We start from the raw sequence: 51069 nt of genomic DNA on the forward strand, positions 1-51069 counted from the left end.
TACCTATATCCAGGCTAACTGACAGAATCTTCATAAATACAGTCCGTTTCCTACACATATAATGGACATACCCTACATATGGCTTGCGCATATGGGAGTACCGTTTTTCAGTTTCCGCTCCCGAGGGCTGAAAGCCATGAGCACTGTCAATAAATGCTTACCCTTCCCGGAAACTGTTCCCTCAGACCTTTCGGAATGCCGAGATATTGCAGAAGGCGCTGTGTTTATCATTGCGTCTGGAGCATCGGCCAAAGACTTCCCTTTATGTGAGTTCCAGCACGTACCGATGATTGTGGTAAATGGCGCAATTTCGATGTTTCTGAACACGCCTGTCAGCCCTTATTTTTACGTGTGCACCGATTCAGGTTTCTTTACCCAGCAAACCCGGTTATTCCACGCAGCATTGGCGAAAAGCCAGAGAGTCGTGCTGCGAGAAGACTACGCGCAGCACAATATTCCGCTAGCTACGGGTGAGTTTTACGCCTTGAAAAAAGCGCCTAAAGCTACCTGGAAAGACCTGTTTTCAGGTGCTCCCTCCAACCTAATACGCCGCTCAAAATTCTATAAAGGTCGAAATAGCACTATTGGCTTCAGCAAGGATTTACGCGAGGGGTATTTCGATGCTCGGACGGTCGCCTACCTCGCTTTACAAGTTGCGTTCCATGCAGGCTTCAACAAGGTATTTATGGTCGGCGTAGACTTATGCCCTGAAACAGGGCGTTTCTATGAAACCGTCGAGTCTGCAAAATCGCCGTGCGTGCTGGATGAACATTTGGAATCCCGTATTATCCCTTCATTTGAGTTAATGGCCGAGAAAGTGATAAACCCTGAATTCAGTGTCTATAACTTGTCTACTATCTCCAAGTTACCCAGCAGCATAATCCCTTACATCTCCATTGAAGAGGTTAAAACACTAGTCCCTGCGAAAGCGCTTGATCATTAATACATAGCCAGCGCGCAGGTAATTAACACGGCGAAGGCAATCAAGCTGTCGTGACTGCGCTCGACAGCCCCCAACTCTCACAAACGTTCACAGCGGCATCGAACTAAAGATGCGAAGTGTGAATGGCGCAATCACCCAGCCTGCTCTGCATATTGAAGCGATATATAAACGCCATACCGATTCAAACACGGTTGAAAACAGCAACCCTTATTAAAGTAAACTCCTGAGCGCCTCTAGCTATTGCACCCTGTTCGAAACAACAACTCACTCGGCACTCCCAAACGATATATCTCTGACTAACGAGGTAGAGGTGTTTTCTGCCCACCTGACAAGACAAAACATAAATGGCGATATATATTTGACGCTCACTCATTGAAATCTGTTCGCACACTGAGAGGCTGCATGCAAATCGAGCTACAGGAAATCAGCGACCATCTTTCTCGTTTCGCGCCCTTTGATACGCTGTCCAAGGAGTCGGTTGACAATATTGCCCGACACGTTGAAGTGAGCTATTTCAAAGCGGGAACTGACATTCTTGAAGCCGGTTCGTCCATCCAAGACTTGCATTATGTGCGCAGCGGGGCAGTTGAGATTTACCGGCGCAATGGTGAATTGCATGATCGGCTTGTTGAAGGGGATATTTTCGGCCAGGCCGGTCTGCTACGCAGTAACAAGGTCCGATTTCCAGCAAGGGCGTTGGAAGATAGCCTGATCTATTTCATTCCTGCCGATGTATTCGCTGAATTGTGCGCTCACCATGATTCATTTGCTGATTTTGTAGAGGCAGAAGGTCATTCACGGCTAAAGTCCGCCGTCGAAGCACAAGGCAGAGCCAGCGAGCTTATCCAACTCAAGTGTCGAGCGATTATTTCACGCTCCTTAGTATGGGTGAATGCCAATGCAAGCGTGAGCGACGCAGCCAAGAAGATGACCGAGCAAAGCGTTTCTTGCGTATTGGTTATGTCGACAGCAGATCTGCAAACAGCTCAGATCGAGGGCATTGTTACCGATCGAGACTTGCGAACTCGCCTTGTCGCTGAAGGCAAAAACGCTGATGAAACACGTATCAGCGAAATCATAACTGCGGCCCCGGTGACTATCAGTGCCAATGACTCGGTGTTCGAGGCCATGCTGATGATGCTGCGCCGTAATATCCATCACCTGCCTGTTTTACACCAAGGTCGTCCCATTGGCCTGATCAATCTATCGGACATCATCCGATATGAGTCGCAGAGTAGCTTGTACTTGGTTAATCGAATCTCGAACCAAACATCCGTTGAGGGGCTGAGGATACTGTTACAAGACTTACGCGGCACTTATATCCGCATGGTCCGCGATGGAGCGACAGCCCACATGATCGGCAGTGCGATTTCAGGCATTGGCCGCGCCTTTACTCAGCGTATTTTGGAGCTAGCAGAAAAAAAACTTGGGCCGCCCCCAGTGCCGTATTGCTTCATGGTTCTAGGCTCGATGGCTCGTGACGAACAGTTACTGGTCACAGATCAAGACAATGCTTTGATATTGGACGACGCGTTCAACCCTGAGCTTCATGACGCTTACTTTCGAAGTTTGGCAACCTTCGTCAGTGATGGCCTTGCTGCGTGTGGTTATAGCTACTGCAAAGGCGCAATCATGGCGACTAATGACCAGTGGCGCCAGCCCTTAAGGGTCTGGCGAAATTATTTTGAAAGCTGGATTGAAAAGCCAAACCCCACGACACTTCTACACAGTTGTATTTTTTTCGATCTCGATGGCGTTTATGGGCAACTTGAGTATGTGCGAGAGTTACAAAACTTATGTGCTACGAAAGCGAGAGCACATCCTAGCTTCCTAAATGCAATGGCTAGAATTGCGCTCAATCGCACCCCGCCTCTGGGGTTTTTCCGTACGTTTGTCGTTGAGACAGACGGACAACAAAAAAGAATCATCAACCTTAAGGGCCGCGGCACAGCACCGCTCACCGACCTTATTCGCATCCACGCGCTGGCATGCGGCAGTAACGCTCAAAATTCGTTTGATCGCCTTGACGCTATAGCGGCCAGCAATTTAGTACCTCCTAAGGCAATCAAACACCTGCGCTACACCCTAGAATTTTTATCAATCGTGCGTATTCGGCACCAAGTTGAAGCACTGGAACAGGGCGCAACACCTAACAATTATATTGAGCCAAGAAGCTTCTCTAATAGCGAGAGGCACAACCTCAAAGAGGCCTTTCAGGTATTAAGTAACGCACAGAATTTCCTGCGATTCCGTTACCCTGCCAAGGGGCGGGTCTAACAGTGAAGGTCATGAATAAAAATATAACCTCTGATGTTCTAGACTGGTCAGCTCGATTCGAGGTTTTGGCACGCCAAGCAAAGAGCCCTTGTTTACGTCAGTTTTACCAAGCAGGCGCAGTGTCAGCCCAGACACCGATAGAACGTGTTCAACTGCTGGCAATGGACATAGAAACTACCGGGCTGGACCCACAGGCCCACAGTATTGTCAGTATTGGCTTGATGCCATTGACCTTAGAGCGCATACATTGCAACCACTCGCTTTATTGGGTACTGAAGCCAACATCTGAGTTGAATGACAAGTCGGTGACTTTCCATCACATCACGCATGCTGAAATATCAAATGCTCCGACTTTTTCACAAATTAGTGAACAGCTTTTGGCTGCAATGGCAGGTAAGGTGATGGTGGTTCATTACCGAAATATTGAGCGAGGTTTTCTCGACCAGGCATTGCGCAAGTCTCTGGGTGAAGGCATAGAGTTCCCGGTCATTGATACGATGCAACTGGAGGCTCGCGTTTATCGCAAGAAACTGAGTTGGTTTGCTCGAATCATGGGACGCAAGCCAGAATCCATCCGATTGTCTGACAGTCGCGAGCGGCTCAATCTTCCTGCCTATCAAGCCCATCACGCACTGACCGATGCCCTTGGAACCGCGGAGTTGCTTCAAGCACAAATAGCCAATCGTTACAGCCGCACGACGCCTGTTGGCGAGTTATGGGACTGACCCATCTATTGCAAAAGCGCGCCTTCAGCCTTAAGGGCTGAAGGCGCTGTCTGTTGTTACGCTTAGATAGACCGAGCGGGCTATACCCACTCAATTAATCTTTAGCGCGGTTCAGACATCAGACCTTTAACAAGGGATATACAGCCGATCAGCAATACTATTGCGAAAGGCAACCCCGTTGATACAGCCATTGCCTGAAGCGCCACCAGTCCTCCCCCCAACAAAAGCGCAATGGCGATCACACCCTCAATAACAGCCCAGAACACGCGCTGAGGTACTGGCGCGTCAACCTTGCCACCCGCAGTGATTGTGTCGATGACCAGTGAGCCTGAGTCCGAAGATGTAATGAAGAATACAAGCACCAGAACAATGCCTAAGAATGAAGTGATGTGCATAAGAGGAAGCTCTCCGAGCATTGCAAACAGCTTCAATTCCAAAACAGCATCCTTAACACTTGAAAGCCCCTGTGCAGTGGTTTGATCGATGGCCGTTCCACCAAACGTCGTCATCCACAAGATAGAAACCAATGTCGGAACGAGCAACACTGAAACCAGAAACTCCCTTACCGTTCTGCCACGACTGACACGAGCGATAAACATCCCTACAAACGGAGACCAACTGATCCACCACGCCCAGTAAAATGCCGTCCACCCTTGGGTAAACTCGACATCACTGCGGCCAAACGGATTGGACAGCGCAGGAAGGTACTCTACGTAACTAACTAGGTTTTTGAAAAACCCGGAAAATATCACCAATGTCGGCCCGGCCACGACGATAAACACCAGCAAAAGAAGAGCCAGACCCATATTTATTTGGGACAGCATCTTCACGCCTTTATCCAAGCCTGAAAGTACAGACCAGAGAGCAATAAGTGTGATAACAACAATGAGTATCACTTTACTCAAATTGTTAGACTCGATACCAAACAGGTATTCAATACCCGCTGCGGCCTGTTCAGCGCCAATACCTAGAGACGTTGCCAAACCAAACAAAGTAGCAAACACAGCCAAAATATCAATCAGGTGACCTGGCCATCCCCAGACGCGTTCACCCATTAACGGATAGAAGATTGACCGAATAGACAGTGGCAAGCCTTTATTGTAGGAGAACAGAGCCAATGACAAAGCGACGATCGCGTAGATCGCCCAAGGGTGTAAGCCCCAATGAAATATGGTAGAAGCCATCGCCAAGTCAGAAGACGTCTTCATATCTCCTGCCGCGCCTTGCAAGGGAGCCCAGTCAGTTCTTACACCGCTTGCATCAACGGTAATACCGCTCATAGACGCGGCATAGTGAGACATGGGTTCCGCCACACCATAAAACATTAAACCAATGCCCATGCCGGCGGCGAAGAGCATAGAAAACCAGCCGATATAAGTATAATCCGGCGTTGCATCTTTACCGCCCAACCTAACTTTACCCAGCGGGGATAATATCAACGCAAAACAGAGCAGTACGAAAACATTGGCGATACTCATGAACAGCCAAGCAAGATGCCCCGTAATCCAAGCCCGAATAGCGCTAAATAAAGGCTCTACTTCATTCTGTAACGACAGCGTCAGGATGACGAACAACAGAACAGTGGCAGCCGAAATGATAAAAACCTTGCCGTGTATATCCAGTGAAAATGAAAACTCCCCTTTAATATTATCTTGACCAATGACGTAGTCAGTATCAATCAGGTTGGCTGCCCCGCTCGGCGCCGGGATCCCATCCTCACTCGAGGTGTGAGGGCTTGCGGGTTGATCATTCACAGGTTTTTGCCCCATGAGAGCCTCCTTATTTGTGGCACGCTACAGCGCACGATTATTCCTGTCCCTACTCAACATAGGCAAAACGAGTTGCTAGCACAGTCGAGTCTATAAAACTCTGTGAGTTAAGCGTTCACGTCCTCTTATGTAAATCTCTAAATTCCAGAATACCTACCTGAAACCTCTCTCTCAGTCAGCATAGATGGCCTATTAGTTCCATACCATAGACCTCAAATCTTGCCCTTAGGCAGCGCTGCGTGGGTTTCGATTCCGGGCCGAATCTGCATTTCATAATGGTCCCACGTCAGGTTTTATCCTGCTCTGGCCCCCACCTCATCGAGCAGACTCGGCTCATTTTAAGGCGCAGTGAAGTAGTCGGTCGTCTGACCGGATGCCTGACAAAGGCTACAAATCGGGGTATGAGCGCGGGATGGTATCAACCGCTGTGTGGCGCGCTACAACAGCATTAGGCGCCACGCTTACAACGGTGACCACTCACCGGTAGAGGCAGAAAGACTAGCGGCGTGAGCATCGAAAAAATGTCCGAAATAATGGCATCCGTTCAAGCTCACGCCTACCGTTCTGAACGTCCTAGGCCTAAGGGATCAGGATGCAGCTTCCTGTGCTTTAGCAATGGAGCGGCTGCGAACCCAGTTGAAGCAAATAGCGAGAATCAGGGCAGAACCCACATAGCCGAGTAGCGGATAGACAGTGCCCACCAATTTACTAAAGCCCCCCAGGCTCAAGCCCAAACCTATGCAGACCGTGACCGCGCTAATCAACTTGAAACGGCTAGTTTCTGGTTTAGCAAAGCGGGCGCTGAATGCAAAAAACATCCCCACGGCCGTACTGTAGATCATGCAAACCAGTGCCAACGCCATCACGACCGAAAGCATTGGCGAGATTCGCGCTGCCAGCGCAAGAGTAGGCATTTCGATGTCTTGCAGCTGATTGATATTGGCAAACAGCCCGATGTTCAGCAGCAAGATCAGCGCCCCCAGACCAAGGCCGCCGAGTATGCCGCCGAGTGCGGCAGCCTTGGGTTGCTGGGTCATCCCACCAATAACAGCCAGCATCGGAAAACCGACAGCAATGTTGAAGGACGCATACAACAAGGCACCTACAAACCAGTTACCTGTGACCGTTTCGTTGTTCTCGCGTGCCACCGCATCGAGGGTTTCGATGGGGGCGTTGTAACTGAAAATCGAGTAAGTGGTGATGATCAGCACCATCGCCAGCAAGAAGGGCATGACCACACTGATCAAGTCGATGATGCGCTTCACGTTCATGCACAACGTGGCAATCACCAAAACCATCATCAGCGCGCCACCGAACAAGGGAGGCAGATCGTACTCCTGGGAAAAGATCGAGCCGCTACCGGCCAACATCACCACGCCGACGCCGTACAGGAAGAAAGACAGCACTACGTCGACGACCAGGCCGAGGCGTGCTCCAAACAGAACGTAGAGAACCTCCTTGTGCGAGCTCGCTTGCATCTTTGAGCTCATTCGAGCGATTTGCATGCCCAGGAAGGCAAACATCAAACCGCTCACCAGAGTGCCGACAATACCTATAAGCCCATAGCCGGTGAAAAACTGAAGTACCTCCTGCCCAGAGGCAAATCCACCACCAATAACAACGGACATGTAAGCAAGGGCAATCTGGATCGATTGTTTATTCATTAAACTATTTCTCATTCTTAGACTTATTAGATGCATGGCAATGAGAGGCGGTGACGGCTTCTCATTTCCAAGGAGCAACTCGCTTCTGTACAGAACAACCCTGAACGCAGGTTTATTGTTTTAAACATGGGTAAGGGCCCGCCCGCAGTATAGGAAGTGTTAAGCAGGTTTTTTAACTATATAAATCAATTTATCCAGTGACAAACAGGCAACAAGCCTCCTAAAACAGCACAAAACCATTAAACATGGGTATAAAAACAGCATATTCACTAGAAACATTAAGAAACAAGTAGTGTTATATAAATCAATCCCTTAGCGAACAATCACACAATGCTCGATTAATGATTGGCAGCTACTGACTTAATCAAAACCACCATTCAGCCCTTGAGCGAGCACGATTTCAGCCTTGCAATTGACCGAGTTGCGCGTCACCGCCAGCGATTGCTCTTGGCTCATTTACAGCCTGCTGACTTGATCAAGTTTGATCATAAAACTCATCACTTAAGGTAAGCCCTGCCTACTGTTCCACCTTCTCCGGCCCAGTAAATACAGCCTTTCCAGCCTTTGGCACAGCCTGTGCAAACGGTCTCTAATGCCTGGTTGCGCTTGCGTACCAGCCCTATAAAAAAAATGATCCGAGGCCTCTCCATGTCCAATACCGTTAAGCCAAATGTTGTTCAACTGCCCCCTGAACCCCATGCCGCCATCGTTGATCGATACGCCCTGCACGGCGGTCACATTGGCATCGGTGAAAACGAGTCACCCTGGGTGCCATTCGGCGACAGTGCTGCGATCCGTCACCTCAGCTTTGATGTTCGCACTGGCAGTGTCTGCAACATTCTATGGGTCAAGGGTGGCGGTCGCATTGGTACCCACCGCCACCGCGCAGCCGTCTCAGCCGTCACGCTTGAAGGCAGTTGGGGCTATTACGAATATGACTGGATTTCACAACCCGGCAGTTTCGTCTACGAAACACCCGGCACCGCACACACCCTCTATTCCGATGACCCTCAGGGCATGAAAGCGCTCTTCTGGATTCACGGCCCCATCGAGTTTTTTGACGAACACGGCAATCACACCGAAACAACCGACGTTTTCTGGTTCATCAATCATTACGTCAGTCATTGCGAAAAACATGGCTTGCCGATCAACAAGGCGTTGTTTCTATAAAGGTGATTAGCATGAAATGTTGGGAACGATTTGCCGTAGAAGGCCTGACGTGTGTGGTCACCGGGGCCGCCAGCGGCATTGGCCTGGCCTACGCCGAAGTCATGGCCGAAGCGGGCGCCAAGGTCACACTGCTGGACATTGATGGTGAGTTATTGCACGAGCAAGTGACGCGCCTGGCAGCCCAAGGCTTGGACGTGCACGGCGAGGTCGTGGACGCCACCGATCGCTCGGCGATGTATGCCTGCTTTGAGCGCATAGGGGAACGCTACGGTCGACTCGACGTGGTATTCGCCAATGCTGGCATCGACTCCGGCCCAGGCTTTCTCGACAGCGACGGCCAGCGCTGTGCACAAGGCGCCCTAGAAAATCTTGAGGAAGCCCATTGGGACAAGGTACTGGCGACCAATCTGACCTCCGTGTTCACCACCCTGCGGGCAGCCGTGCGCTTGATGAAACCCAAAGGCTCTGGACGCATCATCGTTACCACCTCAAACGCTGCAATGATTAACGAAGCGATCGTCGGCACTCCCTACATGCCCGCGAAAGCTGGGGCAGCCTCGCTGGTGCGCCAAGCCGCCATGGAGTTGGCTCGTTTCGGCATTAACGTCAACGCCATCGCCCCCGGCCCCTTTGTCACCAATATCGCCGGGGGACGGCTGCGTAATCCCGCAGACCGTGCCGCCTTTGCACTGCGCGTCCCTCAACACCGAATTGCCAGCACCGAAGAGATCAAAGGTCTGGCGCTTTTCCTAGCGTCACCAGCCGCAAGCTACGTCACCGGCGCTCAGATCGTGATTGATGGCGGACAAATGCTCGGACGAGTTGATTGAGGAGACCACGATGCAAGCAATTGTTTTCAAGGCTATGCAGCAACCCTTACAACTGGCCACCCTACCCACTCCGACACCTCGGCCCGATGAGGTATTGATCGAAGTCTGCCGTTGCGGCATCTGTGGCAGCGACCTGCACATGACACATGACCCGGCGTTCGCCATTGCGCCAAACACTGTCCTAGGCCACGAATACAGTGGCCGCGTGATCGAATGCGGGTCACAGGTCAGCGGCCTGCGCGTTGGTGACCACGTAGCCGTGGCCCCGCTGCGCGGCTGCGGGCAGTGCGACAGTTGCCGCCGGGGCGAGCCCGCTTGGTGTTCGGATTTCAGCCTGCAAGGCGGTGGTTTTGCCGAATTTGCAACTGCCAAGGCTCACCAATGCGTGGTGCTCCCATCCAGTATCGGCTTAGCCGACAGCGCACTGGCTGAGCCACTGGCTGTGGCGCTGCACGGGATTGCGCGCGCGCGGCTGCGTCCAGGCGCCAAGGTATTGATCTTGGGAGCAGGTGCTATTGGCTTGGCCGTCGCTTTTTGGGCGCGGCGCTTGGGGGCAGCCAAGGTCTGCATCACCGATCTGGGAGAGTGGCAGCGCGAGCGCGCTTTGCACCTGGGGGCCAGCACATTTCTGGTGAATGACGCCAGCCTTGAGAGGCGTATTGTCGAAAGCCTGGGAGCGCCCCCAGACATTGTCTTTGAATGCGTCGGCCGCCCAGGGTTGATTGCCCAGGCCATAGAGTACGTGCGCCCTCGTGGCACGGTAGTCATCCTGGGACTGTGTACCGTGGCAGACAGTTTTGTGCCCTTTAAGGCGCTGTCCAAGGAGGTCAATCTGGTGACCTCAGCCTTCTTCAATCTCGACGAATTTCGCGCTGCCATCGACGTACTCGATAGCCCTCACGCGGTGCCTTTGGGGATGGTCAGCAACACCGTTTCGCTTGCGCAAATGCCGCAGGCCTTTGAAGCGCTTAGGCAACGCACTGATCAATGCAAGGTCATGGTTGCCCCTCAATTTTCCTGATGATTTCAACCTGCTCGCAGCCCTTAGGCGGCGAGCACTCTAAACCTGTGCTGGAGAATCAACATGAGTGTGTACACCCACGTAACGGTCGGCAGTAATGACCTGGCCAAAGCGCGCCAGTTCTACGACATCGTGCTCGGCCAACTAGGCTTGAACAGGCTAATGGACTTGGAAGAAAACGGTTCGATCTGGGGCGATAAAACCCCCGCCTTCTTCGTGCTTCGCCCCGCCAATGGTGCGCCTGCAACTGTTGGCAACGGCGTGACTGTCAGCTTCCAGGCGCCGAATCGCGAAGTCGTGGCAAACTTTCACACCGCGGCCATATCCGCTGGCGGCCGCTGCGAAGGCCAGCCTGGTCCTCGCAGTTGGGCACCGCATGCCTACGCAGCCTATGCACGCGACCCGGATGGCAACAAGCTGGCTGTCTATTGCTTTGAACCCGCCTGATTCACGTTGAGTCAATGGCCCACACCTGCGGCAACCGCCGCCGGTGTGGGCTCATGCGTTACAGCCCCAATGCCGTGCCCAAGTCGTACATCACCTCCAAAGCAATTACCGCACCGTTGCCGCTCACCGGCGCCTGCGGGTTGTAAAAGTTGTCTGGGTTGAAGACATATTGCACGCTGGGCTCCAACGCCAAGTCGCGAGTCACTTGCCAATGGGTATTGAGCTCAATACGCGAGACACCCCGCCGCGTACGCTCATTCTCTCCCGTCGCCAGCAAGCGCGTTTGCTCCTGCCACTTCGCCTGACGTGCTCCAAGGAGCAAATAACTGGCCTTTAAATTGATACTGTCCTGAGGCCGATCAAAAGGTCCCAGCCGGGTGATTCCCACCTCGGCGAAGTGCTCAAACGGCTGCATGTCATCGGCGCTCCACGACCAAGAGCCGAACCATTGCCACGCTTTTTCCGGCACCCGCGCATCGCCCTCGCGAGCCAGGGTTTGACGAAACTTGAAAAGTAATCCACTGCTGCCCCGACGAGACTTGCCATCTAGCGGGTCGGTCTGCTCGCCGCTGTTGTAAAAACCATTGAACTCATAATGGTAGGCGTATGGGGTCTGATCGAAGCCCTGCTCACCGCCCCATCCGGCCAATATCGACACACCGCTGGCATCGCCCGGGTCCCAATCAAAACCTTTGGTGTCCTTGAAATAATGCTGTGGGTTGGACTCGAACACGCCAGCATGCACATACCGCCCTTGGTCTGCTCGATAGCGCGAATACAAACTCCAACTGCCATAAGGGAACGGCAAGATACCCGTGGAGTTATCGATGACAGGATCGTTGCAGGTCACCACGTTGTTGCAGTTAGACATGTAGAAGTGCTGCTTGGCATTGCTACGGCCCACCACCAACTCCAGACGGTCTTCTAGCAGGCGCTGATTCCAAGTGAATCGCGCCAAATAACCGGAATCGATGTCGTTGTGCATGGGCGCTCCAGCAAAAAAGCTACCGGCCTTACCCTGCCAACTGTCCTGTGCTGGCTGACCTTCGCCCCGCATCCACGGAAAGAACACGTACTGAAAAGACACTGAAGCCCCTTCAATACCAGCTAACTTGGCCATGTCCGCCTCGGCGCCTGCGAACACGTTGCCGCTGTTGCCATACCTATACGGCTGCGGGCCGGTGTTCAGGTTCTTCACCGAGAGATTCCAGACCTGCAGGTTGAGTTTGATCGCATCCTCGGGTGCCAGGGCCTCAGCCATTAACGAGGTGCTGGCAAGTGACAGGAGTAATGCAGACAGAGGGGTAAGGCAAATCCCGGACATAGGCATGCTGCGCTGCTTAGCAATCATGATGCTCTCTCTATTGTTGTCATTATCAAGAGCGGCCATCGGGCCGCGAGAGCTACATCGCAAAGGCTATGCCAGCACTGCTGGCCACCGGCAACACCTTTAAATTCGGGCGTGCGGTGGCCTTTGAGGCGAAAAACATTTGATCAATTCAATCGGTTTTGATCATCCTCAATGATCAAGCCAAACCATAGGTCTTGAGCCGATACGCCAGTTGCGGTCGTGTCACGCCTAATTGCCGTGCAGCGGCCGAGAGATTACCCGCGCAGGTCTGCAGCACGTGCCGGTAATGCTCCACTTGCTGGCACTGGATCGATTGCTTGAGCTGCGACATGGGCGATGCGTTTAGATCCAACTCGGTCCCGCTGGCCTGGGGCGATGACACGCCCAAGCTGCCGTCGCCTCCTATGCTCAAACCGGGGCGCGGTGCCTGCTCCCCGTTGGGAAACAGGTGCTGAGTTCGAACTGAAGCATTGTTGGGGGCCGCAATCACCCCGCGCTCCACCAGATTTTGCAGCTCGCGTATGTTGCCGGGGTAATCGTGATTAAGCAGGGCTTCAACGGCTTGCGCGCTAAAACCGGTAACCTGCTTGCCATGCAGCGTTGTGAAGTGCTTAAAGAAATGCTCCATCAGCAACGGTATGTCATCACGACGTTCTCGCAACGGCGGTAGATGAATAGGAAAGACGTTGAGTCGGAAAAACAGATCCTCGCGAAAGGTGCCTTGAGCGATAGCGGTACGCAGGTTGATGTTAGTGGCCGCAACCACCCGCAAATCAACCTTGATTGGCTTGCTGCCTCCGACTCGCTCGATCTCCCCCTCTTGTAAGGCGCGTAGCAGCTTACTCTGCGCACTCAAGCTCAACGCCTGGATTTCATCGAGAAACAGCGTGCCACCCGAAGCGCGTTCAAAGCGCCCTGCCCGCGCTTGAGTCGCCCCCGTGTAAGCACCCTTTTCGGCACCGAACAATTCGGCCTCCAATAAACTCTCCGGCAGCGAAGCGCAATTGACCGCCACCAACGGCTGATCAGCTCGTGGGCTGAGTCGGTGCAAACATTTGGCAAATACTTCCTTACCAACACCTGACTCACCACTAAAGAGCACGGTGGCACGCGTTGGGGCAACCTGCGCGATCTGATGGCGCGCGACGCTGAATGCCGCCGAGATGCCCACCATATCGTCCTGCACTGGGAGGCTGCTGATGGTGGTGGTCGCTGTAGTACTGGCAGGTTGTGGCGCGTCGCTTTCCGTTGAGGACCAGATCGAATTCATCCGGATGAAATGGGCTGGGTCCCAATATCGTTGGGCCTCACTGTGCTCATGGTGAGGCAAGCGGTCGGCGGTATCTCCAACAATTCGACAAATGCTGCCACCTGCTGCAACGCATTCCACTTCGCGGTACACCACCAGTTTGCCTATAAACGCGCTGGCATAACCCGCCGCGTAACCCAGGGTCATCCAGCACACGGCCTCGTCACCAATACCGTAGTGCGCAATATGCTCGTGGGCTTCGCGAGAGTCATGCCACAGGTATTCGCCATGAAAATGGCCCTTCTCGATGTTCAGATCCAGGTCGACCGTTTCCACCCGCACCATGCCTTGCAAGGCATGCAGGCGACCGCCAGCAATGAATGAACTGCGCTCGTCGCCGCTTGGCCAACGCTTGCGCACTAAGGCGGCATCCTGGGTACCCGCGGAATAGCCAATACGCATCAACATGCGCTTGGCGCCCTCATGGCCAACGCTCTCGATCAATTCTTGGCGCAGCGCTCCCAGTGCTGTGGAGTGCAGCATGACCATGCTCTGATCATCCAGCCAGATACGCGCATCCTCATCGGAAAAGCGCAGAAACCGGCGAAGGTCTGCGGGTGTTGGGGCGCAGGTTTCATAGCCTTGCACGAGGCGAGCAGGCTGATGATGGGTAACCGTCTGAGGCGAGCGATTCATGCAATCTCCTAATTATTTTTGTTTTCCACCGCACGTGGCCGCGAAGGGAATTGGAGGCATCGGATTTGATCATCAATTTTTTCCCACCTTCATCAACGAAGATCAAGGTAGAAGCGCTGCAGAGCTCTTTAAAACTGTTTAACTTCAATAAGTTAGCTAATTAAATGAGTACTGGCCTGCCCTTTGCTATGTCATTGCCGACTGAGGCGTAACTCGCATCAGTCAACCCATAACAATAATCATGCCGGAGATTCACCATGCGCCGCTGGTTCTCTCATTATGAAAACCGTCTGTTGTTTGTTCTTAGCCTGAGCTTTGGCTTTGTTTTCTTTGATCGAAATGCCATGAGTTTCCTGGCGCCCTTCGTGGCGAAAGACCTTAATTTAAGTAACACACAGATCGGCCTGCTGGTATCGGCACTTTCCCTAACTTGGGCACTGTCGGGCTACCTGCTGGGCGCCCAGTCGGACCGCAGCGGTCGTCGTAAACCGTATTTGCTGGTGGCGGTCATTGTCTTTTCAGCTTGCTCATTCATCTCTGGCCTCGCGGGTTCATTCTTCATGCTACTCGCCGCACGCTTGTTGATGGGCGTGGCCGAGGGGCCAATTCTGCCCATCTCGCAAACACTGATGGCCATGAACTCGACCCCGACACGACGGGGCCAGAACATGGGCATCATGCAGAACTTCGGCAGCAACCTGCTGGGCTCGTGCATTGCCCCGCTGGTGCTGGTGGCGATCGCCAGCCATTACGACTGGCGACTGGCTTTCTTCGTGGCCGGGATCCCCGGTCTAATGGCGGCGTGGTTGATCTGGAAGTACGTCAAAGAGCCCAAAGCCGTCATCGCCCCGGTAGCGACAACGATTACGGCCCCTGGCAATGACGCGCTGCGTGATCTACTGCGCTATCGCAACGTCTGGCTAAGCATGCTGATTGCTTGTTTTTATGTGGCATGGATGGTCCTGGGCTGGGCCTTTATGCCGGTGTACTACATGAATGAGCGCCATTTTAGTTCAACAGAAATGGGCATTCTGATGAGCGTACTGGGTGCCAGCGCGACGATTTGCAGCTACATCGTGCCCGCACTCTCAGACCGCCTAGGACGTCGAACCGTGGTTGTCGTGTTTTCCTTGATCGGGGCGCTCACACCGTTGGCGGCCCTGTACTTCGACGGGCCTTTCTGGATGCTGTGCCTGATTCTTTTTCTGACGTGGTCAGCCAGCGGAGTGGCGCCTATTTTTATGGCCACCATCCCTTCCGAAACAGTCCCCGCGCACCGCATCGCTGCTTGCGTGGGGTTAGTGATGGGCATGGGGGAAATCGTCGGGGGTGTTCTGAGCCCGATCGCCGGCGGATGGTTGGCTGACATCGCTGGGCTGAGCGCGCCTCTAATGTTGCAGGCTGCTTGTGCAGTGGTCGTGGGCCTATTAGGCCTATGGCTGCACGAAACCGCCCCATTGCGAGCCAAGCACTCACAGCAGGACGGACTAACGGTCAAAGATGCCACGCGTCCCTGAAAAGCAACGTGCCTGAGGTGCATTAACTAACCAGTCACGCGGCTAGAAGCCTAGTACACCCCGTACTTCGTGAACCGCGTAATACGTCGAGGGAGCAAGTTAGACAGTCAGCAGCAGATGAACATCATCCGCTGCTGGCCGCCGCCGTTCACGGCTTCAGAAATTCAGTGACAGCTGCGGCGAACAGGTCTGGCTGATCAAGCATCAGGAAGTGAAAACTACCGTCAATACGGCTGAAACTGATGTTGGGTGTCGAGACATAAGCGTTACGGAACATTGCATCAACGAGGGATGTCGGTATGCCATACAGCGTGTCATACGCATAAACGACCTCGACAGGCACCGTGATGCGTCCAAGCTCAGGCCGCAGATCGGTGGTCATCAGTTCATACATGGCATCGGCCATGGTCTTTGGGTCCGAACGTGTCCCCGACGCGACCAGGCTTGGCCTGACCGCTTCAGTCTTGGCGAGACGGGCGACAGAGGCTATCTGCATCGCTAGCGCCTGCTCAGGCGTTGCAACTAGCATGGCATCACGCATCGCAACAGCATGCGGGGTCGCCGTTTCAGGCGTCGCTGAAGGGTCAAACAGCAAGGTATAAAAAGGCAACGCATCTACAATCATCAGACGCCCAACTTGCTCGGGGTGACGCGCCCCCAGCATCAGCGCCACCTCCCCCCCCAACGAATGACCGATGATGACCGGCGCCTTGATGTGCTGGCTGCGGATATAGTCAGAGATCGCCTCGGCCGTCGGGGCAACGACTTTACCGTCTAGATCGGAAACCGCGGGCGAGCCGGCAAAGCCCGCGACCTGCACGAGATGCAGGCGGTGGTTCTGGCGTAATCTGGAGGCCAAATCGGCCCAAACTTCAGAGGACGACGCAAACCCTGGAATTAAGATGATGTCTGTTCCAGAGCCTTGTACCTGCACTGAGATACGACCCTGGTTGACCGTGTCTGCTGGCAGGGTTGCTGACTGGGCTGGTGATGCTGACAGCAGCGCCAACGTGGCGCCTATCCCGGCAAGGATGCTTCCTGCACGCATAGCGTTTCCCTAATGAGCTGAGTAATCGGACACATGCTAAACCGTTTTGGAGCGTACTGCTTTCGGCCAATGACGAGCACGCCAAGCCATTAGAACCCTTCACCTTTCTCTCAAAGCACCGCTGACCTTAATGCACCACTCTTAAGTAGCATCCGTACCCAATCAAAAAATGATGAAGTTTTAGAGACGAAAAACGACAAGAAAGTTATACACTTAATTATTCTTGTACAAGAAATTACGCCTTCCTTCAAAAAAACGCTGCTTGGATGAAATCTTCGACGTCATTAGGCACGTATGCTCACCATCAATTGGAACCTGCTTGATGAATACGACTCGCCGATTATGTCTCGTCTTGGGAGACCAATTATCCTTCGACCTCGCGTCTCTACAGGCCTTGGATAAAGAGAGCGATACGGTACTCATGGTCGAGGTCATGGAGGAAGCCAGCCATGTCACCCATCATCCGCAAAAAATAACTCTTATTTTCAGTGCTATGCGTCACTTCGCCGAAGCTTTGAAGCAGAGGGGTGTCAGGGTGCAGTACGTGGCGCTTGATGATCCGAAAAATACTGGATCCGTACCCCGCGAGCTATGTCGCTGGCAGGAACAATTACAACCGGATGAACTCCACCTGACGGAGTGCGGTGACTGGCGGTTAGAGCATTCAATCAGGGAATGTGGCTTGGCTATCGAGTGGCATTCCGATAATCGATTTCTTTGCTCACGTGCCGAGTTCTCTAACTGGGCGCAAGGCAAAAAGCAGCTACGCATGGAGTTCTTTTATCGGGAAATGCGCCGCAAGAGCAGATTGCTACTCAATGGTGACGGCAGCCCTGTAGGAGGCGCCTGGAACTTTGATGCTGAAAACCGCAAAGCTTTGCCTAAAGGCGTTAGGCCTCCCTCGCCAGCCCGTTTTTCGCCGGACGCAATCACTCGGGATGTGCTTGAGTTAGTGGCCAATACCTTCTCCAGTCACTATGGCTCCCTTGACACGTTCGACTACCCGGTAACCCATGCCGAAGCTCAGGCTCTATGGGACTACTTCCTCGACTGGGGGTTGGCAGCCTTCGGCGATTATCAAGATGCCATGGCTAGCGATGAGCCCTTTCTGTTCCATGCCCGTATAAGCGCGGCGCTCAATATTGGCTTACTGGATCTTCGCCAACTTTGTAGTGATGTGGAGTCGGCATATTGGTCCGGCAGCATTGCACTCAACGCTGCAGAAGGCTTCATTCGACAACTGATAGGCTGGCGTGAATATGTCCGAGGCGTCTACTGGCTAAAGATGCCTGAATATGCGAATGGCAATGTCTTTGGTAATACGAGGTCGCTTCCAGAGTTCTACTGGACAGGTGAAACACGGATGAATTGCATGCGCCAAGCCATAAGTCAGAGCCTTAAGCATGCCTATGCACACCACATCCAAAGGCTGATGGTGACAGGCAATTTCGCACTGCTGACGGGTATTACGCCGAGAGAAATCTGTGAATGGTATTTGGCTATCTACATGGACGCCTTCGACTGGGTAGAGCTACCCAATACACTGGGCATGGTCATGCACGCCGATGGCGGCTATCTAGGCTCCAAACCTTATTGCGCGAGCGGCCAATACATTAAGCGCATGTCCGACTATTGTCGTGACTGCGCCTACAACGTGAAGGAAAGTACAACTGAAGACGCCTGCCCTTTCAACGCACTGTACTGGCACTTCCTAATGCGCCACGGCGACCGCCTGCGCGGCAATCAGCGTATGAGCATGATTTATAAAAATCTCGATCGTATGCCTGAATCTAAACAACAGGCGCTTTGGCTGCGCGGCCAGTTGTTACTCGATACGTTAGATAAAGGTGAGGCGCTATGAAAAAAAGTGAGCTACCCGTCAAAACGTGCGTGCGCTGCGGCCTTCTTTTCACATGGCGCAAGAAATGGGCTCGCTGCTGGGAGGAAGTGCGCTACTGCTCGGAACGTTGCCGACGTAGTAAGTCCTTCATAAATCCGTAAATAACCTGGACGAATGACCTCTATCGGTTCAGGCAGCTGCCGAAGCCTTCATCAAGCCCCTGCGGGAACAGGTCTCTGGCAGATTGCAGCTTGTCAACCAAGACGCAGGGCAGTCGAGACTCTCAACTGGGCTCCCGCCGGAGCGATCACCCACAATCCGGACAGGGAGAAATCGCTGTAAAAGTAAACTGATCTAAAACGACAACGACCTTGAAAAACGCAGCTAGAATGAGATAGCTCATTTTTTGTTATGCCATCCAACACACACCTTCAGATATTCCTTAAAAGGAGATCGACTATGAAAGCAGCTGTTGTCGCAAAAAACAAAACTGTGGTAATAGAAGAAAAGAAACTACGCCCTTTAGAATATGGAGAAGCACTATTAAAAATGGAATGCTGCGGTGTATGCCACACTGACCTACATGTGAAAAATGCAGATTTCGGTGATGTATCCGGCATAATACTTGGGCATGAAGGAATCGGTGTAGTGACTGAAATATCGGCAGGTGTAACATCACTTAAAGTTGGAGATCGAGCGAGTGTTGCTTGGTTTTTCCGTGGCTGTGGAAACTGTGAATACTGTAACAGCGGCAAAGAAACATTCTGTCGCACAGCCAAGAACGCAGGTTATACAGTCGATGGGGGCATGGCAGAAGAGTGCATTGTCAATGCTGATTATGCGGTGAAAGTTCCAGACGGTCTGGATTCAGCCGCAGCCAGTAGCATTACGTGCGCGGGAGTTACCACGTATAAAGCCATTAAAGTTTCAGGTGTAAAACCAGGGCAATGGCTGGCGATATACGGCCTAGGAGGACTGGGTAATTTAGCACTGCAATATGCCAAAAATGTTTTCAATGCCAAAGTTATTGCCATTGATGTTAATGATAAACAACTGGCGTTGGCAAAAGAGATGGGGGCAGATCTCACCCTTAATCCGAAGACAGATAATGTCGATGAAATTATTCAGAAAGAGTTGGGCGGCGCCCATGCCGCGGTGGTAACGGCAGTCGCAAAATCAGCATTTAATTCTGCAGTGGCCAGTGTCCGAGCTGCGGGGCGTGTCGTGGCAGTAGGCCTCCCCGTTGAAACGATGGACCTGAGTATTCCGCGCCTAGTCTTGGACGGTATTGAGGTGGTCGGCTCTCTGGTGGGTACTCGTGAAGACTTGAAAGAGGCCTTCCGTTTCGGTGCAGAAGGAAAAGTCGTACCAAAAGTACAAATGCGTCCGCTCGAGGATATTAATACTATTTTTGATGAAATGGAGCAGGGGAAATTTACCGGTCGCATGGTTATTGATTTCAACCATTAAAATTAAACCATAGATACCACCCTGCTTTTTATTTAAAAGCCGCCCCTGGATTTCGTGCTGAGCCACTTAATCCGGGGGTATAAACAGGGGCAAATTGCTTCTATTCAGGTATACAAATAAAATACCAAACAAAGAATTTTTAAAATCATCTATAAGCAGAAAGATATTGTTCCGCCTGCGACTTAAGAAAGTTACCTATCGCTTATCTTATTACACAAGCATCTCCCACCAACGACATCAACATCAGCCCCGAATCGATAACTGTATTACCCCCTAAACCATAGCCACATTTACTTCTAAAAAACTGCAAAAAAACAACGCCTCAGCACAAACCGGGAACTCCTCACAACTGCGTTAAACACTACTTAACGGTAAGCGCTCCATAAACCCCACCGATCTTGAAGTCGGTGGGGTTTATGGAGCGCTTACCAAAAAGATGCGGAAAGGCTGGCCTCCACGCAGGGGCTTCCCCCAAACCCCAGAAACGACAAAGCCCGCTAAAAGCGGGCTCTGTCGGTGTAGCAATATGGCGGAGGCGTAGAGATTCGAACTCTAGGACCTGTTACAGTCGACGGTTTTCAAGACCGTTGCCTTAAACCACTCGGCCACACCTCCTAACGTTGTTGCGGGCGCCATAATACCCGAATGAAACACATTGTCAAACTCTCTTGATCGCTTGTTTCAGAGCCTCTGCTATGATCTTTGCTACTTAACATTTCAAACCACAGGAGTTTCGCCATGCGCGAACAGGATTACGCAGTTAATAGCAGCGTGCAGGCTGAGCAGCTAGAGGTTAGCCGCGTCCTGCGCAACACTTACGGTTTACTGGCTCTCACTCTCGCTTTCAGCGGTGTGATGGCTTATGTCGCGCAGCAGATGCGTGTCGGTTACCCCAATATTTTCGTGGTGCTGATCGGCTTTTACGGGCTGTTCTTCCTCACCAACAAGCTGCGCGATTCGGCTTGGGGTCTGGTGTCTGCCTTTGCCTTGACCGGCTTCATGGGATTTCTGCTGGGCCCAATCCTTAACCGTTACCTGGGCATGCAGGGCGGCGCTGAGGTAGTTAGTTCGGCATTTGCCATGACGGCGCTGGTGTTTGGCGGTCTGTCTGCTTATGTACTGATCACTCGCAAGGACATGAGCTTCCTAGGCGGCTTCATCACCGCCGGTTTCTTTGTCCTGCTAGGCGCGGTAGTCGCCAGCTTCTTCTTCCAGATCAGCGGCCTGCAACTGGCTATCAGCGCTGGCTTCGTGCTGTTTTCTTCGGTCTGCATCTTGTTCCAGACCAGCGCCATTATTCATGGCGGCGAGCGTAACTACATCATGGCTACCATCAGCCTGTATGTATCGATCTACAACCTGTTCATCAGCCTGCTGCAAATTTTCGGCATCATGAGCCGCGATGACTGATTGACAACAGCGACACAAAAGCCCGCCTCGGCGGGCTTTTTGTTGTCCGCGGCAAGCATCTTTAGGCATCTGGCTTTATCATTGCCGCAGATTTGCTGACAGAGCCCCATCATGAAATTTGCCATTGCCCTTTATTCAGCGGCCCATTCGCCCTCCTCTCGCCGCGCTCTGCGCTTTGCTGAGGCGGCGTTAGCGAGCGGTCACGAAATTGTGCGGCTGTTCTTTTATCAAGACGGTGTTCACAACGCTTCGAGCAATGTCGTCACGCCACAAGATGAGCAAGACCTCACTCAACAGTGGGCTGCGTTCGTCAGCCATCACCAGCTTGATGGTGTGGTGTGTATTGCCGCTGCTCTGCGCCGCGGGGTGCTGAACGAGGACGAAGCTGCGCGCTATCAGCGTCCGGCAGTCAATTTAAAAGCGCCTTGGGAATTGTCTGGTCTGGGGCAGTTACACGACGCTATTCAATCGGCTGATCGACTGATCTGCTTCGGAGGGCCTTGATATGCCTAAGTCGCTATTGATTATCAGCCGTCAGGCTCCTTGGTCTGGCCCAAATGCAAAAGAAGCGTTAGACATTGTGCTGGCGGGCGGCGCGTATGATTTGCCGATCGGCCTAATGTTTATGGACGACGGCGTGTTTCAGCTTGCGCCAAAACAAAACGCCACCGCACTTCAACAAAAGAACCTCATGGCCAATCTACAAGCCTTATCGTTATTTGGGGTGGATGATGTATATGCCTGCCACCACAGTTTGGCCGAGCGTGGGATTTCGCCCACAAGCCTGGCAGTCGATGACGTACAAGCATTGTCAGCAGATGAAGTACGCATCCTTATTGACCGTTTTGATCAAGTGATTACCCTCTGATGTCGACCCTACACGTCCTGAGCCATTCGCCCTTTTCAGACACGCGTCTAGGCAGTTGCTTACGCATACTGGGCACTGATGATGCGCTGTTGCTCTGCGGCGATGCGGTCTACGCGTTGCAGCCTCATAGCAGCATCCTTAAAACCCTTGAGGCAAAGAGCGACACACTCAAGCTCTTTGTCCTCGAAGAGGACCTGCTAGCGCGCAATCTTGAATGCCTGCCATGGGCAACCTGTGTTGACTATCCACGTTTCGTCGAGCTGTCGATTCACTATGACAAGGTCAACAGCTGGCTATGAATACGCTCCCCCTCGACGGTAAAAACATAGCGCTGGATAAAGACGGCTATTTGCTCGACCTCAATGATTGGTCTGCCGAGGTTGCTGAAGCCCTGGCAGCGCAGTCACACATTGAGTTAAGCCCCGATCATTGGGAGATCCTTGAACTGTTGCGCAGTTTTTATCAGGAGTTCGAGCTGTCGCCGGCTACGCGCCCACTGATCAAGTACACCGCGCTCAAGTTGGGCCCCGAGAAAGGCAACAGCCTGCATCTCAACCGTCTGTTCAATGGCACTCCCGCCAAACTCGCCGCCAAACTGGCGGGCCTGCCAAAGCCAACCAATTGCCTATGAATATTGCGTCTCCATTGACCCTAGAAACACCGGCTGAACACCCTTTCGCGCAGTTCGTGCGTATTTTGGGCAAGGGCAAACGTGGCGCCCGCAACTTGACCCGCGTAGAAGCCCGTGAAGCGATGGGCATGCTGCTCGACGAAAAGGCTGAGGATACGCAACTGGGTGCGTTCCTGATGTTGCTACGGCATAAGGAAGAAAGCCCCGAGGAATTGGCAGGCTTCACCGAGGCAGTGCGTGAACGTCTGACAGCGCCTAAGATCAGCGTCGACATTGACTGGCCAACGTACGCGGGTAAAAAGCGCCACTTGCCTTGGTATTTGCTGGCCGCCAAATGCCTTGCGCAAAATGGTGTACGCATTTTGATGCATGGGGGTGGAGCCCACACGGCTGGGCGACTCTACAGCGAGCAGTTGCTGGGCGAGTTAGCTATCCCGTTGTGCCGCGACTGGCAAAGCGTTGACGCCGCGCTAGACGCCGGCAATCTGGCATTCATTCCACTGCAGGATTGGGCTCCCCAATTGCAGCGCATGATTGATCTGCGCAACACCCTTGGTCTGCGCTCGCCGATTCACTCATTAGCCCGCATCCTGAACCCCCTCGGCGCGCGCTGCGGCCTGCAAAGTATCTTCCACCCTGGGTACCAGAGCGTACACCGTGAAGCCAGTGGTTTGCTGGGCGACACCAGCATCGTGGTCAAAGGCGATGGCGGCGAAATCGAAATTAACCCCGACGCAGCCAGCCATCTGTATGGCACGACGGCAGGCGTCAGTTGGGACGAAGAGTGGCCTGCTCTGTCGGCTCAGCGCCATGTGAAGCCTGCGTCACTTGAGCCCGAACACCTCAAAGCGCTGTGGCGAGGCGAAGTCGAAGACAGCTACCCGCAACTGGCGTTGCTCTCGACCATGGCCCTAGCGTTACGCGGGCTGGGCACGCCGCGTGAGCAAGCGTTCGAATTGGCTCAGTGTTATTGGGACAATCGCAACAAATCGATTTAATCGATCGTTAAAGCCCACGTTTTGCGCTATTCCTTCGAACTCAGGCCTTTAGACTGGACTCCAAAGCAAAACGACCAAGGAGCACTCTATGGGCCTGTTGATTGATGGACGCTGGCATGATCAGTGGTATGAAAGCAAAGACGGCAGTTTCCAGCGCGAGCAGGCACAGCGGCGCAACTGGGTAACTGTCGACGGCTCGCCCGGCCCAACGGGTACAGGCGGTTTTGCAGCACAAGCAGGTCGCTACCACTTGTATGTGTCTCTCGCCTGCCCGTGGGCCCACCGCACCTTGATCACTCGCCAACTCAAAGGCCTCGAATCGCTGATCGACGTTTCAGTGGTCAGTTGGTTAATGCTGGAAAATGGCTGGACCTTCGACCAAGCCTTTGGCTCAACAGGTGACCGCCTGGACGACCTGAGCTTTCTGCACCAGCGTTACACGTTGGACACACCCGACTACACCGGTCGCGTCACCGTTCCCGTGCTTTGGGACACGCAACGCCAGTGCATAGTCAGCAACGAGTCCGCCGACATCATTCGTATGTTCAATAGTGCTTTCAATGAGCTGAGCGGCAATACGCTGGACATGTATCCCCTGACACTGACAGCAGAAGTCGATCGCTGGAATGACAGTATTTACCCAGCACTGAATAACGGGGTCTATCGCGCCGGATTTGCCACGTCGCAGTCTGCCTATGAGCAAGCATTTACGGATGTATTCAGTGAACTGGGACGTATAGAGGCTCACCTCACACAGCATCGCTACCTTGCTGGCGAGTACCTGACCGAATCCGATGTACGACTATTCACAACGTTGATTCGTTTTGATGCGGTGTACTACAGCCACTTCAAATGCAATGAGCGCCGTATCGCCGACTTTCCAAACCTTTCCAACTGGTTGCGTGAGCTTTACCAGTGGCCGGGTATAGCCCAAACGGTGGACTTTACCCACATCAAAGGCCACTACTACGCCAGTCACCGCACGATCAACCCGACAGGCATCATCCCAAAAGGTCCGGCTCAGGACTTCACCACATCCCATGATCGTGCCCGGCTGGCTGGCAGCGGCATCTGGCAACAGTAACGACACGGATAAAATCAGTACGGGTACGAAGCTGCAGGACTAGCCGCACGCGCGCTAGGCCAGTAGCATCGCCCGCACTGTTTACGAGAGTTTCCCATGCTAATTCCTTACGACCAGCTTGAACCTGACACCCTCACCCGACTGATTGAAGACTTCGTCAGTCGCGATGGCACCGACAACGGCGATGACACGCCTCAAGAAGCGCGCGTCCTGCGGGTTCGCCAAGCCCTGAGCAAAGGGCAGGCCGTTATATTCTTCGACGCTGAAAGCCAGCAATGCCAGTTGATGCCCAAACACGCAGTGCCAAAAGAATTATTTGATTAACGCTTAACAAGGGGCCCGATAGTCAAGTGTCCAGGGTCCTGGTTTTTTATCCGCTCATAAATTTCAGCCCGGTGAACACTGATATTCTTCGGGGCTTCAATCCCCAATCGAACATGGCTGCCATTTACGCCAATTACACTCACGGTAATGTCTTCGCCAATTGAAAAGTGTTCGCCTAATGCGCGCGTCAATATCTGCATGGCTCTCATCCTCTGGGGTAGGTGACCTCAGAGACTGAACCGCGCAAAACGGTACTTCAATCCCTACAAAACAATTCAGCCATGACCTACATGTTTGGATCTGAAGTCCTACAGGCAATGATTAAAAATCCTACACATCGGCTGCCAGATACGCGTATTCAAAGGGAAAAATCTGTCATGGCGTTGAAAAACGCGGCCCTAACAAAATAATCGTTGCGCCAATCACACACAGCCCGAGCCCAATCCAGTCAGAACCCAGCGGCCGAATACGCTCTACAACCGCCAGCCAAGCGATGGACGTCACGATGTAAATGCCGCCATAGGCCGCATACGCTCGCCCTGCATACGCCGCTTCAATCTTGGTCAAGAGCAAGGCAAATACTGCGAGGCTCAAGACGGCGGGTACTATCCACCACGCACTATTGCCTTGACGTAACCACATCCAGAACCCGTAACACCCAGCGATCTCAAACAGTGCCGCCAAAAAAAACCAAACATAATTAAGCATGCGGTACGTCCTTCAATAGGCAAGCGCAACCCTACCCGCGCACTAGTTACCAGGCAAGGTCCAACTATTGGGTTAATAAAAAATGAATTTTTTGTGCACTGAACAAGTCGGACTTTATAAGCGCGCACCGACCGTGATTAAAACACCACTGAACGCTGCGCATTCTGGAATAACTCAATAAGGAAATAGTCATGACCCTGATTCTTCTGATCATCCTGATCTTGCTGCTAGTGGGTGGACTGCCCGTGTTTCCTCACTCAAAAAGCTGGGGTTATGGCCCGTCCGGCATTATCGGCACCGTACTGGTTGTGCTGTTGATATTGGTCCTACTCGGCAAAATCTAGCGCTGCGGGGTTTTATTGCCCAGCAATAAAAAAGAGACCCTAAGGTCTCTTTTTTATTGAACGACTACTTATTTTGGATCGGCGACACCCGCTGTGTTATCCAGCAAGCTTTTGGTCGCCGTCTGCAAGAAGGCTTCAAGCCGCTTTTTAAGCTCCGCTTCGTCAGGCGAATCGGTCACAACTTTAGCTGCAGGATTAGCACCCAAGTTGTATTGCCAAACCTTGGCAGGCATATCTTTAGGCTGAACCAACAGATGATCGCCATTGATGATGGCCACCGTCTGATCATTACCCGATGGTTTGATCACGCCTGTGCCCTTATCACCTTCCGGTAAGTTCAGCAGGTCACGCCCCCAGCATTGCTGACGGAACTCGCCACCCAGACGACCCATGATGGTCGGGACAACGTCGATCTGAGTGCCCACAGTGTCAACCCGTGCGCCAAACTTTTCTTGGATGCCCGGCCCGATCAGCAGCAACGGAACGTTAAAGCGTCCAAGGTCCATCTCAGAGATCTGTTGCTCGTTCCCAAACCCGTGGTCACCAACCACCACAAACAAGGTTTCCTTGAAATACGGTTCTTTACGGGCTTTCTCGAAGAACTGGCCCAATGCCCAGTCCGAATAACGCATCGCCGTCAAATGCTCGTTCAACGACCCACGATCGGTCACCGGCTCAACCGGCAACGGGGTCGGCAGGGCGTACGGTGTGTGGTTGGACAGGGTTTGCAGCAACGCATAGAACGGCTCTTTGCCTTCGCGCTTCTTCAACTCTTCGAGGCCACGATTGAACATGTCTTGGTCGGACACGCCCCACGTAGGATCGGAGAACACCGGATTCACGAAATCGTTACGACCAACAAAGTTAGTCATGCCCTGGTTGCTGAAGAAACCGGACTGGTTGTCCCAGGCAAAATCACCGTTATACACATACACGTCGTCAAACTTGCGCGCACTCAGCAGTTCCGGCAGACCGGACAGCTTGTGGCTGCCTTCCGGGGTTTGCATCAGGTATTCAAAACCTGGCAAGTTCGGGAAGCACGCCATGGTGGCGAACATGCCCTGGTGGGTATGCGTGCCGTTGGAGAAGAAGCGCTCAAACAACAGGCCTTCTTTAGACAGGTTGTCGAAGTAGGGAGTGACATTACCCGGACGACCCAGCGCACCCACCGAATGACCGGCAAAGCTTTCCATCAGGATGACGACAACGTTTTTGATCGGCAGGGTTTTTTCCGCCGACGGCGTCGTATCACGACGCACAGCTGCGGTGTCCGGATCGACCAATTTGTCGTTCTCGGTCAACAGCATGTCGCGCACCACCTGTTGAGCCTCAGGCTGTTGCAGTGTGGCTTTCCAGATATTGCTGCGCTCGTCAGAAAAACGGCTTTTCGCCGCTGCAATCAACGACAAGGAACCATTGAGCCCCAACTGGTTAGCGAAGTTGGAGTCGGTTGTGTAGGCATCACCCCAACGCAGCGGAGGACCTTGGCGCAGCGTGCCGCGAGCTGCGACCACACACACCAGCAACACCACCACAAACACCACCGTGCGCGTATACCACGGTGCTACAGCGCCTTTAGTGCCCGATGCTGCAACTGCCGCAGTTGTCTGCGAGCGCGTCAAGCGATCTACACCTTTGAAGGCAAAATACAGAATGATCGTGCCCACGGCCCACGCCAGCAGATAACGCACAACCGGGAAGCCGTACCAGAGCATGCTCATGACGGTTTTCGGGTCTTCATTCACATACTGGAAGACCAACCCGTTGAGGCGCTGGTGAAACTCACGGTAGAAGTCCATTTCCATCAGGCCCAAAAACAGCGCCAGACTAGAAGCGGCTGTCAGCCAAAAGCGCATGACACCACGCCACTTCATGGCGTGTGCACTGAGCAGCGCCAGCAGTAAAGGAATACTGAGATAAACCACGATGCGCAGGTCAAAGCGCAGGCCGTTGGCAAATGCTTCAAGGAATGTCGAGGCCGGGGTATCGAGGATCATTTCCCGGTTGTAAACCAGCAATGCCACCCGCAACAGGGTAAACATCAGCATCATGATCAAGGCACTGAGCAGCGTAAACGCCAGATGCGATTTGACGGTCGGTTGCAACAGGCGCGAGGCAGCGTTCTGTTGTCTTAGGGCGTCCGGGTTTGCCATGTCGTTGTAGGACCCATTGGTTCAAGTTGAAGTGGCTTTTCTGTACATGAGCAGCACCTGAGCTGGTGGGCACAAGTGCAAAGCTGTCATGCGCGGGCGGGCAAATGTTGCACGATCATCGGTGGTTTTCCACTGATGCAGCACCATTAAATGCCCAAGGTTTGGCTCTGCATTTATCTGAAGGCTCAAGATATGTGCTTTTAAAAAAGCTGTAGAGCCGAAATTCTGCATGCAAATTGTCTTAAACAGCACGTGAAAATTTCGTGCACAGTATATTTTGAAACATAAGAAAGGGCCTTTCGGCCCTTTCTTATTGTTACGACATTTTAGCTGTTGCTTGGCTTGCTGATAGCCTGCAATACGTATTGCGGCAAAGCAAACGCACCAATGTGTACGTCTGGATTGTAGTAACGGGTCACGATGCCACTGCCCGCGAAACGCTGACGCAAGGTTTCAAGTGGCAACTTACGGTACTCGCTATTCGTCGAACCCCAAGCAAACGTCATCGCGCCGCCGATGTAAGTTGGAACGGCCGCTTGATAGAAGTGCCAGTCGGCGAACAGGCTGCGCATACGCCCTGCGGTAGTTTGGACTTCTTCCAATTGCATGAACGGCGTTCCGTTCTGCGTCACCAATACGCCGCCTTCGTTTAGGCAGCGGTGGCACGCTTGATAGAAGTTTTCAGAGAACAGCACTTCACCCGGACCAATTGGGTCGGTGGAGTCCGAAATGATCACGTCGAATTTTTCTTCAGTGGTCGCGACAAAACGCATGCCGTCATCGATCACCAGGTTCAGGCGCGGATCGTCGTAGGCACCTTTGGAATGATTGGGCAGGAACTCTTTGCACATATCCACCACCGTGCCGTCAATCTCGACCATGGTGATGTGCTCAATGCCTGAGTGTTTGGTCACTTCACGCAACATGCCGCCGTCGCCACCGCCAATGATCAGCACACGCTTGACCGTGCCGTGAGCCAGAATCGGCACATGGGTCAGCATCTCGTGGTAGATGAACTCGTCCTTTTCCGTGGTCTGAATAACGCCATCCAATGCCATGACCCGGCCCATCACCGGGTTTTCGAAAATCACCAGATGCTGGTGCTCGGTGCGCACTTCGTGCAGCAGCTTGTCCACGCTAAAACGCTGGCCGTAACCTTCGTAAAGGGTTTCGAGATAGTTGTTTTCGAGAACGTCAGTTTTAAGCACTTTAGTCATGGGAAGTCCCCTTGAATGCTGGTGGCACGGACGGTCACCCGCCCATGATCGACAGCCAAACCGCAGACCGCTGTGGCGGTACACGTTTTGAACTGCCCAAGAAAGGCGCGCATTCTACGTCGAGGAGCATGACAGGTGGAACCTTGATGCAGACAAACTCAGCGGACGGTGACGATTAAGCCGTCACAGCCCGCTGATTGATGGCTTATATGCGGACATTGCCTCGCGGTCCGGCAATGGCCCAGATGATCAGCCCCAGCACCGGCAAGAAGATAATCAACAGCACCCAAAGGATTTTCATCCCGGTTTCAGAGCCGCTTTTGAGCACATTGATAATGGCCCAGATATCCAGCGCCAAAATAATCAGACCAATCAGGCCGTTAAACGTCGAACCCATGATGATGCTCCCGAGTGAGTGCGTGTTCACTTAGGATAGCCAGCCACAGCAAGGGTTCCGTTTTTTTATTGCAGGGCCGGCAGAATCAAACGTGAACCGCTACTTTCAGCGCTTCCAACGAAGGGGCTGCACTGATACCGACTTCAGCACACAACTCCAGCACGCGAGGGACGTCATTGCCATAGACCAACACCAGTTGAATCTCGTCGTCCAAAGGCTGGCTCAGGTTCATCAGTACGTAGCCACCGTTTTCAGGGTTCATGCTACCCATCTGGATCTGGATACGGTTAAGTGCGGTCAACGCTTCGGTTTTGGCCAGCTGTTTAGGCTTGATATTGAAGGCTACGCCCGGGCCAAACGAAGCGACGATCTGCGCAAACAGATCCATGTACGTGTCAGCCTGAAACAAGACAGTTTCCGGCAAGCTGCCGATGACCACCCACTCCCCCAGCGGAATAGGAAAGGTATCGTCGTAGTTGATGTCTGGGTTGGCAGCGAGAAAACCATCCTGATCGGCGTAAGCCCGAGCCGCTTCGTCAGCGATTTTTACGATTTCGTCGTCGCCCATGCACCCAGAGCTGATTTTGCTGATGAGTTCAACGAGAGTGTTTTTCATGGGCAGGCCTGTCACAAGGAAAATTGAGGGCGCGCAGGATATATCAATTGCGCGCCTCAAGGGCGTGCAATCAGCCCAACAGCGTGTTCAACAACGCAATGCTGTCAGTGGCGCCCATGGTCTTGGCCGCATCCAACGCGGTAATGTCATTCGCATCTTTGGCTTTTGGATCGGCACCTTTGCTGATCAGGTACTCAATGATCGCGGTACGGTTGAACATCGCCGCCATCATCAACGCGGTACGGCCGTCAAATGAGGCGCCTTCAACTTGCGCGCCCCCTTCGACCAAGGCCTGGACCATCGCCAGATCGCCCTTGAAGGCAGCACCGGCAATCGGGCTTTGACCATTGTCATTGCGAATTTCGGGGTCGGCGTCATGTTCGAGCAACACCTTAACGGCATCGACATGCCCGTGATAACTGGCCAGCATCAACAAGGTATCGCCCTTGTGATTGCGCAAGTTAGGAGGCAAGCCTTTGCTCAGCAAAGCCGCCAGCATCGCCGCATCGCCTTCGCGAGCTTTATTGAACACCTGTTCGGCAAAGTCGGCCGCTTCCTCGGGGGTCATCTGGCGCTGTTGATTGGCTGGCTTGTCGTCTGACATGTAAGGCTCCACGTTGGCTGCAAAAAAACATAGTTTCGTGAGAGCGACCCTCCATGTCATCCCTTTTTTGCTCAACAGATCTATAGAGACAATCAATCAGCAACCATGAGTCAGATAAACATCCTCTCAATACTGGGCGCCACAACGTCAACAGTGGGCAAAATGCAGGATGCACGATGGCCATTCATGCAAAATGCACGAAAATTGAATTTCTAATAAATTATAACTTTATGATTTATAAGCATTTTTTTAATAATTGATGATGGCACAATCGCTGCAACCACTACTCCATGTAAGCCCTTCATGAGCTAATGGAGCTGAATCATATGAGCCTGATCCAAGAAAAATTCGCGTCTCTGTTCTCGAACCACACCGTCACCGTGAAACCTCGCCCAGATGGCGGCGTATTGCTGACGCTATGTGACAGCGAAGGCACACAAACCCAACGCTCTATTTCTTACGCGCAATTGCACACTGCAGAACAACTGACGTGGGTAATCAGCGCTATTCGTCGCGACCTGGCGGGCACCGCCAGTGAATTGCCGTCGATCTCGTTGCTGCAAAGCCAGCATCGCTTTGCCCTACCGACCTATCACACCCGCTGAGATGAACCTACGCTCGCGATCTTTTAACGATCAAAAGATCGCGAGGCTAGCTCGCGCCTTCAGGGTGTGGATTAACACGCTGTAGGGTCAATCTCGGCAAAACTGCTGACCGTAGTATGCCCACGCAACTCCCCGCCTTCTCGCGCCAAGCCGCAGGTTTGCATGCCAGCTTCTTGCGCCGCATCCAGCTCTTCGAGGATGTCCGATAGAAACAGGATTTTGCCCGCCGGGCAGCCAATCGCCTCGGTAATGTGTCGATACGACTGGGCTTCGCGCTTGGGGCCAGAAGTGGTATCGAAATAGCCACTGAACAGCGGGGTCAAATCGCCCGCTTCAGAGCAGCCAAAGATCAATTGCTGCGCCTGGATCGAACCTGACGAGTACACGTACAAATCGTAACCCTGCTCATGCCAGGCCTTGAGCGCCTGCACCGCATCCGGGTAGACGTGCCCTTTCAACTCCCCAGCCTCATAACCCTGTTTCCAGATCATGCCCTGCAACGCTTTTAACGGCGTGGCCTTGAGGTCTTCGGCAATCCACTGTTGAAGGATCTCGATCACCCGCTCAACGTCCGCCTCAGGCTCACCGCTGTCCAGACGCACTGCGCCTAACTGCTTAGCGACTTCAGGCTCTTCAGCATGCGTGCGGACGAATGCGGGCAGGTGTTTGGCCGCAAAGGGGAACAACACGTCAAACACAAAGCTGACAGCGCTGGTGGTGCCTTCAATATCGGTCAGGATAGCTTTGATCGGCATACAGATTCCTTAGTCTTCGAGGCGCGGAAAGCGGTTAGCGATGTCTTCGCCGGTAAAGTTCGCGACCCAGCCCTCAGGGTTATTGAACAACCGGATAGCCACAAAATGCGGGTGCTCGCCCATGTCAAACCAGTGCGGGGTGCCCGCGGGCACGGAGATCAGGTCGTTCTTTTCACACAGCACCGCGTATACAAAATCACCTATGTGCAAGGTAAACAGCCCACGGCCCGCTACGAAAAAACGAACCTCATCTTCGCCATGACGATGTTCGTCGAGGAACTTGGCGCGCAATTCGGCTTTTTGCGGGTGGTCGCTGTTGAGGCTAATCACATCCACAGTGACGTAACCGTGCTCCGTCATCAGTCGATCAATCTGAGCGCGATAGGCGCTGATCACATCCTCTTGGCTCGCACCCGGCTGAATAGGCGTGGCCGCCTGCCAGCGATCAAAGCGCACGCCTTGTTCGGCGAGCGTGGAGGCTATGTCATCAAAGTGAGTCAACACCTTGTTGGGTAAATCCGGGCTCGATACGTGGTAAACGGAAAGGCTGCTCATGGGGCGTAATTCCTCAGCTTCGGCGTACACTTTCGGCTTTTTCCAAACCGTTCAGGCAGACCGTTTAAATCAGGCGGTGAGCTTCTTCGCAGTGAAGTCAGCGTTAACGGTTAAGCACAGCGCGCGTTTTCAACTCGCATTCAAACAAAAACTCGAAAGCCTCGATCTGACGCAGAGCATCACTCATGCGTGCTCCCCAGGTGTAAAGGCCGTGGCCGCGGATCAAGTAGCCCGCACAGTCAGGGTGCGCATCCAGCCAGGGCTGAACCTTGGCTGCCAGGCGCTCGATGTCCTGATCATTGTCAAAAATCGGCACCCGCACTGTCGACTCATGGGTCGAGACGCCACTAAAGGCTTTTTGCAATTCGTAGTCTTCAAACTCGATGCTCTCCCCCGGCGTTAAACGCGACAGTACCGTGGCATTCACCGAATGAGTGTGCAGCACCGCGCCGATCTCGGGGCGCCAGCTGTAAAGCTGCGTGTGCAGCAAGGTCTCGGCTGAAGGTTTCTTACCCGGCTCAAGGCTGTTACCTGACAAATCGGTAGCCAGTACATCATCCAGGCCCAACTGGCCCTTGTGCTTGCCCGACACCGTTAACAGCGCTTCGGTGGCCGACAGCCGGGCCGAGTAATTGCTGCTGGTGGCAGGCGACCAACCACGACCATATAGAAAGCGCCCGGCTTCAATGATTTCCAGGCTCAAGTGTTCACGGGTAAGGCTCATGCCCTGTCCTCTTGCAATCGAGTTGCGATGATAACGGCTGCAGCCAACGCTGCGAGGCTTGCCATACTAAAGGTGATAGTCGGGCCAAGTGTGTTCCAACTGTAACCAGCATAAAGTGCACCGGCCGCGCCGCCGATTCCGGCCAAGGTGGCATACAGCGCTTGCCCCTGCCCTTGCTGGCCGGGGCCAAAACTACGTTGCACGAAGCTCATGGCAGACGCGTGAAAACTGCCGAAAGTGGCCGCATGCATCAGTTGCGCCAGCAGCAACACCCACAGGTATTGCGCAAAAGTCCCCAGCAATAGCCAGCGCAAGGCGGCCAACACAAAGCTGGCCATCAAGACGCGGCGCACTGAAAACTTCAGCAGAATGCGGCGCATGGCCAAAAACATCAGCACCTCGGCCACTACCCCCAAGGCCCAAAGCATGCCGATCACACCTCGGCTGTAACCCAGGTCTTCAAGGTACAAGGTGATGAAAGTGTAATACGGGCCATGGCTCATTTGCATGAGTGCGACGGTGACATAAAAGGCCAGGACGCCAGGGCTGCGCAGTTGCTTTAAAAAGCCGCCCTCGTGGGATTGGCGCCCCAGTTTCGAGGGTTGGGCATTGGGTACCCACAGGCTGCACAACACAATCGCAGCCATGATCACGACCAGCGCCACCGGGTAGATATCCAAGCTCAGCCATTCAAACAGGCGTCCCAGAATCACCACGGTAATGATGAAGCCGATCGACCCCCATAAGCGCACTTGGCTATAACGCTCGGGCTGTTCACGCAGATGGGCAAAGGTGATGACTTCAAACTGCGGCAGCACCGCGTGCCAGAAAAACGCATGTAACGCCATGACCAACGCCAGCCAGGCGTAGCTTTTGTTGATAAAAATCAGGCTGAAGCCGAGCAAGGTGCAGAGCGCGCCCAGCCTCACAATCAACAGACGCTTACCCGTGTAGTCCCCTAGCCAGCCCCACACGTTGGGGGCCACGCAACGCATCAACATCGGGATGGCGACCAACTCGCCTATCCGCGCACTGGAGAAACCGAGATGATGAAAGTACAGCGCCAGAAAAGGCGCTGTAGCACCGAGTAAGGCGAAGTAAGACAGATAGAATCCCGACAATCGCCAGTAGGGAAGAGGCGCCATCGTCGTCAGACCATAGCGCTCAACAACCCCTTTGTCACAGCTGACCTAACACGGGCGTGCTCACGCGCACGTCAGCATTTTGCCCGCGATGGCGCAGCAGGTGATCCATCAGTACGATCGCCATCATGGCTTCAGCAATCGGCGTGGCACGAATGCCGACACACGGGTCATGGCGGCCCTTGGTGATGACCTCCACCGGATTACCGTTCACATCAATCGAACGGCCCGCAGTGGTGATGCTCGACGTCGGCTTGAGCGCCAAGTGCGCAACAATCGGCTGGCCCGACGAAATACCGCCCAGAATGCCGCCCGCGTTATTGCTCAGGAAACCTTCTGGCGTCAGCTCATCACGGTGCTCTGTACCGCGCTGGGCTACGCTGGCAAAACCGGCGCCGATCTCGATGCCCTTGACCGCGTTGATGCTCATCAGTGCGTGCGCCAGTTCAGCGTCCAGACGGTCAAAAATCGGCTCGCCCAACCCCGGAATCACGCCCTCGGCAACAACGGTAATTTTGGCACCGACAGAATCCTGATCGCGACGCAGTTGATCCATGTAGGCCTCAAGCTCTGGCACTTTGTCCGGGTCTGGGCTGAAAAAGGCGTTTTCTTCGACCGAGTCCCAGGTCTTGAACGGGATTTCAATCGGACCCAGTTGGCTCATGTAGCCACGAATCAAAATACCCTGGGTCGCCAGATACTTTTTGGCGATGGCGCCTGCCGCAACACGCATTGCAGTTTCACGTGCAGAACTGCGCCCGCCTCCGCGATAATCGCGTTCGCCATACTTATGGTGGTAGGTGTAGTCAGCGTGGGCGGGGCGGAACAGATCCTTGATAGCCGAATAGTCCTTGGACTTCTGATCAGTGTTACGGATCAGCAAACCAATGGCGCAACCGGTCGTGCGACCTTCAAACACGCCGGACAGAATTTCGACTTCGTCGGCTTCCTGGCGCTGGGTGGTGTGGCGGCTAGTGCCCGGTTTGCGGCGGTCCAAGTCACGCTGTAAGTCTTCAAGAGACAGCTCCAGACCAGGCGGACAGCCATCTACAATGGCGACCAACGCCGGGCCATGGCTTTCGCCAGCGGTGGTGACAGTGAACAGCTTGCCGTAGGTATTGCCGGACATTCAGGGCGCTCCGTGAAAATCAGCCTATAAACTAAGCTTGGATAACTAAGCGCGCCAGTATACGCAGGCTGCCTCTGTAGTTCATCCTCCAACCTTACTCATCCGGTTTTGTGCAACCGGCACTTCACACAATGATGGCGTAATGATGCTGCGAATATTCCTCCTCGTTCTATCCCTGTTCGGGACTCAGGCCTTTGCGGCCCCACAATCCAATGTATTGCTGCGCCCCATTGAGCTGGACACCGGCTCGGGCACGCTTTACGGCTCGCTGGTACTGCCCAAGAGTGACAAACCGGTGCCGGTGGTGCTGCTCATTGCAGGCTCCGGCCCCACTGACCGTGACGGCAACAACGCCCAAGGCGGGCGCAACGACAGCTTGAAAAAACTGGCCTGGCGCTTGGCACAAAACAACATTGCCAGCGTGCGCTTTGACAAGCGTGGCATTGCACATAGCCTGGCTGCCGCGCCAGACGAACGTACACTGACCCTCGATCAATACGTCGACGACGCCGTGGCATGGGGCAACAAACTCAAAAGTGACCCGCGCTTCAGCAAAGTGTTTTTACTGGGCCACAGTGAAGGTGCGCTCGTCGCCGCACTCGCTGCACCGCGTATCAATGCCGCCGGAGTGATCTCCATTGCAGGCACCGGACGCCCGGTTGGCCAAGTACTGCGCGAGCAGTTGCAACGCAACAACCTGCCACCCGCCTTGCTCAAGCGCAGCTTTGAGCTGATCAGCAGCCTCGAAGCAGGCCACACAGATGACAATGTACCTTCTGAGCTACAGGTGGTATTTCGCCCCAGCGTGCAGCCTTACCTGATCAGTTTGCTGCGGGTTAACCCTGCTGCCGCGTTTACTGCACTGAAGATGCCCGCCATGATCATTCAGGGCACCCACGACATTCAGGTCGACGTCAAGGATGCACGCCTGCTCAAAGCGGCTAAACCGGATGCATCACTCACCTTGGTACATGGCATGAACCATGTAATGCGTATTGTGCCCATGGACATGAAACGCCAGATCTTGTCCTACAACGACCCCAACCAGCGTCTGGCGGGAGAAGTGGGTGACCGTATTGTGCGTTTCATCGCAAAAGTGAACGCCACTCAACCCTCTAGTCCTGCGCATAACGGCCGATAAATCATTGTCGGCCGAGTTGATTGGGTCGACATACCGGGCTTGCACAGGATTCAGCCGTTATGAGCGACACCCCATCACAACCTGCCGACGCTGAAGAGCCGGCAACGCCCGAGGCGCTTCCGCGACCTTGGGCAGACGTGCAACCCGAGCATTTCAGAATGCTACGGCTAGCCCCTTTGCAGACAGACCGCAGTACCGGGGCGCGCCCCTTGCGCTTTGTGCAACTGGGCTATGCCGAACGCCATGACAAAGCGCTGAGTTTGCTGCGCCTGCGTATCGAGTTGCCCGGCCAACACGTGCGTAAAGAGCAGAATCAACTCGATATCTGGCTCGACCACGCAGAAAAACGCATCAGCATTGATCCCGAGCGTGGCCTTTCAATAGAACCCTTGAATCGTGGCATCGGACGCTTTCTGATGGCTCAGGGCGTCCAGTGGGCGCAGAAAAAAGCCTCGCACTATCGTTTTGAGAGCCTGGACCTGCCCCCCAAAGATGCCTTGAGCGAAGACATGCGCTTGCGCCGCGATCATTGCCTACGCACGCAGGGGTTTGACGTGGTCTATGAAGATGCTCTGCATCGCAAGGCGCGCATTGAAACGGGGGTGATCGGGGATTTGTACAACACTTGGAACAGCGAAAAAATCCAGTTCATCGAGATTCTCGATGCAGCTCAGATGCTTCAGCAAGCCGAACAGCACCTGCAGGAGAAAGAACTGAAGCTGCGCGAAAAAGACGAAAAAATCAGCAAGTATCAGCGTGAAGACACGGGTTTGCGCTTCACCATCACCTGCCTCGTCGCTTTCGCGGTGTTTCAGGCAGGGCTGCTTATCTGGATTGCGACCCATCGCTGAAAGCAGGCACCCTTGCAGTGCCTGCCGGTTTGCCCCTTATACGCGTGCAGCAAACAGCGCTTGGTGAGCGCGGCACTGCTCTGCGGTCAGCATAAATACGCCGTGCCCACCGCGTTCAAACTCAAGCCAAGCAAAGTCAACTTCCGGGTACAACGCCTCAACATGAACCTGGCTGTTGCCCACTTCAACAATCAACAAACCTTTCTCGGTCAAGTGGTCTGCGGCTTCTGCCAGCATCCGGCGCACCAGGTTCAAACCATCATCACCACACGCCAGACCCAGCTCTGGTTCATGCTGATATTCGGCAGGCATATCGGCAAAATCTTCAGCATCAACATACGGCGGGTTGGACACGATCAGATCGAAACGCTGACCCGGCAAACCATCAAAACCGTCGCCTTGAACTGTGTACACGCGCTCATCAACACCATGACGCTCGATGTTTTGATTGGCCACTTCCAGCGCTTCGTACGACAGATCGGCCAGTACCACTTCGGCATTCTGGAACTCATACGCGCAGGCAATACCGATGCAACCCGACCCCGTGCACAGGTCGAGAATGCGCGCAGGCTCAGCCGCCAGCCAAGGTTCAAAACGGTTTTCGATCAGTTCACCAATCGGTGAACGCGGAATCAACACGCGCTCATCAACAATAAACGACATGCCACAGAACCAAGCTTCGCCCAACAGATAAGCCGTCGGTACGCGCTCTTCAATCCGACGTTTTAGCAAATGTTGCAAGTTAACCAACTCATCGTCTTCAAGACGGCAATCGAGGTAGCTGTCCGCAATTTCCCACGGCAGGTTCAATGCCCCCAGCACCAGTTGACGGGCTTCGTCCCAGGCGTTGTCGGTACCATGCCCGAAGAACAGATCTTCACCATGAAAGTGGCTAACGGCCCAGCGAATATGGTCGCGCAATGTGCGCAGGCGGGAAGTGATCAACGGTTTTACTCCTAAAAATCGACCGATGATTCTAACAGCCAAATTCTGACGCGGCTAAAGTTGTGCCCAGCGGTCAAGAAAAAGCCTCTATCAAGCACTCCACGTGCCTGCCGCAAAACGGAATAACGCTCCGTTTTGTATGTTTATTAGCTCGATCAATCGTACTTGACATCGCTGTAGGCCAACAACGGCGTGGCTTACACGACTAGCCATTCACATAAACGCTCTGCCAGTGGAGAATGTCACAAAAGCCCCACTCAAAGGAGCCCCCCCGAATGTCCGCTTTGAAGACGATGTTTCAACTCACTGGGCGTGGTCACGCCGCAGCTAATCTGAGCAATGCCAGCCTGCTGATCATCGATGCACAAAATGAATACCTAAGCGGCCCGCTGGCCCTGACCGGGATGGAGACCGCGACCGCCCACATCGCTCTGCTGCTCGAAGCCGCCCGCAAGGCAAAGCGCCCGGTGGTGCATGTTCGCCATCTGGGCACGGTCGGTGGCATGTTCGACCCGCAAGGACATCGCGGCCAGTTCATCGCTGGGCTTGAGCCGACAGGCGATGAGGTGATTATCGAGAAGCGCATGCCCAACGCTTTCAACGACACCGGCCTGCAGGATGCCCTGGAAAAACTAGGCCATTTAGACTTGATCGTCTGCGGCTTCATGAGCCACTCCAGCGTCAGCACCACCGTGCGCGCGGCCAAAGATCACGGCTTTCGCTGCACCCTGGTCGAAGACGCTTGCGCCACCCGTGACCTGCCGACGCCTAACGGTGTCATCAGCGCGGCAGATGTGCAAAGAATCGAGATGGCGATCATGAATGACAACTTCGCCACCCTGACCCTGACTGAAAATCTGATTTGATCTGATCCTGTAGCTGATAGGCGGCCTGCTTAAACCGCCTCTCTGTGCCCATTCTTCCCTACATGCGAAGTTCCGGTTTCAGAGCACCTCAGGAACAACCTCCCAATGTTCCTGTCGAAGGGCCGATACCCTATAAGGAAAGATCGGAATGAAGATCTCCGATGGTTTTGATGCACGACGCTTGCGTCCCAAAGAATACCGAAACTGGCGCGCGCGTTTTGTTCTGGCCTTTGCCGCCTTGCTGACACTGATGGGCGTGTTGTTATTACTGGCAGGCGCCAGCAGCCTGATTGGTCATCCGGCTGCACTGGGTGAGCTCAATAACAGCGCCACGGGTGCTGCACTGGTCTTGGTTATCGGCTTTCTGGTCTGTTGGTTAGGCATAGGGTTGTGGCGTCGTTGTCGACGCCGGATGCGCCAACCGTTTGGCTTGAACATCGCTCCACATCTGATGAAAAAGCGCGACTGAAGCACATCCGCCGCCCGGTTGTCGTCGACTTGGGTAAACTGAGCGCCCTTCGCGGAGGCTGACATGCAAGACGACGACTTTTCCCTGTTCAAAAACGAAATTCGCGGTGTTAAGCCGATCAAGCATGATCGCGCTGACACCGGCAAACCCAAAGCTGACCGCGCACAGATGGCCAAACTGCGCCAAAACGCTACCGTGCGCACCCATGCGACGATCATTGACGGTCTGTCAGACCAGTTCGTGATTGATGTGGGCCCTGAAGATCAGTTGCATTGGGCCCGCGATGGCGTGCAAGAAAGCCAGATGCGCAAGCTCAAGCTGGGGCAGATCAGTTTCGAAGGCAGCCTAGACTTACACGGCATGACCGTCGAAAAGGCCCGGGAAAACCTGTGGGAGTTCCTCAGCGAAGCTACCCGCCTTGAAGTGCGTTGCGTGCGCGTCACCCACGGCAAGGCTGTCCGGCTGGACGGCAAACGTCCAATGATCAAAAGTCACGTCAACACGTGGTTACGCCAGCATTCACAGGTTCTGGGGTTCTGCTCTTGCCAGGCCAAACATGGGGGGGCTGGCGCCGTTTACGTGATGCTTAAACGCACCATGATGGAGGGCCGCGACGAGTAACCGCGCATGCCCCACTTGCAGCGCCGTGTCAGCCCCCGTACCCTTGCCCTTTGCGAAAAATCCCACAGGTAGATTAATGTCCCTGGAACAAAACTATACGGCGATCCTCGGCCAACTCGGTGAAGACGTTTCCCGTGAAGGCCTGCTGGACACGCCAAAGCGCGCCGCCAAAGCCATGCAGTACCTTTGCCGCGGTTATGAGCAGACCCTCGAAGAAGTCACCAACGGTGCCTTGTTCAGCTCTGACAACAGCGAAATGGTGTTGGTCAAGGACATCGAGCTCTACTCGTTGTGCGAACACCACCTGTTGCCATTTATCGGCAAGGCGCACGTTGCCTACATTCCGAGCGGCAAAGTGCTGGGCTTGTCAAAAGTCGCACGCATTGTCGACATGTACGCTCGCCGCCTGCAAATTCAGGAAAACCTGAGCCGCCAGATTGCCGACGCCGTGATGCAAGTGACTGGCGCTCTGGGCGTTGCAGTGGTGATTGAAGCCAAACACATGTGCATGATGATGCGCGGTGTCGAGAAGCAAAACTCGTCGATGATCACGTCGGTGATGTTGGGCGAGTTCCGCGAAAACGCGGCAACGCGTAGCGAGTTTCTCAGCCTGATCAAGTAATACCGGCACAAAAAAACCGGCGTTCATCGCCGGTTTTTTTTCGCCTGGCAATTTCAGGTAAGCTGCGCCCCTTCTTTACTTGCCCATGAGGCTTTTACCGTGGTTATCAAAGCGCTTCGCATCGGCCTGGGTCAGTTGATCATCGCTGGCGATTTCATTACCCGCCCCAGTAAAAAACAGCGCCCTGCTGCTGCTCAGGCACAGGTTGATCAGGCTGCAAAAAGCCTGACCCTGTACCAGTTCCATGCCTGCCCGTTCTGCGTCAAAACCCGCCGCAACCTGCGCCGCCTGAACGTACCGGTGGCGCTGCGAGACGCCAAGAACAACGAACAGGACCGCCAAACATTGCTGGAACAAGGCGGCAAGATCAAAGTCCCTTGCCTGCGCATTGAAGAAGACGGCAAGACCACTTGGATGTACGACTCCAAGGTGATCATTGATTACCTGAACCAGCGGTTTGCCAACGTTTAGGGCGCCGTTCACTTTGTAGGAGCCGGTCGACGCTCGATTGCTCGCGATCTTCTAAATGATCAAAAGATCGCGAGGCAAGCTCGCTCCTACAGGGCCTCTTTGGCTGATAGGCTCAATCGAGCATCCCGACATACCGCGGATGGCTTGCCACCCGTTTCAGCCAAGCCTGAATTCCCGGATAACCCTCCAGGTTAAAGCCGCCCTGATGCGCCACGTGGGTGTAGGCATACAGCGTCACGTCGGCAATCGAGAAGTGCTCTCCCACCAAATATGGTGTTCGAGAAAGCTGCTGCTCCATCACGTCCAACGCCTTGTAACCGCGCTTCTGCAATTTGCGGTATTCCTCAAGACGCCCCTCTGGCAACCCTAGGTAGAACTGAATAAACCGCGCCACTGCAATGTATGGCTCATGGCTGTATTGCTCAAAAAACTGCCATTGCAGCACTTGGGTGCGCAGACGCGGTTCAGTGGGCAGGTAGTCGCTGCCGTCCGCTAGATAGTTAAGAATCGCGTTGGACTCCCACAGACACGTGCCATCTTCCAGTTCCAGTACCGGCACTTTGCCGTTAGGATTTTTCGCGAGGAACTCCGGGGTTTCGGTCTGGCCCTTCAAAATATCCACTGACTGCCACTGATACTCAAGCCCAAGCAAGTGCAGCATCAGCTTGACCTTGTAACAGTTGCCCGAGTTGTAATCGCCGTAAACCTTGAGCATCGCGTCCCCCTTAAGCAGCCTGTGTGGCTTGTGCTTGACGAATAACATCAGCCAGACGTTTCAGGCCTTCATGCAGGCGCGCTGGGTCGATGTGGCTGAAGTTCAGACGCAAACTACCCACGTTCTGGTCCGGGTTGGCGAAGAACGGTTCGCCCGGCATGAACGCTACGTTTTGCGCCAGCGCAGGTTTAAGCAAGGTACGGGTATCCAGCGGCTGTTTAAGTGTCAGCCAGAAAAACAGCCCGCCCTGCGGTACGTTCCAATCTGCCAGGTCCGAAAAGTGTTCTTCCAGCGCTAACTGGAAACCATCCCGGCGCACACGGTAGAAATCACGCAGCTCGGCCAGGTGGCGGGCCATTTTCTCAGTACCAATCCACTGCAACGCCTGCCACTGGCCCACGCGGTTGGTGTGCAAGTCTGCCGACTGTTTTAGACGCAACAAGTGCGGGAACAAGTCCGGGCTGGCAATCAGAAAGCCAACACGCAGGCCCGGCAACAGGGTTTTGGACACGGTGCCGGTGTAGATCCAACTGGCTTTTTTCAAGCGGCTGACGATCGGAGTCGCGCTGCCACCGTCAAAGTTCAGCTCGCGGTAAGGCTCGTCTTCAATAAGGGTCACACCGAACTCGTCCAGCAACGCGGCAACGGCGTCACGTTTGGTTTCGCTGTAACGCACGGCAGACGGGTTTTGAAACGTCGGGATCAGGTAGATAAACGCCGGACGGTGGTTTTCCAGTTGTACGCGCAGCGCGGCCAGGTCCGGGCCATCGGCCTGCAACGGGAAAGTCAGGCACTGCGCACCAAACAGTTGAAAAATCTGCAGTGCCGCCAGGTAGGTCGGCGCTTCGAGCATGATCTCGGTGCCCTTGTCGATGTACAGCTTGGCTGCCAGGTCGAGCGCCTGTTGCGAACCACTGAGCACCATCACTTGGCTCGCGTCGCAGTTAACCCCCAGCGCACGAGCCTCTGCGGCTAACACTTCACGCAGGGCCGGCTCACCTTCGCTCATGCCGTATTGGCCCATCGAGACCGGCATGTCGGTCCACTCGACCTTGGGCAACATGGCTTCGGCCGGTAGACCGCCTGCAAAAGACATGACTTCCGGCCGCTGGGCCGCGGCCAGAATTTCACGAATCAAAGAGCTTTTCAGGCGGGAAACACGTTCGGAGAAGGCCATACAGATCACCGGTAGCAGAAGTAATTGAAAATAAGTCAAACTGGTTGACCGAAATTACGCCGCGAAGCCTAAATACGTCAATATGCTTGACCTTAAAAATCCAACCACTCAGCGCGCCGCCATGCAGGCCTTCTTCTTTGGCTATCAGGCGTTTACTGCCAAAGCGGACGAAATGCTGGCCCGCCGCGGTCTCAGCCGCGTGCATCAGCGCATCGTTTTTTTTATCGCCCACCATCCCGGGGTCAGCGTGACTCAATTGCTGTCGTTGCTCGGCGTGAGCAAGCAGGCGCTTAACACACCATTGCGCCAATTGATCGAAATGAACCTAGTGCTCAGCGTCGCACCCGACACCGATAAACGTAAACGCCTGCTGGAATTAACCGCCGACGGCGTTCGTTTTGAAGCCAGCCTGCGCCGCGAGCAGGTCAAACTGCTGCAACGGGTGTTCGCTCAAGCGGGCGAGGAAGCGGTCAACGGCTGGCTGACGATTAATCAGGCGCTGGGGCAAAGCCGCTAAAACTTAAAACAATACTTGATTTATTTGTATACAAAAGCATAAATCAGCAGACCCCGGCACTGTATCGGGAGACGCGTGTACATGGAGGAAGTGATGAGTCTCGAAACCTGGCTGCTGTTCAGCAGCGCGGCATTGGTGGTGATCCTGATACCGGGGCCGCTGTCGTTATTGATGATCAGCAATAGCTTAAACTACGGCCTGCGCCGCTCTTACCCGGCGTTCTTGGGCGGTGTCATTGCCTCGATCTGCTTACTCAGCGCTTCAGCACTGGGCTTGGGCGCGTTGCTGCTGGCGTCGGAGCAGTTGTTCAGCGCCCTGAAAATCGTCGGTGCGCTGTACCTGTTCTATCTGGCGTGGCAAAGCTGGAAGCAGTCCCGCCAGCCGGCGACCGAGGCAAAAGTGCCCGAAGCTGCACCAAAACCGCGCTTTAGCGCTCTATTTGGGCGCGCTTTTGTGCTAGGCGCCAGCAACCCGAAAGACATTTTATTCTTCGCCGCGTTCTTGCCGCAGTTTCTTAACCCCGACCAGCCCTTCCTTGGGCAACTGCTGGTGATGATCGCCACCTGGACCGTGCTCGACCTGCTCTGCAAACTGGCCTACGGCCTTGGCGCGCACGGCGCAGCGAATTACCTGCGCAGCGGCAAGGGTCAGAGTTGGTTCAACCGCATCAGCGCCGGTTTGTTTGGCGTGGCGGGCACAGCATCGTTGTTAAGCCGCTAAATCACCCTCGCCTGTAGCTGCCAAAAGGGCATCAAATCGCGAGCGATAAACCCAATACCCTACGGAACCTACCCCTCTCCAATCGCCACTCAACCTATGTGCAGTGCATGCAATACAAACCGCATCAGCTATAGAGCGAGTGGCACCATGTTCATCTCAAATTCTTCTGTAAATCAAAAGCATCACACTGCAACTTCTGACACAACTTATGACGCGTCAAACGCGTTTAATGACATCAGATCCTTGGGCCAAAAGGTGGGCAGCGGCAGTCAAAAGGATGTTTTTCACTCCCGCCAATCCCCAACACAGTGCATATGTCTATTCCGTGCGGGCACGACCGGGAGCATCCCAGCCGAGCTCTATGCCCAGAAAGAGCTGGCGACGACCAAGCGTTTGAAAGAGCTAGGCTTTCCTGTGGTCGACGCACATGCGTTGGTGAAATACGGCAACGCTGTAGGCGTCTCAAAAGACTTTATCCATAACGCCATAGATTCCGAAGACATTGTTCAGAACCGTTCAAGCCTGCCAACCAAGACGTGGTTTAACGAAAATATTGTCAACGACTGCAAGGCAATCATCAGCAAGCTCAGGGCCCATAGTGTGCATATCGAGGATCTGCAATTTCTCATAGACACCAATGGCCGGGTGCTGATCAATGATCCGCGCGATGTCATTCGCTCATCGCCGGAAAAGAGCATCGGTAAAGTCAATGAACTGCGCGCTCATGCGCTGAACAATTTGCTAGATGACAGCGACTAGGCATCACGCAAGCGTAAGGGCATGACACCTACGCGGCTGCCGAATGCGGCTTGCGGCAACCAAACGTCGCAATGCCGCCCTCTCAGACCTCTCTGCGCACGCATGCGGGTTCAGCGATTCAATTTATGCTCAAAAAAAAGCCCGCAGTGTGAGCGGGCAAAAATCTACCACGGTGCGCAGTTCTTAACCCCTAACTCCCACGGTACGTCGAATAGCTGTACGGCGAGATCAGCAGCGGCACATGGTAGTGATCCTGCTCGGCACTGATCCCGAAACGCAGCACCACCACGTCCAAAAACGCCTGTTCAGGCAGCTCCACACCCCGCGCGCGGTAGTAATCACCCGCCTCGAATTGCAACTGGTAAACCCCGGAACGGTAGTCATCGCCCTGCAACAGGGGCGCATCGCAGCGACCATCGCTGTTAGTCAACGCATGCCCTACCAGCGTCAATTGTGAACCTTCTACCCGATACAACTCGACCTTGATCGAGCTGCCAGGGCAACCGTGTGCGGCATCTAAAACGTGCGTAGTCAAACGTCCCATTGGTTCTGCGACCTCCCCGACCTCGGTGAATAAATACGGCCGCTGCTCTCTTTTGGCGCACCAAAAGTCACAGCGAAGCTAAGATTAAGACACTTATCACAAAAATTGTACACAATTAAAAATGCAATTTTACCCAGCCCGTGACCGTTAGGGCCTATACGGTATTTCCTCTGAAAGCCACAGCCTTAATAGACTTTATGTTCATAAGCTGACTAGTTAGGCAAGTTTCTTGCAAGTACCTTTTCAGCACGAGACATGATAAAAATGCACAAATTCAGGGTTACAAAGACATTATAAAGTTGTATACAATCAGGCCATCGCAGTGACGCCAGGTCTGGCCAATCGACTGTTAACAACCACAATAAGGAAGACTGTAGTGAGCGCTGACTACCCACGCGACCTAATTGGTTACGGTCCCAACCCTCCTCACCCGCATTGGCCGGACAACGCCCGCATCGCTCTGTCTTTCGTACTCAATTACGAAGAAGGCGGTGAGCGCAACATCCTCCATGGCGACAAAGAATCAGAAGCCTTCCTTTCGGAAATGGTTTCGGCGCAGCCGCTACAAGGCGAGCGCAACATGAGCATGGAGTCCCTGTATGAATACGGTAGTCGCGCTGGCGTGTGGCGCGTACTCAAGTTGTTCCAGGAATTCGACATCCCGCTCACCGTGTTTGCCGTGGCCATGGCCGCGCAACGCCATCCCGATGTGATCCGTGCCATGGTCGCCGCCGGGCATGAGATTTGCAGCCACGGCTATCGCTGGATTGACTACCAGTACATGAACGAGACGCTGGAGCGTGAGCACATGCTCGAAGCGATCCGCATCCTCACTGAAATAAGCGGCGAGCGGCCGCTGGGCTGGTACACCGGCCGCACCGGCCCCAATACCCGCCGTCTGGTGATGGAAGAAGGCGGCTTTTTGTATGACAGCGACACCTACGACGACGACCTGCCCTACTGGGAACCGAACAACCCGACCGGCAAGCCGCATCTGGTGATTCCTTACACCCTGGACACCAATGACATGCGCTTCACCCAAGTGCAGGGTTTTAACACCGGCGAGCAGTTTTACCAGTACCTCAAGGATGCTTTCGATGTGCTGTACGCCGAAGGCGCAGAGTCGCCGAAAATGCTATCCATCGGCCTGCATTGCCGCCTCATTGGCCGCCCTGCGCGTCTCGCCGCCCTCAAGCGCTTCATTGAATACGCCAAGGGTCACGAACAGGTCTGGTTCACCCGCCGCGTGGACATCGCCCGTCACTGGCACGCCACCCACCCATATGTTGCAGAGACCGACCAATGAGCGCCTTCAAGACCCTCAAGCCTTCAGCCATGAGCCGTGAAGCGTTTGTCGATGCCTTTGCCGACATTTACGAACACTCGCCCTGGGTCGCCGAAAAGGCTTACGACCTGGGCCTGGATGCCAGCGTCGATCAGATCGAAACTTTGCACCAGCGTATGAGCGACATTTTATTGAGCGCCGATCACAACAGCCAACTGGGACTGATCAACGCTCACCCGGACCTGGCGGGCAAAGCTGCCGTACAGGGCCAACTGACCGAATCCAGCACTCACGAACAAGCTGGCGCCGGTATTCACCACTGCACGGAAGAAGAGTTTCAGCGCTTCACCGAGCTGAATGAGGCCTACAAAGCCACGTTCAAGTTTCCCTTCATCATGGCGGTAAAAGGCAGCGACCGGCACCAGATCCTCGCCGCGTTCGAGACCCGTATCCATAACCCGGCAGACGTCGAGTTCAACTGCGCGTTGGCAGAAATCAACAAAATAGCCCTGTTCCGATTACTCCAGCTCTAAGCCGAGCCGGCACCTGCCGGTGACGCATCTCCAGCCACTGACTTAAAGGCAGACCAGAAGAATGAAAGCTTACGCCGTACCGTTCGAGAAGTTCGTCAACTTGGCCGATGCCCGTCTGGGCACCAAAATCATCTCCGTAACCGATGATTGGTTCGCCGACGCCAACCGTCTGTTCCAGCCGACCCCGGCCGTATGGAAGGAGGGCGTTTTCGATGACAACGGTAAGTGGATGGACGGCTGGGAGTCGCGCCGCAAACGCTTTGAAGGCTATGACAGTGCTGTCATCCGCCTCGGCGTTCCAGGCTCGATCAAAGGCGTAGACATTGACACTTCATTCTTCACCGGCAACTTCCCGCCATCTGCCTCGCTTGAAGCCTGCTTTCTGGCCTCGGGCGAACCTGACGCCAACACTCAATGGGTTGAAGTGCTGTCGGCCGTCGAGTTGCAAGGTAACAGCCATCACTACCATGCAATCAGCAACGATCAGGCGTTCAGCCACTTGCGCTTCAACATCTACCCAGATGGCGGCGTAGCACGTTTGCGTGTGTACGGCGTGCCGTTCCGTGACTGGTCGGCCGTGGGTGACAACGAACAGGTCGACCTCGCTGCGGCCCTCAATGGTGGCCGTGCCCTCGCCTGTTCCGACGAACACTTTGGGCGCATGAGCAACATCCTCAACCCAGGCCGTGGCATCAACATGGGTGATGGCTGGGAAACCGCACGCCGTCGTACACCCGGCAACGACTGGGTCATCGTCGCGCTGGGGCATGCCGGTGAGGTTGAACAGATCGTCGTCGACACCCTGCACTTCAAGGGTAACTACCCGGACAGCTGCTCGATTCAAGGCGCGTTCGTCAAAGGCGGCACCGACAGCCAGATCGAAACCCAGAGCCTGTTCTGGCGTGAATTGCTGCCGAGCCAAAAACTTGAAATGCACGCTGAGCATACCTTCAACGAGCAGATCAAAGCCCTTGGTCCGATCACCCACATTCGGCTCAACCTGTTCCCGGACGGCGGTGTAAGCCGCCTGCGTGTTCTGGGCAAGGTCGCTAAATAACGCAAAAACTGTAGTCGCTGACGAAGGCTGCGATGGGTTGCGCAGCGACCTTGCTGTTGAAGGCCCTTCGGACCTTAACGCAGCCTGCGGCAGCGACTACAACAGCAAAACGAACACCTGACAGTCATTTAGAAAAAGAAGACCACCATGCGCACATTGCAGATTGAACCGCTGACCAAAGAAGCCTTCGCCCCGTTCGGTGACGTGATTGAAACCGATGGCAGCGACCACTTCATGATCAACAACGGTTCAACGATGCGTTTTCATCGTCTGGCCGAAGTCCAAACGGCTACGCCAGACTGCAAGGCGATCATCAGCATTTTCCGCGCCGAGGCGCAGGACATGCCGTTCACTGTGTGCATGCTGGAGCGCCATCCGCTGGGCAGCCAAGCTTTTATCCCGCTGCTCGGCAACCCCTTTCTGATCGTGGTCGCGCCAGTTGGCGATGAACCTGTATCAGGCTTGGTCCGCGCCTTTGTCAGTAATGGCAGGCAGGGCATTAATTACCATCGCGGCGTTTGGCACCATCCGGTGCTAACGATCGAAAAGCGGGATGACTTCCTGGTGGTTGATCGCAGTGGTGCAGGCAATAACTGCGATGAGCATTTCTTTAAAGAGGATGAGCAATTGATCCTCGCCCCCCACCAATAAGAGAAGGCCTCAACGTTCAAAAAAGAACGACGGGCAGAGGTAAAGACTGTGGAAGCACATCTGATGGAATGGCTGAATCTGAGCGTGCGTTGGATTCATATGATTACCGGTGTGGCCTGGATTGGCGCGTCGTTTTATTTTGTCTGGCTTGAGAACAACCTCAATCGAGCCAACCCCAAAGACGGTCTGGCCGGCGATTTATGGGCCATTCACGGGGGCGGTATTTACCACCTCGAGAAGTACAAGCTGGCCCCACCGACCATGCCAGACAACCTGCACTGGTTTAAATGGGAAGCCTATTTCACCTGGATGTCAGGCATCGCACTGCTGTGCCTGGTGTTTTACTTCAATCCGGCGCTGTATCTGATTGCTCCAGGCTCCACCCTAAGCGGCCCTGAAGCGGTCGCCATCGGTATCGGTTCGTTGATTGCAGGCTGGTTTATCTACGACTTTCTGTGCGACTCCGCCTTGGGCAAGCGCCCGGCGCTGCTCGGTTTCATCCTGTTTGTGTTGTTGGTCGCCGCAGCCTTCGGCCTGAGCAAAGTGTTCAGCGGACGCGGCGCGTATCTGCATGTCGGCGCCATCATCGGCACCATCATGGTCGGCAACGTATTCCGCATCATCATGCCCGCCCAGCGTGCATTGGTGGCCGCCATCAAAGAAGGCCGCTCGCCCGATCCGGCATTGCCGGCCAAAGGCCTGTTGCGTTCGCGTCACAACAACTACTTCACCTTGCCGGTGCTGTTCATCATGATCAGCAACCACTTCCCGAGCACCTACGGCAGCCAATACAACTGGCTGATCCTGGCCGGGATTGCGGTGCTGGCGGTTTTGGTTCGCCACT

At 54.1% G+C, this 51069-nt stretch carries 58 protein-coding genes and 1 tRNA gene; 36 read left to right on the top strand and 23 right to left on the bottom strand.

The genetic code is table 11. The features are described from left to right. The first annotated feature begins 136 nt into the window (after positions 1 to 136). The 3 genes from B347_RS0100805 to B347_RS0100815 all read left to right on the top strand — a co-directional run bounded on the left by B347_RS0100805 (position 137) and on the right by B347_RS0100815 (position 3945). A complete protein-coding gene (locus tag B347_RS0100805) occupies positions 137 to 943 on the top strand; it encodes a lipopolysaccharide biosynthesis protein (protein WP_050997480.1) in 807 nt (268 codons plus the stop codon). Between the two features lie 402 nt (positions 944 to 1345). Next, complete coding sequence (locus B347_RS0100810; protein ID WP_019407826.1) at positions 1346 to 3220, top strand: DUF294 nucleotidyltransferase-like domain-containing protein; 1875 nt, start codon at positions 1346 to 1348, stop codon at positions 3218 to 3220. A gap of 11 nt (positions 3221 to 3231) precedes the next feature. Further along, positions 3232 to 3945 (top strand): 3'-5' exonuclease, encoded by a 714-nt coding sequence (locus tag B347_RS0100815; RefSeq protein WP_033386851.1) that lies wholly within the window; start codon positions 3232 to 3234, stop codon positions 3943 to 3945. Positions 3946 to 4046: 101 nt separating this feature from the next. On the opposite strand, the gene B347_RS0100820 is transcribed toward B347_RS0100815, so the two are convergent. Together B347_RS0100820 and B347_RS0100825 are read right to left on the bottom strand one after the other, a co-directional pair. Then, entirely contained in the window at positions 4047 to 5714 is a 1668-nt protein-coding gene (locus tag B347_RS0100820) for a BCCT family transporter (RefSeq protein ID WP_019407828.1), read from the bottom strand. A 587-nt stretch (positions 5715 to 6301) separates the two neighbouring features. Beyond that, positions 6302 to 7378 (bottom strand): YkvI family membrane protein, encoded by a 1077-nt coding sequence (locus B347_RS0100825; RefSeq protein ID WP_019407829.1) that lies wholly within the window; start codon positions 7376 to 7378, stop codon positions 6302 to 6304. 648 nt (positions 7379 to 8026) lie between these two features. Here B347_RS0100825 and B347_RS0100835 point away from each other — a divergent pair. The 4 genes from B347_RS0100835 (at position 8027) to B347_RS0100850 (ending at position 10846) form a co-directional block, all read left to right on the top strand. Then, positions 8027 to 8548, top strand: a complete 522-nt coding sequence (locus B347_RS0100835) for a 2,4'-dihydroxyacetophenone dioxygenase family protein (protein WP_019407831.1) — start codon at positions 8027 to 8029, stop codon at positions 8546 to 8548. An 11-nt stretch (positions 8549 to 8559) separates the two neighbouring features. Then, positions 8560 to 9378, top strand: coding sequence for an SDR family NAD(P)-dependent oxidoreductase (locus B347_RS0100840; protein ID WP_019407832.1), 819 nt, complete (start codon positions 8560 to 8562; stop codon positions 9376 to 9378). 10 nt (positions 9379 to 9388) lie between these two features. Then, positions 9389 to 10399: a zinc-dependent alcohol dehydrogenase gene (locus B347_RS0100845; protein ID WP_019407833.1), complete on the top strand. Its 1011-nt coding sequence runs from the start codon at positions 9389 to 9391 to the stop codon at positions 10397 to 10399. Between the two features lie 63 nt (positions 10400 to 10462). Beyond that, the gene (locus tag B347_RS0100850) at positions 10463 to 10846 is read left to right on the top strand and encodes a VOC family protein (protein WP_019407834.1); all 384 of its coding nucleotides are present in this window, start codon (positions 10463 to 10465) and stop codon (positions 10844 to 10846) included. A 58-nt stretch (positions 10847 to 10904) separates the two neighbouring features. Here the strand turns inward: B347_RS0100850 and B347_RS0100855 are convergent, their stop codons facing one another. Continuing rightward, on the bottom strand, positions 10905 to 12197 hold the full coding sequence (locus tag B347_RS0100855; RefSeq protein ID WP_019407835.1) for a carbohydrate porin: 1293 nt from the start codon (positions 12195 to 12197) through the stop codon (positions 10905 to 10907). 175 nt (positions 12198 to 12372) lie between these two features. Continuing rightward, positions 12373 to 14142, bottom strand: a complete 1770-nt coding sequence (locus B347_RS0100865) for a sigma-54-dependent Fis family transcriptional regulator (RefSeq protein WP_019407836.1) — start codon at positions 14140 to 14142, stop codon at positions 12373 to 12375. 257 nt (positions 14143 to 14399) lie between these two features. On the opposite strand from B347_RS0100865, the gene B347_RS0100870 reads away from it, so the two are divergent. Then, positions 14400 to 15659 (top strand): MFS transporter, encoded by a 1260-nt coding sequence (locus B347_RS0100870; protein ID WP_019407837.1) that lies wholly within the window; start codon positions 14400 to 14402, stop codon positions 15657 to 15659. A gap of 148 nt (positions 15660 to 15807) precedes the next feature. Here the strand turns inward: B347_RS0100870 and B347_RS0100875 are convergent, their stop codons facing one another. Next, on the bottom strand, positions 15808 to 16707 hold the full coding sequence (locus B347_RS0100875) for an alpha/beta fold hydrolase (RefSeq protein WP_019407838.1): 900 nt from the start codon (positions 16705 to 16707) through the stop codon (positions 15808 to 15810). 322 nt (positions 16708 to 17029) lie between these two features. Here B347_RS0100875 and B347_RS0100880 point away from each other — a divergent pair, with 322 nt between their 5' ends. The 3 genes from B347_RS0100880 (at position 17030) to adhP (ending at position 20017) form a co-directional block, all read left to right on the top strand. Then, entirely contained in the window at positions 17030 to 18568 is a 1539-nt protein-coding gene (locus B347_RS0100880) for a cryptochrome/photolyase family protein (protein ID WP_019407839.1), read from the top strand. Continuing rightward, positions 18565 to 18708: a DUF2256 domain-containing protein gene (locus B347_RS25690; RefSeq protein WP_081498250.1), complete on the top strand. Its 144-nt coding sequence runs from the start codon at positions 18565 to 18567 to the stop codon at positions 18706 to 18708. The genes B347_RS0100880 and B347_RS25690 overlap by 4 nt, the downstream gene beginning before the upstream one ends. Positions 18709 to 19006: 298 nt before the next feature. After that, positions 19007 to 20017 (top strand): alcohol dehydrogenase AdhP, encoded by a 1011-nt coding sequence (gene adhP / locus B347_RS0100885; protein WP_019407840.1) that lies wholly within the window; start codon positions 19007 to 19009, stop codon positions 20015 to 20017. A gap of 527 nt (positions 20018 to 20544) precedes the next feature. Here adhP and B347_RS0100890 read toward each other — a convergent pair. Further along, positions 20545 to 20632 (bottom strand) — tRNA-Ser (locus B347_RS0100890). 123 nt (positions 20633 to 20755) lie between these two features. Between B347_RS0100890 and B347_RS0100895 the strand changes: the two genes are divergently transcribed. The 8 genes from B347_RS0100895 (at position 20756) to B347_RS0100930 (ending at position 25332) form a co-directional block, all read left to right on the top strand. After that, positions 20756 to 21427: a Bax inhibitor-1/YccA family protein gene (locus B347_RS0100895; RefSeq protein WP_019407841.1), complete on the top strand. Its 672-nt coding sequence runs from the start codon at positions 20756 to 20758 to the stop codon at positions 21425 to 21427. Between the two features lie 111 nt (positions 21428 to 21538). Further along, the gene (gene tusD, locus B347_RS0100900) at positions 21539 to 21931 is read left to right on the top strand and encodes a sulfurtransferase complex subunit TusD (protein ID WP_019407842.1); all 393 of its coding nucleotides are present in this window, start codon (positions 21539 to 21541) and stop codon (positions 21929 to 21931) included. Position 21932: 1 nt separating this feature from the next. Continuing rightward, the gene (gene tusC / locus B347_RS0100905; RefSeq protein ID WP_019407843.1) at positions 21933 to 22295 is read left to right on the top strand and encodes a sulfurtransferase complex subunit TusC; all 363 of its coding nucleotides are present in this window, start codon (positions 21933 to 21935) and stop codon (positions 22293 to 22295) included. Further along, on the top strand, positions 22295 to 22594 hold the full coding sequence (gene tusB / locus B347_RS0100910) for a sulfurtransferase complex subunit TusB (protein ID WP_019407844.1): 300 nt from the start codon (positions 22295 to 22297) through the stop codon (positions 22592 to 22594). Before tusC ends, tusB begins: the two co-directional genes overlap by 1 nt. Next, a complete protein-coding gene (locus B347_RS0100915) occupies positions 22591 to 22926 on the top strand; it encodes a TusE/DsrC/DsvC family sulfur relay protein (protein WP_019407845.1) in 336 nt (111 codons plus the stop codon). The genes tusB and B347_RS0100915 overlap by 4 nt, the downstream gene beginning before the upstream one ends. Beyond that, positions 22923 to 23924: a glycosyl transferase family protein gene (locus B347_RS0100920; protein ID WP_019407846.1), complete on the top strand. Its 1002-nt coding sequence runs from the start codon at positions 22923 to 22925 to the stop codon at positions 23922 to 23924. The genes B347_RS0100915 and B347_RS0100920 overlap by 4 nt, the downstream gene beginning before the upstream one ends. Positions 23925 to 24012: 88 nt before the next feature. Next, positions 24013 to 25008 carry a glutathione S-transferase family protein gene (locus tag B347_RS0100925; protein ID WP_019407847.1) on the top strand — a complete coding sequence of 332 codons (996 nt, stop codon included), beginning with the start codon at positions 24013 to 24015 and terminating at the stop codon, positions 25006 to 25008. Between the two features lie 96 nt (positions 25009 to 25104). Next, complete coding sequence (locus B347_RS0100930) at positions 25105 to 25332, top strand: YheU family protein (RefSeq protein ID WP_019407848.1); 228 nt, start codon at positions 25105 to 25107, stop codon at positions 25330 to 25332. Here the strand turns inward: B347_RS0100930 and csrA are convergent. Together csrA and B347_RS0100940 are read right to left on the bottom strand one after the other, a co-directional pair. After that, complete coding sequence (csrA, locus tag B347_RS0100935; RefSeq protein WP_019407849.1) at positions 25329 to 25532, bottom strand: carbon storage regulator CsrA; 204 nt, start codon at positions 25530 to 25532, stop codon at positions 25329 to 25331. The two genes, B347_RS0100930 and csrA, sit on opposite strands and share 4 nt — an antisense overlap. Positions 25533 to 25707: 175 nt before the next feature. Next, on the bottom strand, positions 25708 to 26040 hold the full coding sequence (locus tag B347_RS0100940) for a YnfA family protein (RefSeq protein WP_019407850.1): 333 nt from the start codon (positions 26038 to 26040) through the stop codon (positions 25708 to 25710). Positions 26041 to 26231: 191 nt separating this feature from the next. Here B347_RS0100940 and B347_RS25695 point away from each other — a divergent pair, with 191 nt between their 5' ends. Beyond that, a complete protein-coding gene (locus B347_RS25695; protein ID WP_019407851.1) occupies positions 26232 to 26384 on the top strand; it encodes a DUF3309 family protein in 153 nt (50 codons plus the stop codon). Between the two features lie 68 nt (positions 26385 to 26452). Here the strand turns inward: B347_RS25695 and B347_RS0100950 are convergent, their stop codons facing one another. From B347_RS0100950 to B347_RS0100970, 6 genes are all read right to left on the bottom strand, one after another. Next, complete coding sequence (locus B347_RS0100950) at positions 26453 to 28537, bottom strand: LTA synthase family protein (protein ID WP_019407852.1); 2085 nt, start codon at positions 28535 to 28537, stop codon at positions 26453 to 26455. Between the two features lie 21 nt (positions 28538 to 28558). Then, positions 28559 to 28768 carry a hypothetical protein gene (locus tag B347_RS26510; protein WP_157786872.1) on the bottom strand — a complete coding sequence of 70 codons (210 nt, stop codon included), beginning with the start codon at positions 28766 to 28768 and terminating at the stop codon, positions 28559 to 28561. Between the two features lie 95 nt (positions 28769 to 28863). Further along, positions 28864 to 29754, bottom strand: a complete 891-nt coding sequence (speE, locus tag B347_RS0100955; protein ID WP_019407853.1) for a polyamine aminopropyltransferase — start codon at positions 29752 to 29754, stop codon at positions 28864 to 28866. A gap of 205 nt (positions 29755 to 29959) precedes the next feature. Next, on the bottom strand, positions 29960 to 30151 hold the full coding sequence (locus B347_RS0100960; RefSeq protein WP_019407854.1) for a PLDc N-terminal domain-containing protein: 192 nt from the start codon (positions 30149 to 30151) through the stop codon (positions 29960 to 29962). Between the two features lie 85 nt (positions 30152 to 30236). Beyond that, the gene (locus B347_RS0100965) at positions 30237 to 30767 is read right to left on the bottom strand and encodes a hypothetical protein (protein WP_019407855.1); all 531 of its coding nucleotides are present in this window, start codon (positions 30765 to 30767) and stop codon (positions 30237 to 30239) included. A 70-nt stretch (positions 30768 to 30837) separates the two neighbouring features. Then, on the bottom strand, positions 30838 to 31371 hold the full coding sequence (locus B347_RS0100970) for an ankyrin repeat domain-containing protein (protein WP_019407856.1): 534 nt from the start codon (positions 31369 to 31371) through the stop codon (positions 30838 to 30840). A gap of 326 nt (positions 31372 to 31697) precedes the next feature. On the opposite strand from B347_RS0100970, the gene B347_RS0100980 reads away from it, so the two are divergent. Continuing rightward, positions 31698 to 31976: a DUF3509 domain-containing protein gene (locus B347_RS0100980; RefSeq protein ID WP_019407857.1), complete on the top strand. Its 279-nt coding sequence runs from the start codon at positions 31698 to 31700 to the stop codon at positions 31974 to 31976. A 71-nt stretch (positions 31977 to 32047) separates the two neighbouring features. Here the strand turns inward: B347_RS0100980 and mtnC are convergent, their stop codons facing one another. The 5 genes from mtnC to aroC all read right to left on the bottom strand — a co-directional run bounded on the left by mtnC (position 32048) and on the right by aroC (position 36281). Beyond that, positions 32048 to 32731 (bottom strand): acireductone synthase, encoded by a 684-nt coding sequence (mtnC, locus tag B347_RS0100985; protein WP_019407858.1) that lies wholly within the window; start codon positions 32729 to 32731, stop codon positions 32048 to 32050. 9 nt (positions 32732 to 32740) lie between these two features. Continuing rightward, positions 32741 to 33286 (bottom strand): 1,2-dihydroxy-3-keto-5-methylthiopentene dioxygenase, encoded by a 546-nt coding sequence (locus B347_RS0100990; RefSeq protein WP_019407859.1) that lies wholly within the window; start codon positions 33284 to 33286, stop codon positions 32741 to 32743. 103 nt (positions 33287 to 33389) lie between these two features. Continuing rightward, the gene (locus B347_RS0100995) at positions 33390 to 34010 is read right to left on the bottom strand and encodes a methylthioribulose 1-phosphate dehydratase (RefSeq protein ID WP_019407860.1); all 621 of its coding nucleotides are present in this window, start codon (positions 34008 to 34010) and stop codon (positions 33390 to 33392) included. Continuing rightward, complete coding sequence (locus B347_RS0101000; protein WP_019407861.1) at positions 34007 to 35155, bottom strand: MFS transporter; 1149 nt, start codon at positions 35153 to 35155, stop codon at positions 34007 to 34009. Before B347_RS0101000 ends, B347_RS0100995 begins: the two co-directional genes overlap by 4 nt. Before the next feature lie 34 nt (positions 35156 to 35189). After that, positions 35190 to 36281: a chorismate synthase gene (gene aroC / locus B347_RS0101005; RefSeq protein ID WP_019407862.1), complete on the bottom strand. Its 1092-nt coding sequence runs from the start codon at positions 36279 to 36281 to the stop codon at positions 35190 to 35192. Between the two features lie 142 nt (positions 36282 to 36423). On the opposite strand from aroC, the gene B347_RS0101010 reads away from it, so the two are divergent. Both B347_RS0101010 and B347_RS0101015 read left to right on the top strand, forming a co-directional pair. Next, positions 36424 to 37422, top strand: a complete 999-nt coding sequence (locus tag B347_RS0101010) for an alpha/beta hydrolase (protein ID WP_019407863.1) — start codon at positions 36424 to 36426, stop codon at positions 37420 to 37422. Between the two features lie 59 nt (positions 37423 to 37481). Then, entirely contained in the window at positions 37482 to 38273 is a 792-nt protein-coding gene (locus tag B347_RS0101015) for a hypothetical protein (protein ID WP_019407864.1), read from the top strand. Between the two features lie 36 nt (positions 38274 to 38309). On the opposite strand, the gene prmB is transcribed toward B347_RS0101015, so the two are convergent. After that, on the bottom strand, positions 38310 to 39218 hold the full coding sequence (gene prmB / locus B347_RS0101020; protein ID WP_019407865.1) for a 50S ribosomal protein L3 N(5)-glutamine methyltransferase: 909 nt from the start codon (positions 39216 to 39218) through the stop codon (positions 38310 to 38312). A 275-nt stretch (positions 39219 to 39493) separates the two neighbouring features. Here prmB and B347_RS0101025 point away from each other — a divergent pair, with 275 nt between their 5' ends. From B347_RS0101025 to B347_RS0101045, 5 genes are all read left to right on the top strand, one after another. Then, positions 39494 to 40084, top strand: coding sequence for a cysteine hydrolase family protein (locus B347_RS0101025; RefSeq protein ID WP_019407866.1), 591 nt, complete (start codon positions 39494 to 39496; stop codon positions 40082 to 40084). Positions 40085 to 40232: 148 nt separating this feature from the next. Beyond that, positions 40233 to 40553 (top strand): hypothetical protein, encoded by a 321-nt coding sequence (locus tag B347_RS0101030; RefSeq protein WP_019407867.1) that lies wholly within the window; start codon positions 40233 to 40235, stop codon positions 40551 to 40553. 63 nt (positions 40554 to 40616) lie between these two features. Next, positions 40617 to 41174 (top strand): Smr/MutS family protein, encoded by a 558-nt coding sequence (locus B347_RS0101035; protein ID WP_019407868.1) that lies wholly within the window; start codon positions 40617 to 40619, stop codon positions 41172 to 41174. Positions 41175 to 41250: 76 nt separating this feature from the next. Next, a complete protein-coding gene (gene folE / locus B347_RS0101040) occupies positions 41251 to 41796 on the top strand; it encodes a GTP cyclohydrolase I FolE (RefSeq protein ID WP_003442011.1) in 546 nt (181 codons plus the stop codon). 99 nt (positions 41797 to 41895) lie between these two features. Then, a complete protein-coding gene (locus B347_RS0101045) occupies positions 41896 to 42267 on the top strand; it encodes a glutathione S-transferase N-terminal domain-containing protein (RefSeq protein ID WP_019407869.1) in 372 nt (123 codons plus the stop codon). Positions 42268 to 42379: 112 nt separating this feature from the next. Here the strand turns inward: B347_RS0101045 and B347_RS0101050 are convergent, their stop codons facing one another. Further along, positions 42380 to 42982 carry a glutathione S-transferase family protein gene (locus tag B347_RS0101050; protein WP_019407870.1) on the bottom strand — a complete coding sequence of 201 codons (603 nt, stop codon included), beginning with the start codon at positions 42980 to 42982 and terminating at the stop codon, positions 42380 to 42382. Between the two features lie 10 nt (positions 42983 to 42992). Beyond that, positions 42993 to 44159 carry a PLP-dependent aminotransferase family protein gene (locus B347_RS0101055; protein WP_019407871.1) on the bottom strand — a complete coding sequence of 389 codons (1167 nt, stop codon included), beginning with the start codon at positions 44157 to 44159 and terminating at the stop codon, positions 42993 to 42995. 82 nt (positions 44160 to 44241) lie between these two features. Between B347_RS0101055 and B347_RS0101060 the strand changes: the two genes are divergently transcribed. The 3 genes from B347_RS0101060 to hopBF1 all read left to right on the top strand — a co-directional run bounded on the left by B347_RS0101060 (position 44242) and on the right by hopBF1 (position 46155). After that, positions 44242 to 44676: a MarR family winged helix-turn-helix transcriptional regulator gene (locus B347_RS0101060; protein WP_019407872.1), complete on the top strand. Its 435-nt coding sequence runs from the start codon at positions 44242 to 44244 to the stop codon at positions 44674 to 44676. A 93-nt stretch (positions 44677 to 44769) separates the two neighbouring features. Further along, positions 44770 to 45396: a LysE family translocator gene (locus tag B347_RS0101065; protein ID WP_019407873.1), complete on the top strand. Its 627-nt coding sequence runs from the start codon at positions 44770 to 44772 to the stop codon at positions 45394 to 45396. 147 nt (positions 45397 to 45543) lie between these two features. After that, positions 45544 to 46155: a T3SS effector protein kinase HopBF1 gene (gene hopBF1, locus B347_RS0101070; RefSeq protein WP_026013916.1), complete on the top strand. Its 612-nt coding sequence runs from the start codon at positions 45544 to 45546 to the stop codon at positions 46153 to 46155. A gap of 190 nt (positions 46156 to 46345) precedes the next feature. On the opposite strand, the gene uraH is transcribed toward hopBF1, so the two are convergent. Continuing rightward, positions 46346 to 46699, bottom strand: a complete 354-nt coding sequence (gene uraH / locus B347_RS0101075) for a hydroxyisourate hydrolase (protein ID WP_019407875.1) — start codon at positions 46697 to 46699, stop codon at positions 46346 to 46348. 376 nt (positions 46700 to 47075) lie between these two features. Between uraH and puuE the strand changes: the two genes are divergently transcribed. From puuE to B347_RS0101100, 5 genes are all read left to right on the top strand, one after another. Further along, positions 47076 to 48005, top strand: coding sequence for an allantoinase PuuE (puuE, locus tag B347_RS0101080; RefSeq protein ID WP_019407876.1), 930 nt, complete (start codon positions 47076 to 47078; stop codon positions 48003 to 48005). Beyond that, positions 48002 to 48517 (top strand): 2-oxo-4-hydroxy-4-carboxy-5-ureidoimidazoline decarboxylase, encoded by a 516-nt coding sequence (gene uraD, locus B347_RS0101085; RefSeq protein ID WP_019407877.1) that lies wholly within the window; start codon positions 48002 to 48004, stop codon positions 48515 to 48517. Before puuE ends, uraD begins: the two co-directional genes overlap by 4 nt. Positions 48518 to 48578: 61 nt before the next feature. After that, positions 48579 to 49574, top strand: a complete 996-nt coding sequence (gene alc / locus B347_RS0101090; protein ID WP_019407878.1) for an allantoicase — start codon at positions 48579 to 48581, stop codon at positions 49572 to 49574. Between the two features lie 147 nt (positions 49575 to 49721). Continuing rightward, positions 49722 to 50225, top strand: coding sequence for an ureidoglycolate lyase (locus B347_RS0101095; RefSeq protein ID WP_019407879.1), 504 nt, complete (start codon positions 49722 to 49724; stop codon positions 50223 to 50225). 48 nt (positions 50226 to 50273) lie between these two features. Then, positions 50274 to 51069 (top strand): urate hydroxylase PuuD (locus tag B347_RS0101100; protein WP_033386860.1); only part of this gene is annotated, 796 nt, incomplete at its 3' end.

It is taken from the genome of Pseudomonas psychrophila HA-4 (assembly GCF_000282975.1).
Classification (GTDB): Bacteria; Pseudomonadota; Gammaproteobacteria; order Pseudomonadales; family Pseudomonadaceae; genus Aquipseudomonas; species Aquipseudomonas psychrophila_A.

What these genes read in the sequence shown, in the direction of transcription:
- B347_RS0100940 (WP_019407850.1), bottom strand. Translation starts at nt 26,040, where the DNA reads ATGCTTAATTATGTTTGGTTTTTTTTGGCGGCACTGTTTGAGATCGCT.
- B347_RS0100815 (WP_033386851.1), top strand. Translation starts at nt 3,232, where the DNA reads ATGAATAAAAATATAACCTCTGATGTTCTAGACTGGTCAGCTCGATTC.
- B347_RS0100920 (WP_019407846.1), top strand. Translation starts at nt 22,923, where the DNA reads ATGAATATTGCGTCTCCATTGACCCTAGAAACACCGGCTGAACACCCT.
- tusD (WP_019407842.1), top strand. Translation starts at nt 21,539, where the DNA reads ATGAAATTTGCCATTGCCCTTTATTCAGCGGCCCATTCGCCCTCCTCT.
- B347_RS0101050 (WP_019407870.1), bottom strand. Translation starts at nt 42,982, where the DNA reads ATGCTCAAGGTTTACGGCGATTACAACTCGGGCAACTGTTACAAGGTC.
- adhP (WP_019407840.1), top strand. Translation starts at nt 19,007, where the DNA reads ATGAAAGCAGCTGTTGTCGCAAAAAACAAAACTGTGGTAATAGAAGAA.
- B347_RS0101000 (WP_019407861.1), bottom strand. Translation starts at nt 35,155, where the DNA reads ATGGCGCCTCTTCCCTACTGGCGATTGTCGGGATTCTATCTGTCTTAC.
- B347_RS25690 (WP_081498250.1), top strand. Translation starts at nt 18,565, where the DNA reads ATGAAAAAAAGTGAGCTACCCGTCAAAACGTGCGTGCGCTGCGGCCTT.
- B347_RS0100990 (WP_019407859.1), bottom strand. Translation starts at nt 33,286, where the DNA reads ATGAGCAGCCTTTCCGTTTACCACGTATCGAGCCCGGATTTACCCAAC.
- B347_RS25695 (WP_019407851.1), top strand. Translation starts at nt 26,232, where the DNA reads ATGACCCTGATTCTTCTGATCATCCTGATCTTGCTGCTAGTGGGTGGA.
- B347_RS0100840 (WP_019407832.1), top strand. Translation starts at nt 8,560, where the DNA reads ATGAAATGTTGGGAACGATTTGCCGTAGAAGGCCTGACGTGTGTGGTC.
- B347_RS0100805 (WP_050997480.1), top strand. Translation starts at nt 137, where the DNA reads ATGAGCACTGTCAATAAATGCTTACCCTTCCCGGAAACTGTTCCCTCA.
- uraD (WP_019407877.1), top strand. Translation starts at nt 48,002, where the DNA reads ATGAGCGCCTTCAAGACCCTCAAGCCTTCAGCCATGAGCCGTGAAGCG.
- B347_RS0101010 (WP_019407863.1), top strand. Translation starts at nt 36,424, where the DNA reads ATGATGCTGCGAATATTCCTCCTCGTTCTATCCCTGTTCGGGACTCAG.
- B347_RS0100895 (WP_019407841.1), top strand. Translation starts at nt 20,756, where the DNA reads ATGCGCGAACAGGATTACGCAGTTAATAGCAGCGTGCAGGCTGAGCAG.
- mtnC (WP_019407858.1), bottom strand. Translation starts at nt 32,731, where the DNA reads ATGCCGATCAAAGCTATCCTGACCGATATTGAAGGCACCACCAGCGCT.
- hopBF1 (WP_026013916.1), top strand. Translation starts at nt 45,544, where the DNA reads ATGTTCATCTCAAATTCTTCTGTAAATCAAAAGCATCACACTGCAACT.
- B347_RS0100950 (WP_019407852.1), bottom strand. Translation starts at nt 28,537, where the DNA reads ATGGCAAACCCGGACGCCCTAAGACAACAGAACGCTGCCTCGCGCCTG.
- B347_RS0100930 (WP_019407848.1), top strand. Translation starts at nt 25,105, where the DNA reads ATGCTAATTCCTTACGACCAGCTTGAACCTGACACCCTCACCCGACTG.
- B347_RS0101095 (WP_019407879.1), top strand. Translation starts at nt 49,722, where the DNA reads ATGCGCACATTGCAGATTGAACCGCTGACCAAAGAAGCCTTCGCCCCG.
- B347_RS0100915 (WP_019407845.1), top strand. Translation starts at nt 22,591, where the DNA reads ATGAATACGCTCCCCCTCGACGGTAAAAACATAGCGCTGGATAAAGAC.
- tusC (WP_019407843.1), top strand. Translation starts at nt 21,933, where the DNA reads ATGCCTAAGTCGCTATTGATTATCAGCCGTCAGGCTCCTTGGTCTGGC.
- aroC (WP_019407862.1), bottom strand. Translation starts at nt 36,281, where the DNA reads ATGTCCGGCAATACCTACGGCAAGCTGTTCACTGTCACCACCGCTGGC.
- B347_RS0101060 (WP_019407872.1), top strand. Translation starts at nt 44,242, where the DNA reads ATGCTTGACCTTAAAAATCCAACCACTCAGCGCGCCGCCATGCAGGCC.
- B347_RS0100870 (WP_019407837.1), top strand. Translation starts at nt 14,400, where the DNA reads ATGCGCCGCTGGTTCTCTCATTATGAAAACCGTCTGTTGTTTGTTCTT.
- B347_RS0100855 (WP_019407835.1), bottom strand. Translation starts at nt 12,197, where the DNA reads ATGATTGCTAAGCAGCGCAGCATGCCTATGTCCGGGATTTGCCTTACC.
- B347_RS0101030 (WP_019407867.1), top strand. Translation starts at nt 40,233, where the DNA reads ATGAAGATCTCCGATGGTTTTGATGCACGACGCTTGCGTCCCAAAGAA.
- B347_RS0100825 (WP_019407829.1), bottom strand. Translation starts at nt 7,378, where the DNA reads ATGAATAAACAATCGATCCAGATTGCCCTTGCTTACATGTCCGTTGTT.
- B347_RS0100980 (WP_019407857.1), top strand. Translation starts at nt 31,698, where the DNA reads ATGAGCCTGATCCAAGAAAAATTCGCGTCTCTGTTCTCGAACCACACC.
- B347_RS0100965 (WP_019407855.1), bottom strand. Translation starts at nt 30,767, where the DNA reads ATGAAAAACACTCTCGTTGAACTCATCAGCAAAATCAGCTCTGGGTGC.
- folE (WP_003442011.1), top strand. Translation starts at nt 41,251, where the DNA reads ATGTCCCTGGAACAAAACTATACGGCGATCCTCGGCCAACTCGGTGAA.
- B347_RS0101055 (WP_019407871.1), bottom strand. Translation starts at nt 44,159, where the DNA reads ATGGCCTTCTCCGAACGTGTTTCCCGCCTGAAAAGCTCTTTGATTCGT.
- B347_RS0100970 (WP_019407856.1), bottom strand. Translation starts at nt 31,371, where the DNA reads ATGTCAGACGACAAGCCAGCCAATCAACAGCGCCAGATGACCCCCGAG.
- B347_RS0100925 (WP_019407847.1), top strand. Translation starts at nt 24,013, where the DNA reads ATGGGCCTGTTGATTGATGGACGCTGGCATGATCAGTGGTATGAAAGC.
- B347_RS0101065 (WP_019407873.1), top strand. Translation starts at nt 44,770, where the DNA reads ATGAGTCTCGAAACCTGGCTGCTGTTCAGCAGCGCGGCATTGGTGGTG.
- B347_RS0100820 (WP_019407828.1), bottom strand. Translation starts at nt 5,714, where the DNA reads ATGGGGCAAAAACCTGTGAATGATCAACCCGCAAGCCCTCACACCTCG.
- speE (WP_019407853.1), bottom strand. Translation starts at nt 29,754, where the DNA reads ATGACTAAAGTGCTTAAAACTGACGTTCTCGAAAACAACTATCTCGAA.
- B347_RS0101025 (WP_019407866.1), top strand. Translation starts at nt 39,494, where the DNA reads ATGTCCGCTTTGAAGACGATGTTTCAACTCACTGGGCGTGGTCACGCC.
- B347_RS0101035 (WP_019407868.1), top strand. Translation starts at nt 40,617, where the DNA reads ATGCAAGACGACGACTTTTCCCTGTTCAAAAACGAAATTCGCGGTGTT.
- tusB (WP_019407844.1), top strand. Translation starts at nt 22,295, where the DNA reads ATGTCGACCCTACACGTCCTGAGCCATTCGCCCTTTTCAGACACGCGT.
- B347_RS0100960 (WP_019407854.1), bottom strand. Translation starts at nt 30,151, where the DNA reads ATGGGTTCGACGTTTAACGGCCTGATTGGTCTGATTATTTTGGCGCTG.
- B347_RS0100875 (WP_019407838.1), bottom strand. Translation starts at nt 16,707, where the DNA reads ATGCGTGCAGGAAGCATCCTTGCCGGGATAGGCGCCACGTTGGCGCTG.
- B347_RS0100850 (WP_019407834.1), top strand. Translation starts at nt 10,463, where the DNA reads ATGAGTGTGTACACCCACGTAACGGTCGGCAGTAATGACCTGGCCAAA.
- alc (WP_019407878.1), top strand. Translation starts at nt 48,579, where the DNA reads ATGAAAGCTTACGCCGTACCGTTCGAGAAGTTCGTCAACTTGGCCGAT.
- B347_RS26510 (WP_157786872.1), bottom strand. Translation starts at nt 28,768, where the DNA reads ATGCAGAATTTCGGCTCTACAGCTTTTTTAAAAGCACATATCTTGAGC.
- B347_RS0100865 (WP_019407836.1), bottom strand. Translation starts at nt 14,142, where the DNA reads ATGAATCGCTCGCCTCAGACGGTTACCCATCATCAGCCTGCTCGCCTC.
- B347_RS0100810 (WP_019407826.1), top strand. Translation starts at nt 1,346, where the DNA reads ATGCAAATCGAGCTACAGGAAATCAGCGACCATCTTTCTCGTTTCGCG.
- B347_RS0101015 (WP_019407864.1), top strand. Translation starts at nt 37,482, where the DNA reads ATGAGCGACACCCCATCACAACCTGCCGACGCTGAAGAGCCGGCAACG.
- B347_RS0100835 (WP_019407831.1), top strand. Translation starts at nt 8,027, where the DNA reads ATGTCCAATACCGTTAAGCCAAATGTTGTTCAACTGCCCCCTGAACCC.
- B347_RS0100995 (WP_019407860.1), bottom strand. Translation starts at nt 34,010, where the DNA reads ATGAGCCTTACCCGTGAACACTTGAGCCTGGAAATCATTGAAGCCGGG.
- uraH (WP_019407875.1), bottom strand. Translation starts at nt 46,699, where the DNA reads ATGGGACGTTTGACTACGCACGTTTTAGATGCCGCACACGGTTGCCCT.
- csrA (WP_019407849.1), bottom strand. Translation starts at nt 25,532, where the DNA reads ATGCAGATATTGACGCGCGCATTAGGCGAACACTTTTCAATTGGCGAA.
- B347_RS0100845 (WP_019407833.1), top strand. Translation starts at nt 9,389, where the DNA reads ATGCAAGCAATTGTTTTCAAGGCTATGCAGCAACCCTTACAACTGGCC.
- B347_RS0100880 (WP_019407839.1), top strand. Translation starts at nt 17,030, where the DNA reads ATGAATACGACTCGCCGATTATGTCTCGTCTTGGGAGACCAATTATCC.